General features: G+C 64.8%; 41 protein-coding genes. 18 read left to right on the plus strand and 23 right to left on the minus strand.

What is annotated here, in order from left to right:
* The 4 genes from glgB to treY form a co-directional block, all read left to right on the plus strand.
* Nucleotides 1–1,039 (plus strand): 1,4-alpha-glucan branching enzyme (gene glgB / locus HYH07_RS33565; protein WP_220006478.1); only part of this gene is annotated, 1,039 nt, incomplete at its 5' end.
* A 3-nt stretch (nt 1,040–1,042) separates the two neighbouring features.
* Entirely contained in the window at nt 1,043–3,121 is a 2,079-nt protein-coding gene (gene glgX, locus HYH07_RS33570; RefSeq protein WP_220006479.1) for a glycogen debranching protein GlgX, read from the plus strand.
* Entirely contained in the window at nt 3,118–4,872 is a 1,755-nt protein-coding gene (gene treZ, locus HYH07_RS33575; protein WP_220006480.1) for a malto-oligosyltrehalose trehalohydrolase, read from the plus strand. Before glgX ends, treZ begins: the two co-directional genes overlap by 4 nt.
* Nucleotide 4,873: 1 nt before the next feature.
* Nucleotides 4,874–7,657: a malto-oligosyltrehalose synthase gene (treY, locus tag HYH07_RS33580; protein ID WP_220006481.1), complete on the plus strand. Its 2,784-nt coding sequence runs from the start codon at nt 4,874–4,876 to the stop codon at nt 7,655–7,657.
* A 3-nt stretch (nt 7,658–7,660) separates the two neighbouring features.
* Here treY and HYH07_RS33585 read toward each other — a convergent pair whose 3' ends face one another.
* Nucleotides 7,661–7,978, minus strand: coding sequence for a polyhydroxyalkanoic acid system family protein (locus tag HYH07_RS33585; RefSeq protein WP_220006482.1), 318 nt, complete (start codon nt 7,976–7,978; stop codon nt 7,661–7,663).
* A gap of 183 nt (nt 7,979–8,161) precedes the next feature.
* Here HYH07_RS33585 and HYH07_RS33590 point away from each other — a divergent pair, with 183 nt between their 5' ends.
* Nucleotides 8,162–8,326, plus strand: a complete 165-nt coding sequence (locus HYH07_RS33590; protein ID WP_084298933.1) for a DUF3309 family protein — start codon at nt 8,162–8,164, stop codon at nt 8,324–8,326.
* 119 nt (nt 8,327–8,445) lie between these two features.
* On the opposite strand, the gene ligD is transcribed toward HYH07_RS33590, so the two are convergent.
* On the minus strand, nt 8,446–11,097 hold the full coding sequence (ligD, locus tag HYH07_RS33595) for a DNA ligase D (RefSeq protein ID WP_220006483.1): 2,652 nt from the start codon (nt 11,095–11,097) through the stop codon (nt 8,446–8,448).
* A 118-nt stretch (nt 11,098–11,215) separates the two neighbouring features.
* Here ligD and HYH07_RS33600 point away from each other — a divergent pair, with 118 nt between their 5' ends.
* Entirely contained in the window at nt 11,216–12,100 is an 885-nt protein-coding gene (locus HYH07_RS33600; protein WP_220006484.1) for a Ku protein, read from the plus strand.
* Between the two features lie 117 nt (nt 12,101–12,217).
* On the opposite strand, the gene HYH07_RS33605 is transcribed toward HYH07_RS33600, so the two are convergent.
* The 6 genes from HYH07_RS33605 to HYH07_RS33630 all read right to left on the minus strand — a co-directional run bounded on the left by HYH07_RS33605 (nt 12,218) and on the right by HYH07_RS33630 (nt 20,391).
* Complete coding sequence (locus tag HYH07_RS33605) at nt 12,218–12,907, minus strand: response regulator (RefSeq protein ID WP_220006485.1); 690 nt, start codon at nt 12,905–12,907, stop codon at nt 12,218–12,220.
* Nucleotides 12,904–15,627, minus strand: coding sequence for a sensor histidine kinase KdpD (locus HYH07_RS33610; protein ID WP_220006486.1), 2,724 nt, complete (start codon nt 15,625–15,627; stop codon nt 12,904–12,906). Before HYH07_RS33610 ends, HYH07_RS33605 begins: the two co-directional genes overlap by 4 nt.
* 39 nt (nt 15,628–15,666) lie before the next feature.
* Nucleotides 15,667–16,272, minus strand: coding sequence for a K(+)-transporting ATPase subunit C (locus HYH07_RS33615; protein ID WP_220006487.1), 606 nt, complete (start codon nt 16,270–16,272; stop codon nt 15,667–15,669).
* 108 nt (nt 16,273–16,380) lie between these two features.
* Entirely contained in the window at nt 16,381–18,495 is a 2,115-nt protein-coding gene (gene kdpB, locus HYH07_RS33620) for a potassium-transporting ATPase subunit KdpB (RefSeq protein WP_220006488.1), read from the minus strand.
* 27 nt (nt 18,496–18,522) lie between these two features.
* Nucleotides 18,523–20,226 (minus strand): potassium-transporting ATPase subunit KdpA, encoded by a 1,704-nt coding sequence (kdpA, locus tag HYH07_RS33625; protein WP_220006489.1) that lies wholly within the window; start codon nt 20,224–20,226, stop codon nt 18,523–18,525.
* Between the two features lie 75 nt (nt 20,227–20,301).
* A complete protein-coding gene (locus tag HYH07_RS33630; RefSeq protein ID WP_035698142.1) occupies nt 20,302–20,391 on the minus strand; it encodes a K(+)-transporting ATPase subunit F in 90 nt (29 codons plus the stop codon).
* A 434-nt stretch (nt 20,392–20,825) separates the two neighbouring features.
* Here HYH07_RS33630 and HYH07_RS33635 point away from each other — a divergent pair, with 434 nt between their 5' ends.
* The 3 genes from HYH07_RS33635 (at nt 20,826) to HYH07_RS33645 (ending at nt 23,635) form a co-directional block, all read left to right on the plus strand.
* Nucleotides 20,826–21,293, plus strand: a complete 468-nt coding sequence (locus tag HYH07_RS33635) for a hypothetical protein (RefSeq protein WP_220006490.1) — start codon at nt 20,826–20,828, stop codon at nt 21,291–21,293.
* A gap of 101 nt (nt 21,294–21,394) precedes the next feature.
* A complete protein-coding gene (gene upp, locus HYH07_RS33640) occupies nt 21,395–22,030 on the plus strand; it encodes a uracil phosphoribosyltransferase (RefSeq protein ID WP_220006491.1) in 636 nt (211 codons plus the stop codon).
* A 30-nt stretch (nt 22,031–22,060) separates the two neighbouring features.
* Nucleotides 22,061–23,635, plus strand: a complete 1,575-nt coding sequence (locus tag HYH07_RS33645; protein WP_220006492.1) for an AMP-binding protein — start codon at nt 22,061–22,063, stop codon at nt 23,633–23,635.
* Here HYH07_RS33645 and HYH07_RS33650 read toward each other — a convergent pair.
* On the minus strand, nt 23,632–24,798 hold the full coding sequence (locus HYH07_RS33650; protein WP_220006513.1) for an acyl-CoA dehydrogenase family protein: 1,167 nt from the start codon (nt 24,796–24,798) through the stop codon (nt 23,632–23,634). The genes HYH07_RS33645 and HYH07_RS33650 overlap by 4 nt on opposite strands.
* Before the next feature lie 248 nt (nt 24,799–25,046).
* Here HYH07_RS33650 and HYH07_RS33655 point away from each other — a divergent pair, with 248 nt between their 5' ends.
* A complete protein-coding gene (locus tag HYH07_RS33655; RefSeq protein WP_220006493.1) occupies nt 25,047–25,898 on the plus strand; it encodes a CoA ester lyase in 852 nt (283 codons plus the stop codon).
* Between the two features lie 66 nt (nt 25,899–25,964).
* On the opposite strand, the gene HYH07_RS33660 is transcribed toward HYH07_RS33655, so the two are convergent.
* The gene (locus tag HYH07_RS33660) at nt 25,965–26,381 is read right to left on the minus strand and encodes a hypothetical protein (RefSeq protein ID WP_220006494.1); all 417 of its coding nucleotides are present in this window, start codon (nt 26,379–26,381) and stop codon (nt 25,965–25,967) included.
* Nucleotides 26,382–26,659: 278 nt separating this feature from the next.
* On the opposite strand from HYH07_RS33660, the gene HYH07_RS33665 reads away from it, so the two are divergent.
* Nucleotides 26,660–26,878 (plus strand): hypothetical protein, encoded by a 219-nt coding sequence (locus tag HYH07_RS33665; protein WP_220006495.1) that lies wholly within the window; start codon nt 26,660–26,662, stop codon nt 26,876–26,878.
* Nucleotides 26,875–27,051 carry a hypothetical protein gene (locus HYH07_RS33670; protein ID WP_167353965.1) on the plus strand — a complete coding sequence of 59 codons (177 nt, stop codon included), beginning with the start codon at nt 26,875–26,877 and terminating at the stop codon, nt 27,049–27,051. The genes HYH07_RS33665 and HYH07_RS33670 overlap by 4 nt, the downstream gene beginning before the upstream one ends.
* A gap of 70 nt (nt 27,052–27,121) precedes the next feature.
* Here the strand turns inward: HYH07_RS33670 and HYH07_RS33675 are convergent, their stop codons facing one another.
* The 5 genes from HYH07_RS33675 to HYH07_RS33695 all read right to left on the minus strand — a co-directional run bounded on the left by HYH07_RS33675 (nt 27,122) and on the right by HYH07_RS33695 (nt 31,352).
* Complete coding sequence (locus HYH07_RS33675; RefSeq protein WP_220006496.1) at nt 27,122–28,228, minus strand: trypsin-like peptidase domain-containing protein; 1,107 nt, start codon at nt 28,226–28,228, stop codon at nt 27,122–27,124.
* A 162-nt stretch (nt 28,229–28,390) separates the two neighbouring features.
* Complete coding sequence (locus tag HYH07_RS33680) at nt 28,391–28,726, minus strand: hypothetical protein (protein WP_220006497.1); 336 nt, start codon at nt 28,724–28,726, stop codon at nt 28,391–28,393.
* An 86-nt stretch (nt 28,727–28,812) separates the two neighbouring features.
* A complete protein-coding gene (locus HYH07_RS33685; RefSeq protein ID WP_220006498.1) occupies nt 28,813–29,304 on the minus strand; it encodes an Hsp20/alpha crystallin family protein in 492 nt (163 codons plus the stop codon).
* Nucleotides 29,305–29,378: 74 nt separating this feature from the next.
* Complete coding sequence (locus HYH07_RS33690) at nt 29,379–29,840, minus strand: Hsp20 family protein (RefSeq protein WP_220006499.1); 462 nt, start codon at nt 29,838–29,840, stop codon at nt 29,379–29,381.
* Nucleotides 29,841–30,050: 210 nt separating this feature from the next.
* On the minus strand, nt 30,051–31,352 hold the full coding sequence (locus HYH07_RS33695) for an MFS transporter (protein ID WP_220006514.1): 1,302 nt from the start codon (nt 31,350–31,352) through the stop codon (nt 30,051–30,053).
* A 356-nt stretch (nt 31,353–31,708) separates the two neighbouring features.
* On the opposite strand from HYH07_RS33695, the gene HYH07_RS33700 reads away from it, so the two are divergent.
* The 3 genes from HYH07_RS33700 (at nt 31,709) to HYH07_RS33710 (ending at nt 35,537) form a co-directional block, all read left to right on the plus strand.
* Nucleotides 31,709–32,923 (plus strand): ABC transporter substrate-binding protein, encoded by a 1,215-nt coding sequence (locus tag HYH07_RS33700; RefSeq protein ID WP_220006500.1) that lies wholly within the window; start codon nt 31,709–31,711, stop codon nt 32,921–32,923.
* Nucleotides 32,924–32,931: 8 nt separating this feature from the next.
* Nucleotides 32,932–34,665, plus strand: a complete 1,734-nt coding sequence (locus tag HYH07_RS33705) for an FAD-dependent oxidoreductase (protein ID WP_220006501.1) — start codon at nt 32,932–32,934, stop codon at nt 34,663–34,665.
* A gap of 77 nt (nt 34,666–34,742) precedes the next feature.
* On the plus strand, nt 34,743–35,537 hold the full coding sequence (locus HYH07_RS33710) for an IclR family transcriptional regulator (protein WP_220006502.1): 795 nt from the start codon (nt 34,743–34,745) through the stop codon (nt 35,535–35,537).
* Nucleotides 35,538–35,807: 270 nt separating this feature from the next.
* On the opposite strand, the gene HYH07_RS33715 is transcribed toward HYH07_RS33710, so the two are convergent.
* The 5 genes from HYH07_RS33715 to HYH07_RS33735 form a co-directional block, all read right to left on the minus strand.
* On the minus strand, nt 35,808–36,512 hold the full coding sequence (locus HYH07_RS33715; RefSeq protein ID WP_228749942.1) for a GntR family transcriptional regulator: 705 nt from the start codon (nt 36,510–36,512) through the stop codon (nt 35,808–35,810).
* A 103-nt stretch (nt 36,513–36,615) separates the two neighbouring features.
* A complete protein-coding gene (locus HYH07_RS33720; protein WP_220006504.1) occupies nt 36,616–37,359 on the minus strand; it encodes an aspartate/glutamate racemase family protein in 744 nt (247 codons plus the stop codon).
* 9 nt (nt 37,360–37,368) lie between these two features.
* Nucleotides 37,369–38,634: an FAD-binding oxidoreductase gene (locus HYH07_RS33725; protein ID WP_220006505.1), complete on the minus strand. Its 1,266-nt coding sequence runs from the start codon at nt 38,632–38,634 to the stop codon at nt 37,369–37,371.
* Nucleotides 38,635–38,637: 3 nt separating this feature from the next.
* Nucleotides 38,638–40,299, minus strand: a complete 1,662-nt coding sequence (locus HYH07_RS33730) for a thiamine pyrophosphate-binding protein (RefSeq protein WP_220006506.1) — start codon at nt 40,297–40,299, stop codon at nt 38,638–38,640.
* A gap of 132 nt (nt 40,300–40,431) precedes the next feature.
* Nucleotides 40,432–40,641: a hypothetical protein gene (locus tag HYH07_RS33735; RefSeq protein WP_228749944.1), complete on the minus strand. Its 210-nt coding sequence runs from the start codon at nt 40,639–40,641 to the stop codon at nt 40,432–40,434.
* A gap of 288 nt (nt 40,642–40,929) precedes the next feature.
* On the opposite strand from HYH07_RS33735, the gene HYH07_RS33740 reads away from it, so the two are divergent.
* Together HYH07_RS33740 and HYH07_RS33745 are read left to right on the plus strand one after the other, a co-directional pair.
* The gene (locus HYH07_RS33740) at nt 40,930–41,766 is read left to right on the plus strand and encodes a transporter substrate-binding domain-containing protein (protein WP_220006507.1); all 837 of its coding nucleotides are present in this window, start codon (nt 40,930–40,932) and stop codon (nt 41,764–41,766) included.
* Between the two features lie 245 nt (nt 41,767–42,011).
* Nucleotides 42,012–43,328: an MFS transporter gene (locus tag HYH07_RS33745; protein WP_220006508.1), complete on the plus strand. Its 1,317-nt coding sequence runs from the start codon at nt 42,012–42,014 to the stop codon at nt 43,326–43,328.
* Between the two features lie 17 nt (nt 43,329–43,345).
* Here the strand turns inward: HYH07_RS33745 and HYH07_RS33750 are convergent, their stop codons facing one another.
* From HYH07_RS33750 to HYH07_RS33760, 3 genes are all read right to left on the minus strand, one after another.
* Nucleotides 43,346–43,504: a hypothetical protein gene (locus HYH07_RS33750; protein ID WP_220006509.1), complete on the minus strand. Its 159-nt coding sequence runs from the start codon at nt 43,502–43,504 to the stop codon at nt 43,346–43,348.
* A gap of 107 nt (nt 43,505–43,611) precedes the next feature.
* Nucleotides 43,612–45,072 carry a carboxylesterase/lipase family protein gene (locus HYH07_RS33755; protein ID WP_220006510.1) on the minus strand — a complete coding sequence of 487 codons (1,461 nt, stop codon included), beginning with the start codon at nt 45,070–45,072 and terminating at the stop codon, nt 43,612–43,614.
* Nucleotides 45,073–45,093: 21 nt separating this feature from the next.
* A complete protein-coding gene (locus tag HYH07_RS33760) occupies nt 45,094–46,431 on the minus strand; it encodes an MFS transporter (RefSeq protein ID WP_220006511.1) in 1,338 nt (445 codons plus the stop codon).
* A 204-nt stretch (nt 46,432–46,635) separates the two neighbouring features.
* Between HYH07_RS33760 and HYH07_RS33765 the strand changes: the two genes are divergently transcribed.
* Complete coding sequence (locus tag HYH07_RS33765) at nt 46,636–47,286, plus strand: TetR/AcrR family transcriptional regulator (protein WP_220006512.1); 651 nt, start codon at nt 46,636–46,638, stop codon at nt 47,284–47,286.
* The last annotated feature ends 64 nt before the right edge of the window (nt 47,287–47,350 follow it).

A 47,350-nucleotide genomic window follows, 5' to 3' on the forward strand; every position in this document is an offset into this window, starting at 1 on the left:
CGGCCGCACCGAAGTGACGAACTTCCTGGTGTCGAACGCGCTGTTCTGGCTCGAGCGCTACGCCATCGACGGCCTGCGCGTCGATGCGGTGGCATCCATGCTCTATCTCGACTACAGCCGGCCGCCGGGCGCCTGGATTCCGAACCAGTATGGTGGCCGCGAGAACATCGAGGCGATCAACTTCCTGCGCCGCTTCAACACCGAGCTGTTCGCGCGCTTCCCGCAGGCGACCACGGCAGCGGAGGAATCCACCGCGTGGCCGCAGGTCTCGCGCCCGGTCGAATTCGGCGGGCTCGGCTTCGGCTACAAGTGGAACATGGGCTGGATGCACGATACGCTGAACTACATCAGCAAGGATCCGATCCACCGCAAATATCACCACGGCGAGATCCTGTTCGGCCTGCACTACGCCTTCTCCGAGAACTTCATCCTGCCGCTGTCTCATGACGAGGTCGTGCACGGCAAGCGCTCGATCTTCGGCCGCATGCCCGGCGACGAATGGCAGCGCTTTGCCAATTTGCGCACGTACTACAGCTTCATGTTCGGCCATCCCGGCAAGAAGCTGCTGTTCATGGGCGGCGAGATCGCGCAGAGCCGCGAATGGAATCACGACCAGTCGCTCGACTGGCACCTGCTCGAATACAAATATCATCAGGGCATCCAGGCGCTGGTTCGCGACCTCAACCGCCTCTATCGTGCAGTGCCGGCGCTGCACCAGATGGACTGCGACCAGGCCGGCTTCGAATGGCTGATCACTGACGATGCCAACCGCAACGTGTTCGCCTGGCTGCGCAAGGGCTTTGACGAACACGCGCGGTGTCTCGTGGTCGTCAACTTTTCCCCCAATGTCTATCGCAACTACCGGGTCCCCGTGCCCTTTGCGGGCAAGTGGAAAGAGGTTTTCAACTCGGACTCGGCCCATTATGGCGGCACCAATGTCGGGAACATCGGCGAGGTGCAAACCGTTGCCGGCAAGGCGCCCGAGCTCCGCCTCACCGTTCCGCCGCTCGCCGCGATCTTCCTCGTTCCGGAAAGCTGACCGATGCGCCTGACTGCTGGATCGCCCGCGCGCCTCGGTGCAAGCTGGGACGGACGCGGCACCAACTTCGCACTGTTCTCAGCCCACGCCGAGAGGGTCGAGCTGTGCCTGTTCGACAGCCAGGGTCGGCGCGAGCTCGAGCGCATCGAGCTGCCGGAGCGTACCGAAGATGTCTGGCACGGCTATCTCAACGACGTCTCGCCCGGCCAGCTCTACGGCTATCGCGTGCATGGCCCCTACGAGCCGGAGCACGGCCACCGCTTCAACGCCAACAAGCTGCTGCTCGACCCCTACGCCAAGCGGCTCGCCGGGCGGCTGGTCTGGAGTGACGCGCACTTCGCCTATCGCACCGGTTCGGCGCGCGAGGATCTGTCGTTCGACCGGCGCGACAATGCACGCGGCATGCCCAAGGCGGTCGTGGTCGACGAGACTTTCAACTGGGGCCGCCGCGAGATCAGGCCGAACATCGCCTGGGAAGACACCATCATCTACGAGGCCCACGTCAAGGGCCTGACCCAGAAGCGCGACGACGTGCCGCCGAATCTGCGGGGCACCTATGGCGGATTGTCGTCGCCGGCAATGATCGAGCATCTCAAGAAGCTCGGCGTCACCACGATCGAGCTGTTGCCGGTTCACAGCTTCGTCGACGACCGCGTGCTGGTGGAGAAGAAGCTCACCAATTACTGGGGTTACAACACGCTGTCCTTCTTCGCGCCGGAGCAGCGCTACGCCCAGGACAATGCGCTGGATTCCTTCCGCACCACGGTGGCGCGCCTGCACGATGCCGGCATCGAGGTGATGCTCGATGTCGTCTACAATCACACCGCCGAAGGCAATCACCTCGGCCCGACGCTGTGCTACCGCGGCATCGACAATGCCTCCTATTACTGGCTGAACCGCGAGAACCCGCGCTATTATGACGACTTCACCGGCTGCGGCTCCTCGGTGAACCTGACCCATCCGCGCGTGCTGCAGATGGTGATGGATAGCTTGCGCTATTGGGTCGAGGTCTGCCATGTCGACGGCTTCCGCTTCGACCTCGCCACCACGCTGGCGCGCGGCCCGAACGGTTTTGACCGCGGCAGCTCGTTCCTCACCGCGATCCGGCAGGATCCGGTGCTCGCCACCGTCAAGCTCGTCGCCGAACCCTGGGATCTCGGCCTCGGCGGCTACCAGGTCGGCGCCTTCCCCTCGCAATGGTCGGAATGGAATGACCGCTATCGCAGCGCCATGCGCCGTTACTGGAGCGGCGAAGGCAGCCTGATCGGCGACATCTCCAGCCGCATGACGGCCTCGTCCGATCTGTTCAATCACGACGGACGCCGGCCGCGCGCAAGCATCAACCACATCACCGTTCATGACGGTTTCACGCTGGCCGATCTCTTCAGCTACAACGAGAAGCACAACGAGGCCAATGGCGAGGACAATCGCGACGGCTCCAACGACAACCACAGCAACAATTGCGGTGTCGAGGGCCCCACCGATGATCCCAAGATCCTCAGCCTGCGCCGGCAGCTTCGCAAGAACGTGCTGGCCTGTCTGATGCTGGCGCAGGGCGTTCCGCTGATCCTTGCCGGCGATGAGGTCGGTAACACACAATTCGGCAACAACAACGCCTATTGCCAGGACAACGAGGTCGGCTGGGTCTCTTGGGACAATCTCGGCAAGGACGGCGATGACATGATCGATTTCGTCGCTGATCTCGCAGGCATCCGCCGAAAATTCTCGCAGCTGCGCAGCCATCGCTGGCTCGACGGCCGGCCCAAGGACGGCATCTCCTACGGCGCACTGTGGCTGACGCCCGAAGGCAACGAGATGACCGAGAGCGACTGGACATTCCCGGACGGCCGGTTCCTCTCTTATGTGATGGGACCGATGGAACCGGGCAGCGCGGCGATCTTTATCGTTCTGAACGCCGCCCCGGAAGAGATCGCATTCAAATTGCCCAAAATGCCCGAATACCAGAGCTGGCAGCAGATCCTGAACACGACGGATGCCAAGCTGAACAGCGTTGATTTCCTGTCCGGAAGCGACAGCAAGGCGCCGCCACGTTCCGTGCTCGCCTTCGCGGGGGCGCTATGAGGCCATCCTTCGGAGCGAAGCCGACCAAGGACGGCGTGTCGTTCCGACTGTGGGCGCCCGGCGCGCGCCGCGTCGATCTCCTGCTCGAAACACGACATGCGATGCAGCGCCGGCAGGATGGCTGGTATGTCGCCGAGATCGCCGGCCTCGCTCCTGGCGGCCAATACAAGTTCAGGATCGACGACGAGATCGACGTGCCGGATCCCGCCTCCGCGTTTCAGCCTGAGGACGTGTTCGGCCCGAGCGAGGTGATCGATCACGACGCCTTCGCATGGCGCGCCAAGGATTGGCGCGGCCGCCCCTGGGAAGAGACGGTGCTGATCGAGACCCATGTCGGCACCTTCACGCGCGATGGCACTTACCGTGCCATGATTGACAAGCTCGATCATCTGGTCGCATCGGGTATCACCGCGCTGGAGCTGATGCCGCTGGCCGATTTCGCCGGCCGTCGCGGCTGGGGCTATGACGGTGTGCTGTGGTACGCGCCCGACAGCGCCTATGGCCGCCCGGAAGATTTGAAGACGCTGATCGACGAGGCGCATCTGCGCGGGCTGATGGTCTTCCTCGACGTCGTCTACAATCACTTCGGCCCGGAAGGAAACTATCTCGGCCGCTACGCGCCATCTTTCTTCACCGATGCGCACACGCCCTGGGGCAGCACGATCGATTATCGCGTGCCGCAGGTGCGAGCCTTCGCGGTTGAGAATGCGTTGTCTTGGCTGACTGACTACCGGTTCGACGGTCTCAGACTGGATGCCGCCAACCACATCATGGCGATCCCGGGCGAGCAATCGATGCTGCACGACCTCAGCGTCGCCGCCGGCGAGCTCGCCAAGGCCACCGGAAGGCACATTCATCTGGTGCTGGAGAATGGCGACAACCGCGCCAGCCTGCTCGATGCCGCGCAGGAGCCGCCGAGCGGCAAATATCGCGCGCAGTGGAACGACGACTATCACCACGTCTGGCACGTGATGCTGACCGGCGAGCTCAACGGCTATTATGCCGACTACCAGACCCCGCGCATGGACCTCGCGCGTGCGCTCGCCTCAGGCTTCGTCTACCAGGGCGAGATCTCGGAGTTCTGGGGCAAGAAGCCGCGCGGCGAGCCGAGCGGTGAGCTGCCGCCGGTGACCTTCGTCAACTTCCTGCAAAACCACGACCAGATCGGCAACCGCCCGCTCGGCGACCGGCTGGAGAGCCTGGCCTCGCCTGAGCAGATCGAGGCCGCGCTCGCGGTGACGTTGCTCGCGCCGATGGTACCGATGCTGTTTCAGGGCGAGGAATGGGGCTCGAAGATGCCCTTCCCATTCTTTTGCGATTTCCAGGGCGGCCTCGCCGATGCCGTGCGCAAAGGGCGCAAGCAGGAATATGCCTGGGCCTACGCGAAATATGGCGACGAGGTGCCTGACCCGCTTGATCCTGCCACGCCGCAATCGGCCGTTCTGGACTGGACCGACCGCACACCCGAGCAGGACGCACGGCTGGCACTGGTACGCGACTTGCTCACGCTTCGCCGCAGGGAGATCATGCCGCGACTGAAAGGCGCGCGCTTCGGCGATGCCGAGGCGAAGGACAACGGCCTGCTCACCGCGCATTGGCACATGGGCGACGGCACGACGCTGCGGCTCACCGCCAATCTTTCCGACAACGACATCTCGCATTCCAACGACTACGCAGGCGCGCCAATCTGGGGCGGCGGGGCCGGCGACCAACTCCCGCCCTGGTCGGTGGTCTGGCATATCGGAGGTTGAAATGCCCTCCGCGATCCCTCTTGCGACCTACCGGCTCCAGCTGACTGCGGATTTCGACTTCGACAAGGCCGCCGCGGTCGTGCCTTATCTGAAGGCACTGGGGATCACCCATCTCTACGCCTCGCCTGTGATGAAAGCGCGCAAGGGCTCGACCCATGGCTATGACACTGTCGATCACAGCCAGTTCAATCCCGAACTCGGCGGCGAGGCCGGCTTTGCCCGGCTGAGCGAGGCGCTCGCACAGAACGACCTCGGCCTGATCATCGACTTCGTGCCCAATCATGTCGGCGTGCATTTCGCCGACAATCCGTGGTGGCTCGACGTGCTGGAATGGGGCCAGGCCTCGCCGCACGCCGTTTCCTTCGACATCGACTGGGACCAGCTCCCCTATCGTGCCCGCGGCGGCGTGCTGCTGCCGATCCTCGGCGCGTCCTATGGCGAGGCGCTGGAGCGCGGCGAGATTGAGCTGCGCTACGATCCCGATGAGGGCAGCTTTTCTGCCTGGTATTTCGAGCACCGCCTGCCGATCGCGCCGGAGCGCTATGGCGAGATATTGAGGATGATCGTGAAGGAGGCGGATGCTGCCGATACCGTTACCGGCAAACGCCTGCTCTCGCTCGCCGCGCGCTATACCGGCCTGCGCAGGCCGAACCGCAAGGAGGCCCCCGCCTTCAAGGCAGAGCTGAAGGAGATCGCAGGCGGCGCCGACATCGTCATGCACGGCCTCCTCGCCTATCGCGCAGCCAAAGATCGCCCGGCGCAGACGCTGGCGCTGCATCACCTGCTGGAGCGGCAGAACTACAAGCTCGGCCATTGGCGGCTTGCCTCCAGCGACATCAACTATCGCCGTTTCTTCGACGTCAACGGCCTCGCCGGCCTGCGCGTCGAGGACGCGAGCACGTTCGCCGCCACGCACCGGCTGGTGAAGCAGCTCGTCGCCGACGGAAAACTGCAAGGCATCCGCCTCGATCACATCGACGGCCTGCGCGACCCCGCGCAATATTGCCAGCGGCTGCGCCGGCTGGTGCGCGACGCGCAAGGCAATGCCAAACCATTCTACACGGTGATTGAAAAGATCCTGTGCGAGCACGAGAAGCTGCCGCACTTCGCCGGTGTCCAGGGCACCACGGGCTATGAGTGGATGAACGCGATCACCCAGGTGCTGGTCGATGCCAAAGGGCTGGAGGCGCTGGACGAGACCTGGCGCCAGATCAGCAACCGGCCGCCGCGCCTCGCGCCCTATGTCAAGGACGCCAAGCGGCGCGTGCTAGAAACGCTGCTGACCAGCGAATTCACCGTGCTGACCCGCCTGCTCGCACGCATCGCCAACGGGCACTATTCGACCCGCGATTTCTCCGCCGACAGCCTGCGCCAGGCGCTCGAGCTCTACGTGCTGCACTTCCCGGTCTATCGCACTTACTTGACGCATAGCGGCCCGACCGCGCTCGACCGCAAGCTGATCGACGACACCATCGCGCGCGCCCGCGCCGAATGGTTCGCCGCGGATGAAGGCATTTTCGACTTCCTGCGCGATGCGCTGACCATGGACCTGCTCAAGCCCGGCCGTCCGCCGCACAGCGCGCCGCGCGTGCGCCGCTTCGCACTGAAGGTGCAGCAGTTCACGGGACCGATGATGGCGAAATCACTGGAGGACACCGCGTTCTACCAGTTCCACCGGCTGCTGGCGCTGAATGAAGTCGGCGGCGATCCCGCCAGCAAGGGCCTCACCATACCGGCCTTCCACGAGGCGATGCGGGCCCGCGCCAGGGAATGGCCGCAGGGGATGACGGCGACCGCCACCCACGACACCAAGCGCGGCGAGGATGCGCGGGCGCGGATCACAGCGCTGAGCGAGATTCCCGGCGAATGGACCAGCGCGGTTTCGCGCTGGAAGGTGCTGAACGCGCCGCACCTCGCGCTGTCAGGCAATCTGCGCGCGCCGTCGGCGACGTTCGAATACATGCTCTACCAGACTCTGCTCGGCGCCTGGCCCCTTCACGGGCCGGATGCCAGTTTCGTCGAGCGCATCCAGGCCTATGCGCTCAAGGCGGCGCGCGAGGGCAAGGAGGAGACGAGCTGGCTCAATCCGCATGAAGCGTATGAAAACGGCATCAAGAGCTTCATCGAGAAGATTCTCGACCCCAGCCTATCAGGCGAATTCCTGGATGCGCTTGCCACTCTGGCTCGCCGTGTCGCGCTGCTTGGTGCGCTGAATTCGCTGAGCCAGCTCACGCTGAAGGCGACGCTGCCGGGAGTGCCTGATTTCTACCAGGGGACCGAACATTGGGACCTGTCGCTGGTCGATCCGGATAATCGCCGCCCGGTGGATTTTTCTGCCCGGCAAGCGGCGCTGGCTTCGCTGCAAACACCTGATTGGGGCGGGCTGATCAGGACCTGGCCGGACGGACGGCTCAAGCTGGCCTGGACGCGGCACCTCCTCAGGGTCCGGACTGAGCTCGCCGACGTTTTTGCGCAAGGCGGTTATCAGCCGCTGGATGTGCGCGGCGCGCACGCCGAGCATGTGATCTCTTTCGTCCGCCACCACGGCCGCGCTGCAGCGATCGTCGTGGTTGCGCGCCAGTTCGCGCCCTTCACGCAAGGGGGCCGCGACTGGCCCACGCTCGAAGGCGTTGACGCAACCGTCGACATCAGCGGCTATACCGCGCCGGGCCTTGCGGGCAACGAATTGCCGCTCGCGCAAGCGTTCCGTGATTTTCCCGCTGCGGTCATCAAGGCGCGCGCAGCCAGTGCCGTCAGGCCCCTGCGGCAGCGCGTGGGCGCCTGACGTTCACTTTCCCCCATCCTTGGTCAGCAGCAATTGCCCGCGCTTCTTGATGGCCGCCTGCGCCATCTCGGCGAAGCGCTGCAGCAGCCACGGCAGCACCACCTCGACCTTGACATGGTCGTCAGTGACGTCGACCTGCCCGCTCGCGACCTGGCCCAGCGCCCGAATGCGGAAATTCATGGTGTCGCCGCTCCAGCGCTCCTCCTCGACCTGCATCACGGGAATGCTGGCGGCGGCGCGGCCGAGCCCGGTCTTGAGCCGGCGCACCGCCTCCTCGCGACCGAGGCGATGCGGAATGGAGACGACGAGCGGTGCTGACATGGCCCTGCCCCGTGGTGACTGGATCCTCACATAGTCATGCCTGGTAGAGGCGTAAAGGTTCCATGCAGGTCGGAACTGTTGCCCCGTTTCAAACCCGGAACTTTAAAACCCCGGGCAAGTTGCCCTCCGCACAACGGGACAGGTTGCAACAACCCTTTCGACAAAGGGCTGGAGGAGATTCGCATGTCTATCGGTACGATCATTCTGATCATCCTGGTTATCGCGCTGCTCGGCGGCTTCAGCGGCATCGGCGGCGGTCCGTTCTACGGCACCGGCTATTACGGCGGCGGCGGCCTTGGGCTCGTCATCATCATTCTGCTGATCCTGCTGCTGATGGGCCGGATCTAGCGCGCTTGTAGGGTGGGTTAGCCGCAGGCGTAACCCACCTCTTTGATCTCCGCGGATACAGAAGCGGTGGGTTACGCCAAGCGGTCTGCGCTTCGCACAGCCCGCTCGGCTAACCCACCCTACTTCTTCGCAGCCAATTTCTTGATCGCCGCCTTGATCGACGCGGCGGCATCATCATAGCCATCCCATGCCTTCGATCGCGCCAGCAGGCCCGGCACGGTGCGCACCGTGTAGCGCTTCGGATCGAGATCGCTCTTCACCTGCGCCCAGGTCAGGGGCATGGACACGGTGGCGCCGGCGCGTGCACGAGGCGACAACGGGGCGACCGCCGTCGACATCCGGTCGTTGCGCAGATAATCAAGGAAGATCTTTCCCTTGCGCAGCTTCTTCGACATGTTGAGCAGATAGCGCTCGGGATCGTCATCGGCCATCCACCGACAGATGCCTTGCGCGAACGCCTTCGCTTCCTTCCAGTCCACCTTGTCGCGCGCGCCATGCAGCAGCGGGACCACCACATGCAGGCCCTTGCCGCCCGTGGTCTTGCAGAAGCTTTCCATGCCGATATCGGTGAGCCGCTGCCGCATCTCCTTCGCCGCTTCCACCACATCGGCGAATTCGACATCAGGCGCAGGATCGAGATCGAATACCAGCCGGCCCGGAACGTCATACGCGTAGGGCGCACAGTTCCAGGGATGCAGCTCGACCCCGCCGATCTGTGCGACCGCGGCAAGGCCCTCGATACGGTCGATCTGCAAATAAGGCTTGCGATCGCCTGACACGCGCGCGAGCTCGAGCAGGTTCGAGGTGCCCTGCATGGCGTGGCGCTGGAAGAAGCACTCTCCCTTGATTCCGTCAGGCGCGCGGATCAGCGAGCATGGCCGGCCCTTGAGATGCACGATCATCCATTCGCCGACGGCCTCGAGATAGCGTGCGAGGTCGAGCTTGGTGACCGGCGCACCTTCCCCATCGTCGGGCCACAGCTCCTTGTCCGGTTTGGAGATGACGACGCCCATCACTTCGGCGGTGCCCTTCCCTGCCGCCGGCTTTGCAGCAACGCGCTTCCTGGGAGAGGGCTTGGCGAGTTCGGTATCCGCAGGGGTCTCCGCCTCGACCTCTTCGGCGGGCTTGTCCTGCCGCAGGCCTTTGAAGGCGGCCTGGCGGATGTTACCATCAGCGGTAAATCCGGCGAACTCGATCTCGGCGACGAACTCGGGCTTCAGCCAGTGCACGTCACGGGTCTTCTTGGGCGCATTCTTGCCGCCGAACGGACTTTCCTTGGCTTCCATCGCTTTCAGCGACGGCATGATGCGCTTGACCTTGTCGGCACCAAATCCGGTCCCGACCATTCCGACGAAGGCGAGATGATCGCCCCGATGCACGCCTGCCATCAGGGAGCGGAATTTTCCATTGGTGGTCTTGTAGCCGCCGATCACCACTTCATGCCCCGCGCGGCATTTTGCCTTGGTCCAGCTCTCGGTGCGGCCTGAGCGATAGGGCGCATCCAGCTTCTTCGAGACGACCCCCTCGAGCTCGAGCTTGCAGGCCGATTGCAGCACCGCATCGCCGCCGCTCTCGAAATGCTCGACATAGCGGATCTGGCTCGTCTTCCTTTTGCGCGCCTGCAGCAGTTCCTTGAGCCTGGCCTTGCGCTCGCCGAGCGGCAGGCGGCGATAATCGAGGCCCTCGGCGAACAGCAGGTCGAAGGCAAAGAAGATCAGCTCTTCGGTCTTGCCGTCCGACAGCGCGGCCTGCAGCGAGGAGAAGTTCGGCGCGCCGTTATGGTCGAGGGCGACGATCTCGCCGTCGATCATCACGTTCGGCAACTCGGCGGCCTCCTTCGCGATCGACGCGAACTTGTCGGTCCAGTCGAGGCCCTTGCGCGTCTTCAGCGTCGCCTCACCATCCTCGACGCGAAGCTGCACGCGATAGCCGTCGAACTTGATCTCGTGGCACCAGCCATCTGACGCCGGCGGCCGCTCCACCGGGGTGCAGAGCTGCGGCGCCACGAAATCAGGCATGTCCGAGACCTTCCTGGCCGTCGTCGCTGATGTCGCCTTCTTCTTCGATGCCTTGCTGCTCTTCAGCGCCGTGCGAGGCGCCGGCTTGAGCGTGCGCCCCTTGGTCTCCTCGGCGCGGTTGGACTGCCAGACCGCATCGGCCTTGCCCTTGCCCTTCGCCAGCATGAACGGTTTTGGCGCGCGACCCTTCCCGCCTGCGATCTGCTCCATCGCACGGCCGGAGGCCACGGACTTGTCCTCCGCCAAAATATCCTCGTCTTCGCTGGCATATTCGTCGCGGTGCTTGATCAGGAGCCAGTTGGTGCGCTTCTCGCCGCCACGGTTACGCATGCGCACGAGCACCCAGCTGCCATGCAGCTTGTCGCCATGCAGCGTGAACTTGAGGTCGCCCTTCTTGAAGCCGGCTTCGGGGTCATCAGACTCCCAGGTGCCGCGATCCCACAGCATCACCGTGCCGCCGCCATATTGGCCCTCGGGAATGGTTCCTTCGAAATCGCCATAGTCGAGCGGATGGTCCTCGACTTCCACCGCCAGCCGCTTGTCGTGCGGGTTGAGCGAGGGTCCTTTTGTCACCGCCCAGGACTTGAACACGCCGTCGAATTCAAGCCTGAGATCGTAGTGCAGGCGGGTCGCGTCGTGCTTCTGGATCACGAAGCGGCGTTGCTTCGAGGGCGCGACCGCCGCCTTGCCCGACGGTTCGGGCGTCTTTTCGAAATCCCGCTTCTTTCGGTAGATGGAGAGTTTTTGCAGCACGACGGGTCCCACATCCTCTGATCGCGTTGAAGCCTATCACGGCGAAAGTCCCACCCGGAACCAAAACCCAATGGGGTGGTTGGGGTTCCAAAACGCCTTGAAATCACTGGAGAATGAAATGGCCCCGCGCGCCTATTGGAAGGGAACGTTGAAACTCTCGCTGGTCAGCTGCCCGGTCGTGCTCTATCCGGCGACCACGGCCGCCGAGAAGACGCGGTTTCACATGATCAACCGCGAAACCGGCAACCGGCTCAAGCAGCAGATGGTGGATGCCGAGACCGGTGACGTCGTCGAGAGCGACCAGAAAGGCCGCGGCTATGAGCTGCGCAAGGGCAAATATGTCGAGATCGAGCCGGAAGAGCTCGAGGCGGTGCAGATCGAGAGCAACCACACCATCGATATCGAGAGCTTCGTGCCGAGCGAGGAGATCGACCAGCGCTACCTCCACCATCCCTATTACATCGCGCCCGACGGCAAGGCCGCGGTCGATGCCTTTGCGGTGATCCGCGACGCCATGAAGGACCAGGACCGCGTCGCGCTCGCCAAGATCGTGCTGACCAACCGCGAGCACATCATCGCGATCGAGCCGCTCGGCAAGGGCCTGCTCGGCACCACGCTGCGCTTCCCTTACGAGCTCCGTGACGAGGACGAATTCTTTGGTGACATCAAGAGCCCGAAGATCACCAAGGACATGGTCGAGCTCGCTGGCCACATCCTGCACACCAAGGCGGCGCATTTCGACCCGAGCAAGTTCAAGGACGAGTACGAGACCGCGCTGAAGGCGCTGGTGAAGCGCAAGGCGAGCGGCAAAAAGATCGAGCTGCCGGAGCCCGAGGAGCGGCCGAGCAACGTGATCAACCTGATGGATGCGCTGAAGCAGAGCCTGAAGGGGCGCGGCGGCGGAAAAACGGCGGCCAAGTCGCATGCGCGGCGTGCGACGGGGCGGCAGCGGGCGGCGAAGAAGACGCACCGGTCGACGGCGCGGCAGAGGAAGGCGGGGTAGCCTGTCATTCCGGGGCGATGCGAAGCATCGAGCCCGGAATCCATCATGCCAAGCGCGACGAGCGGAGAAATGGATTCCGGGTTCGCCTCTTCGAGGGCGCCCCGGAATGACAGAGGCCTAATCCCCCGCCTTCAGCCGGTACCCGATCCCCGTCTCGGTCAGCACATATTGCGGGCGCTCCGGATCGGCTTCGATCTTCTGGCGGAGCTGGCGGACATAGACACGCAAATATTGCGCATCGGTCAGTTCGTCCCACAGCTCCTTGAGCAGAAAACGATGGGTCAGCACCTTGCCGGCATGCTGCACCAGCACGCGCAGCAGGTCATATTCCTTCGGCGATAGCTTGATCTCGCGCTCGCCGAGTTTGACGATGCGGCGGACCAGATCGACCGAGAGATCGCCGGTGCGAAACACCGGACGCTCGCCCTGCGCTTGAAGTTGATGTCGCAACGCCGCGCGCAGGCGCGCCAGCAGCTCGTCCATGCCGAACGGCTTTGTCAGATAATCATCGGCGCCAAGATCAAGCGCCTGCACCTTGCCGGCCTCGTCGCCACGGCTCGACAGCACCACGATCGGCACGGCTTCGTTGCGGGCGCGGATGGTGCGCAAGAGCTCGTGGCCCTGGATGTCAGGCAGGCCGAGATCGAGAATGATCAGCGCGGGCTCTTCGGCAAGCTTTTCCAGCGCGAGCTTGCCGTTCGACGCCTCCAGGATCTCGTAGCCTTGCGTCGACAACCCCATCCGCAGCAATTTGCGGATCGGCGGCTCGTCGTCGATCACCAGAACCTTGATCGGGGCAGCGCTCATGCGGCGGTATCCAAAGCCTTGGTCTGTGCCGGAACCGGCAGACGGATGGTGAGGACGGCGCCGCTGCGGTCGCTGCGGTTGGCGGCCGAGATCGTGCCGCGCATCGCCTCGACGAAGCCGCGCGAAATGGCGAGCCCGAGCCCGGTGCCGGGGCGGACATGGTCGCCCTTCTGCACGCGATAAAACTTGTCGAACACGCTCTCGAGCTCGTCGGGCGGAATGCCGGCGCCCTCGTCAGCGACCTCGAGCACCACATGGTCACGCTCGCGCCGGCTCCTGATCGCGATCGTGGTTTCAAGCGAAGAATATTTCGCGGCATTGTCGAGCAGGTTGAACAGCACCTGCTCGAACAGCACGGCATCGAGCTCGAGCATCGGCAGATCGGCCGCCAGCACCAGCTCGACCTTGTGCGCCGTCAGGATCTTCGAGGCCCGCCGCAGCGCGCTGCCGACGATCTCGCCGAGGTCGTGCAGCGCCGTGTTGGGCACGATGGCGCCGGATTCGAGCTTGGTCATGTCGAGCAGATTGGCAATGAACCGGTTGAGCCGCTCGGACTCGTCGATCACCGTCGCAAGCAGATCGCGCTTCTCGGTGTCGGACAGCGCGCCGGCGAGATCGCGCATGGTCGAGGCCGCGCCCAGCACGGAGGCGAGCGGCGTCTTCAGATCATGCGAGATCGAGGTCAACAGCGCCGAGCGCAAGCGCTCGGATTCGACGGTGCGCTTGACCCGGTCCATGTCCTCGACCAGCAGCACGCGCTCGATCGCGAGCGCGCCCTGGTCGACCAGCGCGTCCAGCAGCCGGCGCTGGTCCGGCGTCAGCAGCGGGCCGGTGCGGTCATTGTCGATGCCGATCACGCCGATCGGACCGCGCCCGGTGCGCATCGGCAGGAACAGCCGCTTGGCGCCCGGCAGCGTATCCGAGCCGCGACCGGCGGAACGGTCATTGCTCCAGGCCCAGTTGGCGGCGGCAAGGTCGGCCTGGTCGAGCTGGTCCTCCGGCGGATAGCCTGACTTCACCGTGAGCAGGCCGTCTTCCGGCAGCAGCAGCACGACACGCACCTTCAGCATCAACGCGATCTGATAGGCGGTCGCCCACAGCACGTCGTCGAGCGTGGCGGTGCCGGCGAGCTTGCGGCTGAACGCATAGAGCTGCTCGGTGGTCCTGATCCGGCCGATCGCGGTGTCGGCCTGCGTACGCACGCGTGCGGCGACATTGGAGACGATCATCGCCACCACCATGAACAGGAAGAAGGCGGCGACATTGGTCGGGTCGGTGATCGTGAAGGTGTAGATCGGCGGCAGGAAGAAGAAATTGTAGGACAGCGAGGCCGCGACGGTCGCGAGCAGCGACGGCCACAGGCCATAGCGGACCGCCACGGCCACAACCGCCGTGAGCAGCACGAGGTCGACGTTCTCGATCCCGAAATAGGGTTGGATCAGCTCCGCGGCACCGAGGCCGACCAGCACGACGCCGAGCGCCTTCAGATAGGGTAGCGGGTTGAACGGCTCGGCCCGCGCGGCGGTCTGCACCGCCGTCTTCGCTACCGCCTCGCCGGGCAGCTCGTCACCGGGAATGACGTGAACACTGATATTGCCGGCGCGCCGCACCAGATCATGCACGACCGAGCCGCGCGTCATCTCAAACCAGCGCGAGCGGGTCGACTTGCCGATCACGATCTGGGTGACGTTGTTGCCTTGCGCGAAATTGATGACGTCGTCCGCGATGCGGCGGCCGATCGCGGGAATCGTCAGCGCCTCGCCGCCGAGCGACTCCGCGAGCCGCAGCGTGTCGGCCAGCCGGTCGCGCTCCCGGTCCGAGAGTTGAAGCGAGCGCCGCGTCTCGATCGAGATCGCGGTGAACGGCGCATGCAGCCGGTCAGCCAGGCGCTTGGTGTAGCGCACAAGGCCGGCCGCGCGGGGATCCTCGCTGACGCAGACGAGGATGCGCTCGCCTGCGGCCCAGGGGCCGGCGATGGCGTTCGCCTGCATGTGACTGAGCAGCTGCTCATCGACCCGCTCGGCCGTCCGCCGCAGCGCGAGCTCGCGCAGCGCGGTGAGATTGCCGGGCGAGAAGTAATGCTCGAGCGCCCGCTCGGCCTGCTTGGGGACGTAGACCTTGCCTTCGCGCAGGCGCTGGATCAGATCGTCGGGCGTGAGGTCGATCAGCTCGATCGCGTCGGCGCGGTCGAAGATCGAATCCGGCACGGTCTCGCGGACCCGCACATGGGTGATCTGGGCGACGACGTCGTTCAGGCTCTCGATGTGCTGGATGTTGACGGCGGTGTAGACGTCGATGCCGTGCGAGAGCAGCTCCTCGACGTCGAGATAACGCTTGGGGTGACGGCTGCCGGCGGCATTGGTGTGGGCGAGCTCGTCGACCAATGCGATCTTCGGCCGCCGCGCGATCACGGCGTCGAGGTCCATCTCCTCGACGATCTGGCCGCGATAATCGAGCCGCTTGCGCGGGACGACCTCCAGTCCCCGCACCAGCGCCTCGGTTTCGGCGCGGCCATGGGTCTCGACGAAACCGACCACGACGTCGATGCCGGCCTTGCGCCTGGCATGGGCGCTTTGCAGCATCTCGTAGGTCTTGCCGACGCCGGGGGCGGCGCCGACGAATATCTTCAGCTTGCCGCTCTCGCTCTCCTCCCGGCGCGCAGCGTCCAGCAGCGCCTCGGGCGAGGGACGTTGTTCGGGATCGCGGCGTTGCTGAACCATCAGGCCACTATAATCATCCTGATATTGCCGGCCTAGACGCTACCTCGCGGACGCACGATCCAGCGCCAGATTCAGCGCCAGAACGTTAACCCGGGGTTCGCCGAGCAGGCCGAGCAGGCGGCTCTCGGTGTTGGCGGCGACCAGCTGCTGCAGCGAAGCTTCCGCCATATTGCGCGCCTTGGCGACGCGCGGCACCTGGAATTGCGCCGCTTCCGGGGAAATGTCGGGGTCGAGACCGCTGGCCGAGGTCGTGACCAGATCGACCGGCACGGCGGCGTTCGGGTTCTCGGCTTTCAGCTTGTCCACATCCTCCTTCAGCCGGTCGGCCAGTGCCTTGCTGGTCGGGCCGAGATTGGAGCCACCGGAATTGGCGGCGTTGTAGGGCGCCGGGACTGTCTTGGTCGAATCATTGGGGTCCGGCGCCAGCGTTGCCGAGGGGCGGCCGTGGAAATATCTGTCGTCCTTGAATTCCTGGCCGATCAGAGCGGAGCCGATCACCTTGCCGTCCTTCTCGATCAGGCTGCCTTGCGCCTTGGCGGGAAAGATCGCGCCGGCAATGCCGGTCATGGCGAGCGGATAGACAAGGCCCGTGATGGCGGTAAGCACCAGCAACAGGACGATGGCGGGGCGGACTTCTCTGAGCATGTTGGGTCTCCAGTTACGTCGTCATTGCGAGCGAAGCGAAGCAATCCAGGATCTTTCCGCGGAGGCAGTCTGGATTGCTTCGTCGCTTCGCTCCTCGCAATGGCGGGGTTAGGCCAGGTGCAGCGCGACGACCGCAAGGTCGATCGCCTTGATGCCGATGAAGGGGATGACGATGCCCCCTAAGCCGTAGATCAAGAGGTTGCGCCGAAGCAGTGCGCCGGCACCGACCGCGCGATAGGCGACGCCCTTGAGCGCCAGCGGGATCAGGCCGATGATGATGAGCGCGTTGAAGATGATCGCCGACAGGATGGCGCTCTGCGGGCTCGACAGGTTCATGACGTTCAGCACGTTGAGCTGCGGGTAGAACGCCAGGAACATCGCCGGGATGATGGCAAAATACTTTGCCACGTCGTTGGCGATCGAGAACGTCGTCAGCGCACCGCGCGTCATCAAGAGCTGCTTGCCGATCTCGACCACCTCGATCAGCTTGGTCGGGTTGGAATCGAGGTCGACCATGTTGCCGGCCTCGCGGGCGGCCTGGGTGCCGGTGTTCATGGCGACGCCGACATCGGCCTGCGCCAGCGCCGGGGCGTCGTTGGTGCCGTCGCCGCACATGGCGACCAGCTTGCCCTTGGCCTGCTCGTCGCGGATCAGCTTGAGCTTGTCCTCGGGCGTTGCCTGCGCCAGGAAATCGTCGACGCCGGCTTCCGCCGCGATCGCGGCCGCGGTCATCGGATTGTCGCCTGTGATCATGATGGTGCGGATGCCCATGCGGCGCAGCTCGGCAAAGCGCTCGCGGATGCCGCCCTTGACGATGTCCTTGAGCTGGATGACGCCGAGCAGTTTTCCATCCTTGGCGACGGCCAGCGGCGTGCCGCCCGCCTTGGAGATCTCGTCCGCGATGGTCTGGACTTCGCGGCCGATCTCCGAGAGCGCAGCAGGCTGAAGGGCGCGGGCCGTATTGCCGGAGGCGACCGCCAGCGACGCACCGCCGCCGACATAATTGAGCATGGCATCGACCGCGCCCTTGCGCACCGACGAGCCGCCGGCATCGACGCCGCTCATGCGGGTCTGCGCCGTGAACGGAATGAAGGTCGCGCCAAGCTCGGCTATGTCGCGGCCACGGATGCCGTACTTTTCTTTCGCCAGCACGACGATGGAGCGGCCCTCCGGCGTCTCATCGGCGAGCGAGGCAAGCTGGGCGGCGTCCGCCAGCTCCTGCTCGGTCACGCCGCGCACGGGACGGAACGCCGTCGCCTGGCGGTTGCCGAGCGTGATGGTGCCGGTCTTGTCGAGCAGCAGCGTGTCGACATCGCCGGCCGCCTCGACCGCGCGGCCGGACATCGCCAGCACGTTGAAGCGGACCAGACGGTCCATGCCGGCGATGCCGATGGCTGACAACAGCGCGCCGATGGTGGTCGGGATCAGCGTCACGAACAAAGCGACCAGCACGATCACCGAGATCGAGCCGCCGGCATAAGCGGCGTAGCTTGGAATCGTGACGGTGGCGAACACGAAGATGATGGTGAGGCCGGCGAGCAGGATGTTCAGCGCGATCTCGTTCGGCGTCTTGGCCCGCTCGGCGCCTTCGACCAGCTTGATCATGCGGTCGATGAAGGTCGAGCCCTGCGCCGCGGTGATGCGGACGCGGATCCAGTCGGACAGCACCTGGGTGCCGCCCGTCACCGCCGAGCGGTCGCCGCCGGACTCGCGGATGACAGGCGCGGACTCGCCGGTGATGGCGGCCTCGTTGACGGAGGCAACGCCCTCGATCACCTCGCCGTCGGAGGGGATGGTATCGCCGGCCTCGACCAGCACGATGTCGCCGACCTTGAGGCTGGTGCCCGGCACCAGCTTGAAATCATGGCCCGCGCCATTCAGGAGCTTGGCCTGGCTTTCGGTGCGGGTCTTGCGCAGCGATTCTGCCTGCGCCTTGCCGCGGCCTTCCGCGACGGCTTCCGCGAAATTCGCGAACAGCACCGTGAACCAGAGCCAGATGATGATCTGGAACGTGAAGCCGAGATTCGTCCCGCCCGTGACGAGATCGCGCAGGAAGATCACCGTGGTGAGCGCGGCCACGACCTCGACCACGAACATGACGGGGTTCTTCACCATCAGCCGCGGATCGAGCTTGGCAAAAGAGGCGCGGATCGCGGGCAGCACGATTCTGGGATCGAGCATGGCCGACATCGGGGCACGCTTTTGCAGTTTCATCGTATCCATGGAGGTCACTCCGGAAATCAGAAGAGGTTAGAACAGTTGGCTTGCGTTCATCGCCAGATGCTCGACGATCGGGCCGAGCGCGAGCGCCGGGAAGAAGGTCAGGCCGCCCATGATCAGGATCACGCCGACGACGAGGCCGACGAACAGCCCGCCCGTGGTCGGGAACGTGCCCATCGACGGCGGGATCGATTTCTTCTCCGCGAGCGAGCCTGCAATCGCCATGGCCGGCACGATCATGAAGAAACGGCCGACGAACATCGCGCTGGCCAGCGTGAGGTTGTAAAAGAAGGTGTTGCCGGAGAGGCCCGCGAAGGCCGATCCGTTGTTGCCGGTCCCCGAGGTGTAGGCGTAGAGCACCTCGGTGAAGCCGTGCGGTCCGGCATTGGCCATGGAGGCCACCGCCGCCGGATAGACCACGCCGACCGCGGTCCAGCCCAGGATCATCAGCGGCAGCACCAGGATCGCCAGCATCGCCATCTTGACCTCGCGCGCCTCGATCTTCTTGCCGACATATTCGGGCGTGCGGCCGACCATCAGCCCGGCGACGAAAATCGCGAGGATGACGAACAGCAGCATGCCGTACATGCCCGCGCCGACGCCGCCGACGATGATTTCGCCGAGCTGGATGTTGATCAGCGGGATCATGCCGCCGAGCGCGGTGAAGCTGTCATGCATGGCATTGACCGCGCCGCAGGAAGCGGCGGTGGTGATGACGGCGAACAGCGAGGACGCAACGATGCCGAAGCGAACCTCCTTGCCTTCCATATTGCCGCCGGTGAGGCCGAGCGCCTGGAGCGTCGAGGTGCCGCTGGCTTCCGCCCAGTAGGTCACGGCAACGCCGGCGATGAACAGGACGCCCATCACGGCGAGGATCGCCCAGCCCTGACGCTGGTTGCCGACCATGCGACCGAACACGTTGGTCAAGGCGGCGCCCAGCGCGAAGATCGAGAGCATCTGCACGAAGTTCGACAGCGCGGTCGGGTTCTCGAACGGGTGTGCCGCGTTGGCATTGAAGAAGCCGCCGCCATTGGTGCCCAGCATCTTGATCGCGACCTGCGAGGCGACAGGGCCGACCGCGATGGTCTGCTTGGCGCCTTCGAGCGTCGTGGCTTCGACATAGTCGCCGAGGGTTTGCGGCATGCCCTGCCAGACCAGGAACAGCGTGTAGACGACACAGATCGGCAGCAGCACATAGAGCGTGCAGCGGGTCACGTCGACCCAGAAATTGCCGACCGTGCGCGCCGAGGCGCGCGAGAAGCCGCGGATCAGGGCAACCGCAAGTGCAATGCCCGTCGCCGCCGATAGGAAATTCTGGTGCGTCAGGCCCAGCATCTGCACGAGATAGGAGATCGTGCTCTCGCCGCCGTAGTTCTGCCAGTTGGTGTTGGTGATGAATGAAATCGCGGTGTTGAAGGACAGATCCTCGGCAACCGCTGTCTGCCCGGCCGGATTGAACGGCAGAACGGCCTGCAGACGCATCACGGCGTAGATGACCAGGAAGCCGCCGACATGGAACAGCAGCATGGCGACCGTATAGGTCAGCCAATGCTGCTCGCGTTTCTCGTCGACGCCTGAGATCCAGTAGATGCCGGTCTCGATCGGGCGCAGCACCGGCGAGAGAAACGTGGTCTCGCCATTGAACACGCGCGTCATGTACCAGCCGAGCGGCTTTGTCAGCGCGACGATGATCGCACAATAGAGAATGATCTGGAGCCAACCGATCATGGTCATGGAATCAACCCTTCAGGCTTGGTTTCCGGCGCAACGTGGGGAGCAGCACCGTCAGTAGGCAACTGGCAGCACAGCTCAGAATCGCTCCGGCCGCAGCAGCGCGTAAGTGAGGTAAATCAGGAGGCCGAACGAGACGGCACCGGCGAGCGCATAATCGAAGATCATGGTCCGCTCCGTCACAGCCGTTCGCAGGCGTAGGTGTAGCCGATCGCAAGGGCAAAGAAGCCGAACCCCAGCGCCAGCATGAGAATGTCCATCATGGGATGCTCCTCGTTGCGTCCCTCTATCGGGGAGCAACACTTTCTCGGGACCCGGCCGGAGCTCGCAGAAAGAAGCGCACCGCGCTTCCCGCGAGCCAACCGGGACTTTTGACCACGCTGAAGTGCCACCACGGGCATAGGTTTTCGAGACGAGGGCCATGGCGAAGTTATAGGAATCTCATAAAGGCGCCCACGATACTCACGCAACTTTCCGCCGTCGTCCCGGCACTTATGAGATTCCTATATCTGCCGCCCCCGCCCCATCTCGTTTTCCAATGCGCATCCCGCCATCCTGAACAGGCCGGCCGACCGACCGACGCCGCTTCCAGGAGGCCTGACATGACTGCCGCTCTCCGACACCACGATTCATCCTCCCTCGGCGATCGCTTGCGTAACGCGCAAGGCATGACCGGTCCGCTGATGCGCGAGATCATCGACAAAGCCTGCCGGCGACTCCCCTCACTCCACCAGAGCGAGCGCACGGCGCGCCTGATGCAGCTGATCGAAGCCGAAGCCTGGACCGATGCCGCGCTGGCACTGATGGAGCTTGAGCTGCCGCTGTGGCACGTCCGCCGCATCGCCTATGACGAAGGCGAGTGGCATTGCGCGCTGTCGCGTGAACGCGAGCTGCCCGACTGGCTCGACGCAGCGATCGAGGGATGCCATGGCGACCTCGCGATCGCGCTGATGTCGGCTTTCGCAGAGGTGCAGGCACGCGCCGTGGACGCGGCTCGTCCGAGTGTGCCCAGCGTGCGTCCCGCCCCGGATCCGCTCATTGAGCCGGCCTCTTGCGAGAACTTCGGCTGACCGGGCGCCCCGCGGCGTCGCACAGCCAGGGCTTCGCGCCCTTGCGGAAAACGCCCCGGCCGATCTGGCGCAGCTTCGCGGAACCGTGTTAGATCGGCCGCATGAGCACATCCAGCGTCAACGTCGTCGCCCACCCCCTGGTCCAGCACAAGCTTTCGCTGATGCGGGAGAAGGACCGCTCGACCAAGAGCTTTCGCGAGATCCTGAACGAGATCGGGATGCTGCTCGGCTACGAGGTGACGCGCGACCTGCCGCTGGAGCTGGTCGACATCGAGACGCCGATCGCCCCGATGCAGGCGCCGAAGATCGCCGGCAAGAAGCTCACGCTGGCGCCGATCCTGCGCGCCGGCGTCGGCTTTCTCGACGGCATGCTGGCGCTGATGCCGTCGGCGCGCATCGCCCATATCGGGCTCTACCGCGATCCCGAAACGCTGCAGGCCGTGGAATATTACTTCAAGGCGCCGCAGGACCTGTCGGACCGCACCGTGATCCTGATGGACCCGATGCTGGCGACCGGCAACTCGGCCTGCGCCGGCGCCACATTGCTCAAGGCGCGTGGCGCCCGCGACATCCGCTTCGTCTGCCTGCTGGCGGCCCCGGAGGGCATCGCCCAGTTCCAGAGCGAGCATCCCGACGTGCCGATCTGGACGGCCGCAATCGACGAGCGGCTCAATGATCACGGCTACATCGTGCCGGGTCTCGGCGATGCCGGCGACCGGATGTTCGGCACCAAGTAGACAGGTTTGCGCGATCGGGCTCCGGTTGCCATGCATGCTGACGATGTTTCACTGCAATCACTGATCGGATCGGAGAGATCAGCCGATCCAGCCTTCGTGTTTGGCGGCACCGCCGTCTCGCGCGCGGAATTTTCCCGCAAGGTCGAGCAGACCGCGGCCTGGCTTGCCGCGCAGGGTATCGGCAAAGGCGACGTCGTGGCGGTCTGGCTGGTCAACCGCGTGGAATGGATTGCGCTGCTGTTTGCCGCCGCCAGGCTGGGAGCGATCGTCGCCGCCGTCAATACCCGTTATCGCAGCGCCGAAGTCGCGCATCTCCTGCAGCTATCAGGCGCAAAGCTGCTGATCATCGAGGCGGCGTTCCGCTCGATCGATTTCGCTGCCATTCTCGCCGACATCGCCAAGTCCGATGTCCCCGCGCTGCAACAGCTCGCGGTGGTCGGCGCAGACGAGATCCCCGCGCAATGGCCCTGCCTGCGCTTCGACGCCTTCGACAAGCATTGTCCCCCGGCTCCATTTCAGCACGAGATCGATCTGCCCGTGTTGCTCTACACCACATCGGGCACGACCAAAGGGCCAAAACTGGTGGCGCATTCGCAGCGAACGCTGGCGAGCCACGCCAAGGCCGTGGCCAGAGCGCTCCAGCTTTCGCCGCAGCGTCATGCCCTGCTGGCGATGCTGCCGTTCTGCGGCACCTTCGGCATGACGAGCCTGCTCGGCTTCATCGCCGCCGGCGCCACCGTCCACGTGCTCGATGCCTTCGAGGCGGCGCCGGCGCTGAAGATCCTTGCCGAGCACAAGATCACCCACACCTTCGGCTCCGACGAGATGTTCCGCCGCATCCTTGCGCTGACCGACGCAAGGCGGCCGTTCCCGCATCTGCAAGTCTGTGGCTTCGCCGCGTTCCAGCCCGGCTGGCGCGAGCTGGCCGCGGAGGCCGAGGCACGCGGCCTGCCGCTGTTCGGCCTGTACGGCTCCAGCGAGGTGCAGGCGCTGTTCTCGATCGGGCGCGCCAGCGACGCCTTCGCCGACCGCATCGAGGGCGGCGGCTGGCCGATGTCCCCGGACGCGAAAGTCCGCGTGCGCGACACCGAGACCGGCGAGCTTGCGCCGCAAGGCGTCTCCGGCGAAATCGAAATCAGCGCGCCCTCGCGCTTCATCGGCTATTTCAACAATCCGCAAGCCACTGGGGATGCGATCACTGCGGACGGCTTCTTCCGCACCGGCGATATCGGCCGCCTGCGCGGCGGCGCTTTCGTCTATGAGACCCGCGCAGGCGATGCCATGCGGCTCGGCGGCTTCCTGGTCGCGCCCGGCGAGATCGAGGACGAGCTCAAGTCCTGCGCCGGCGTTGCCGACGCCCAGGTCGTCGCCGTCGATCTGAAGGGCCAAACGCGCTGCGTCGCTTTCGTGATCCCGGCCGGAGCTCCGCCGCGTCAGGAGGTGCTGACGGCGCGCCTGCGCGAGCGGCTCGCCGGCTACAAGATTCCGGCACGGATCTATGTCGTGGATGCCTTCCCGGTCACCGACAGCGCCAATGGCGTCAAGATCCAGCGCGCAAGGCTCCGCACTATCGCGATGGAGCGGATCGCGGCCGAACTGGGCTAGTACGACTTGGCGAGGCCGAGCACCTTTTCCGCGATGAAGCTCAGTGCGAGCTGCGGGCTGACCGGCGCGATGCGCGGGATCAGGATCTCGCGCAAGTAACGTTCGACGTGAAACTCCTTGGCATAGCCAAAGCCGCCATGGGTCATCACCGCCTGCTCGCAGGCGTGGTATCCGGCTTCGCCTGCGAAATATTTTGCGGCATTCGCGCCAGCGCCGCAGGGCAAGCCCCTGTCGTATTGCCAGGCCGCCTGCATTACCATCAGCCAGGCCGCCTCGAGCTCGATCCAGTTCACCGCGAGCGGGTGCTGGATGCCTTGATTCTTTCCGATCGGCCGGTTGAACACGACGCGCGTCTTGGCATACTCGGTCGCACGCGACAGTGCGAGCTTGCCGAGGCCAACGGCTTCCGCCGCGATCAGGATGCGCTCGGGGTTCATGCCTTCGAGGATGTACTGAAACCCTTTGCCCTCTTCGCCGATGCGGTCCTCCATCGGGATCTCGAAATCCTCGAAGAACAGCTCGTTTGAATCGACGATCTTGCGGCCCATCTTCTCGATCTCGTGGACCTTGATCCTGTTGCGGTCGAAGTCGGTGTAGAACAGGCTGAGGCCATGGGTGGGCGAGCGCACCTCCTCCAGCGGCGTGGTGCGCGCCAGCAGCAGGATCTTGTGCGCGACCTGCGCGGTCGAGATCCACACCTTCTGGCCGTTGACGATATAGCGGTCGTTCTTGGCAACGGCGCGGGTCTTGAGCTGGGTGGTGTTGAGCCCGGTGTTCGGCTCGGTGACCGCGAAGCACGCCTTCTCGCGGCCCTCGACCATCGGCGGCAGCATGCGCTTGCGCTGCTCTTCTGTGCCGAACACGACCACGGGGTTGAGACCGAACACGTTGATATGCACCGCAGACGCGCCGGACATGCCGGCACCGGATTCGGCAATGGTGCGCATCATGATCGCAGCTTCGGTGATGCCGAGGCCGGAGCCGCCATATTCTTCCGGAACGCAGATGCCGAGCCAGCCGGCGTCGGCCAGCGCTTTGTGAAAATCGTGTGGGAAGCCGCCGTCGTGGTCCTTCTTCAGCCAATAGGCGTCGGGAAAGCCTTCGCAGATCTTGGCGATGGCGTCGCGAATGGCTTCCTGCTGATCGGTGAGCGCGAAATCCATGGTCTTGATCTCCTTGTTGGGAGCCGCGATTGCGCCATCTCCCGATCGCGTTTCCCGCGCAAAGGCCATGGCGCTTGCCGCGCCCGACATGCCCTGGCTTTTCGTTCTTTAGCTCGAAAAACCGCATGCAGATACGTGAATTTGTCCGTCAACTGTGTCTAACATGCATGGCGTCATGCGGCGCAAAGCTAAGCGCGCCGTTATTTCGCAAGGAGGGAAACCGCGATGATGCACAAGAGGCCGGCCTGATGCGTTCGATGCTGTTCGTGCCGGGCGATTCCCCGCGCAAATTCGAGAAGGCGAGCGAAGGCAAGGCCGACGCCCTGATCATCGATCTCGAGGACTCCGTCGTCACCGACAAGAAGCCCGAGGCGCGGACCCTGACGCTTGCGATGCTGAGGAGCCGCCCCGGCCCGCACCAGCTCTATGTCCGCATCAACGCGCTCGAAACCGGCATGACGCTGACCGATCTCGCCGCCGTCATGCCGGGCAAGCCTGACGGCATCGTGCTACCGAAATCGCAAGGCGGCGATGACGTGCGCCAGGTTGCGACCTGGCTTGAAGCGCTGGAAGCAGCATCCGGAATCACAGCAGGCGCAACACGCATCGTCTGTGTCGCGACGGAAACCGCCAGCTCGATCTTCGGGCTCGGCAGCTACAGGGGCTGCTCCCCTCGCCTTGCCGGCTTGATGTGGGGCGCGGAAGATCTTTCCGCCTCGCTCGGCGCGACCGAGAAGGCGTCAGGCGGCGTGTTCCACAGTCCCTACCGCCTCGCGCGTGATCTGTGCCTGATGGCGGCGGCCGCGGCGGAAGTGGCGCCGATCGACACTGTCTATACCGACATCGACAATCTCGCAGGCCTCGAGCAGGAAACCCGCGCCGCGCGGCGCGACGGCTTTTCGGCGAAGGCGCTGATCCATCCCAAGCATGTCGACATCGTCAACGCGGCGTTCGCGCCGACCGACACCGAGCGGGCATGGGCGGAGAAGGTCATCGCCGCGTTCGCGAGCAATCCAGACGCCGGCACGCTGCGCCTCGACGGCCAGATGATCGACAAGCCGCACCTTCGTGCCGCGAAGAAGATCCTGGGCCAGATCTAGAGAAGTGGGCGCGCTGATGGCGCGGACGGTCGATCGGCTGCGGCCGAAGACCACCGCGGCCTGGTTTCAGTCGAATCCCTGAATGGGTGGCGTCGTGGTTGCCGCTGGCAACGCAGGCGCGACTTGAGCCGGTTGCGACACGGGAGCGGCTTGGACCGGCGGATTGCCGGCCGCTGTCATCTGACCGTTGGCCTCCATCGTCTCGCGGGTGCGTGGGGGCGCACCGGCGGCCGTCGCCCCATACACCTCGCGACGTGGCGGCTGCCGGTGTCTTGCCGAGCGCGAACCTCTCATGCCCCATGACCGGGCGATGGCAGGACCGGCGGTATAGCCGATCACGGCACCCGCGACGGCACCGACCGGCCCCAGCACGACCGCGCCGGACACGGCTCCGAGCGCCGCCGAGCCGGCGCGCTCCTGCGCAACGGCGCTTGCGGGCACGGCGGCCAGCATCACAATGGCAGTGATCAGAACTTTCTTCATCAGAGCGACTCCCTCACCGGCGATCACTCTGACTCAAATATGGCCACAGGAGGTTCGCTTGCCGGCCAACAAAAGGCAATCGACGGGGGAAACCCGGCGGTGGAAGCGGCGATGACCTTAGCCCCGCGAGCGCTAGGGCGTCGCAGCTCGACCTCGTGATGGCCGGCGTTTGGCAAATCTCTTGACACGCAATTCGCGCTGCATATTTTTGCGGCGAGAACATCGTTTCTCACCCTCGAAAATCAAAGGATCCAACGCGACCGTCTGGAGAGACGACGATGCTCGATGAGAATTTGGTCCGCATTCGTGCACATCGTAACAACATCCACCGTTACCGGCGTCTTCTGAGGACCAGGCTGTCGGAGCTCGAACGCCAGTTCATCGAGAGACGTCTCACGGAAGAAAGGTCGGCGCTCGAAAGCCTGACCGCGGCGACCTTCCCGGTTGCTCTCTCTGCCACCCAGGCGCCGATCGATGTGAGAGGAGCAATGCAATGATCAGCCAGCGAGAGCTGCTCATTCGCGGCAGCGAAAAGGTGATCGGCCATTACGAACTGCTCCTGGCGGGCGCAAAGTCCGAGCAGGAGCGCGAGCTCTATCTCCAGCGGATCGAACGCGAGCGGAGGCTGATCCGCGACTTGCAAGGCGAGCAGGATCACCGCGCGGCTTGAGCCGCGATGTCAGGGGGCTCACCACCCTCGCAGGGGATACACCGCTGATCTTCGGCCCCCTGCGACCGATTCAACGAACGAGACGATTGGGCCCTGCGAGGGCGCTGCTGGATTCACTCGCGGGCGCGATCCTGACGCTCGCGGTGAGCGGAACGCCGTTACGCAAGACCGAGAGCCTCACATCCTCGCCGACGCGGGCAAGGCCGATCGTGTTGCGGAGCTGGGCGGCGGTGCGGATCGGGCGGTCGTCTGCTCCGGTGACCACATCCCCCCTGCGCAAGCCTGCCTTTTCCGCGGGCGAATCCGCGGCCACCTCGGCAATGACGGCGCCTTGAATCAATCCCCTGTTGGCCGAGGGATGCAGATCGTTCAGCGAGATGCCGATACGGCCGCGCTCGACGCCACCGTTGGCGATGATCTGCTCCATCACCTTGCGTGCCATGTTGACGGGAATGGCAAAGCCGATGCCGACATTGCCGCCGGCCGGCGAGATGATCGCCGAGTTGATGCCGACGAGTTCTCCGCGCAGGCTGACCAGGGCCCCGCCGGAATTGCCCGGATTGATTGCGGCGTCGGTCTGGATGAAATCCTCATAGCCCTGTTTGCCGATTCCAGTCCGGCCCAGCGCGCTGACGAGACCTGACGTCACGGTCTGGCCGAGCCCGAATGGATTTCCGATCGCGAGCACGAAGTCGCCGACTTCGAGCGCGTCGCTGTCGCCGAAGGGGAGCGCCTTGAGCCCGGTCGGGTTCTGAATCTGGAGTACCGCGACATCTGTGGGTGGATCACGTCCAACGACCTTCGCGGAAAACTGCCGGCCATCCTTGGTGGTGATCTGGACGGCGGAGGTGCCTTCGACCACGTGATTGTTGGTCAAGACATAGCCGCGCTGGGCATCGACGATCACGCCGGAGCCGGTCGCGTTGACCTCCTTCTCGATCTGCCTGGGGACGTCGAAGAACTCGCGAAACATCGGGTCGCGGTAGAGAGGGTTATCTTCCCGCACGCGGCCGTGCACGGAGATGTTGACCACGGCGGGCGTCACCTGACGCACCAGCGGCGCCAGGGTCGGCAGCGAGCCGCCGGTCTTCAGGTCGGGAATTTGGCCGGCAGCAGGCTGCAACGCCGTTGGCGTCAGCACCAGCATCGCCAGCAGGAGCAAACGCACAGCACGCATCTTCCGTACCTGCTACCTTGCCTGGGATTGGAACGTAAAGGCTCTGGCCTCAGATCTCGGCACGCGCCCCGGTGACGAGGCCTTGCAGAGCCAGAAATGGAACCGCCCAGACTGCCGAAGCCTGGCCGAGCAGCACGAGCGCGAGAACAGTCTGTGTGAGCATCATGCGCTTTGCCCCTCGGCGGCGGCCCATGGCCGCCGCAGCCGCATCGGGACGCCGCCGCCGCGCGGCGGGTCGTCATTGTCGTTGTCGCCGTCGAGCTTGCGCAGGGCGGCCAGGATATCGGCGAGCCGGACCGTGTGGCCCATGCCGGGGATCTCGCGCAAGGCGGGACAGGATTCCACCGCGTACATGTCGGATGCCCAGGATGACAGGATGATCCGCTTCTCCGGCGTGGAGAGATCCTGTGCATTCAGGACCTCGGCTGGTGAATCGTAATGGGCGGCGGGATGAAACAGCGGATTGAGATTGCCGAAATTGGTATTCACGTTGGTCATCGGCGGTGCCTCCCTCATACTCCTTTCAAAGGGACGGGTTCGTTGACGGGGGACGGCGGCGCCAAAGACCGCCGTCCGGCTTGTTGTTATTGCGTATTGATCGCGATGCGCTTGACGCCTTCGCGCGCCCTCTCGGACTTCGGCAGCGACACGGTCAGGACGCCGTTCCTGAACGACGCCTCGGCCTTGTCCTCCTCGACGCCTTCCAGCGGGATCTGCCGCTCGAAGGCCCCATAATAGCGCTCGGTGAAGTACCGGCCCTCGCCGTTGCGCTCCGCCTTCTTCTCGCCGCGGACAGTCAGGACGCCATTGGCGATCTCGACCTGGACGTCCTTCTCGGTCAAGCCGGGAAGCTCGGCGGACACCGTCAGTGTCTTGTCGGTCTCGCTCAGTTCGACCTTCGGCCAGCCGAAACGGCCTTCCATCAGCGGCGACAGACCGGTCCCACTAACGCCGCGGAAAACGTCGTCGAACAGACGGTTCATCTCGCGGTGAAGCGTCAGGAAGGGGTCGAAATTGTCCCGCGTGGGCGCAAGCTCCTGGTTTCTCGACCAGGGAATGAGGTCACGAAAAGCCATGCTTGTCTCCTTCATGCATCGGGAGCGCGGCGCGCATTGCACGCCGCGTTCCGCCGTTGGACCGATCGAGCGCTTTAGGCTGCTTTCTTCTGCTCGATCTGCGATGCCGCAGGAGCGCCGTCCGCGATCGGAATCCGACGCGGCTTCATGGCTTCCGGAACCTCGCGGACGAGGTCGATGATCAGGAGCCCGTCCTGGAACGAGGCCTGCTTCACCTGGACATAGTCCGCGAGATTGAACACGCGCCGGAACGGACGCGCGGCGATGCCCTGGTACAGGTATTCGCGCGAGGCGGTCTCGGGCTTCTTGCCCTCGATGGTGAGAGCGTTCTGCTCGGCCGTCACGGTGATATCGCTGGCGCTGAAACCCGCCACCGCAAGGCTGATGCGGTAATGGTCCTCGCCGGAGCGCTCGATATTGTAGGGGGGATAGTTGTCCTCGGTCGCCTGGCGCAGCGTGCTGTCGACGAGGTCGGCCAGGTGATCGAAGCCGATGGTGGAGCGCCACAGGGGCGCAAAGTCAAAACTGGTCCTCATAACCAAGTCCTCCAAAGAGCAAGATGGATACGAAGGAGCGCAGGACAGGGTATCAGACGGGTCCGACGACCGGTCCGGCGCCCGCACCGGGCCCGATCTGGCGCCCGGCACACCGCTCTCGCGGCGAAAAATCAATTAGAAAAACGGCTGGCGGTTTCAAGGGGGGAGGCTCGAAAAATTTTGGCCGCCCAGCCGGTCCCCGGGGATGCCTCAGGACTTCAGCGTGTCGCGCGCCGTCTCCGGCGTCATCAAGGTCGCAATGATCGTGATGACCGAGAGCGCGATGATGTAGAGCGACACCGGCCAGGGACTGCCGGCCCAGGCGAGCAGCGCGGTCGCGATCAGCGGCGAGAAGCCGCCGCTCAAGGCGGCCGCGACATTTGCCCCGAGCGAGGCGCCGCTGTAGCGCACCTTTGTGCGGAACAGTTCCGGCATGAATGCCGCCTTCGGCCCGAACAGCAGCCCGTGCGTCAGCGTCATCGTGACGACGAGCGCAAGCGTGATCAGCACCGGCTCCCTGGTGTCGAGGAACCAGAACAGCGGAAAGGCGAGCGCCACCGTGAATACGCCGCCGGCAAGATACAGCGCCTTGCGGCCGAAAATATCGGAGAGCCAGCCGGCGAGCGGCAACGTGGCGAACTCGACGAGCGCGGCATAGACGACCGCATTCAGGATCACCTGGCGCGGGAGGCCGAGTTTTGTCGTGGCATACAGCACGGTGAAGACAGTAAGGAGATAAGCGAGCCCAACTTCCGAGATCGTGATGCCGATCGCCAGCAGAAAGCTGCGCCAATCGCGGCGAAGCACCTCCCACACCGGCTGCGCCAGCACCTCCTTGCGCTCGACCACCTCCTTGAAGTGCGGCGTCTCCGCAAGCTTGAGCCGTACGATGAGACCAATGCCGACCAGCAGAATGCTGATCCAGAACGGCACGCGCCAGCCCCAACTCAGGAAGTAGGCCTCGGGCAGTTGCGTCATCAGCCCGAACATGCCGGTGGAGGCAGCAACGCCAACGGGAAAGCCGATTTGCACCAGGCTGCCGTAGAAGCCGCGCCTGTTACCGGCGTGCTCAACCACCATCACGACCGCGCCGCTCCACTCGCCGCCGAGGCCGATGCCTTGCACAAAGCGCAGGATGACAAGCAGGATCGGCGCCCATACACCGATTTGGCTGTAGGTCGGCAGGCAGCCGATCAGGAAGGTGCCGAGCCCCATCGCGATCATGGTCGCGACCAGCATCCTCTTGCGGCCGAGCCGGTCGCCGTAATGCCCGATGATGGCGCCGCCGATCGGCCGCGCCACGAAACCGACCGCATAAGTGGAGAATGCCGCCAGCGTCCCGACGAAGGGATCGAAGCTCGGGAAGAACAGCTTGTTGAGCACGAGCGCGGCCGCCGTGCCGTAGATCAGGAAGTCATACCACTCGATCGCAGTGCCGAGCGCACTCGCCCACACCACATGCGCCGTCGTCGATCGCTCCGTTTCGCCGGAGACTCCTGTTGCCGCCGTCATTGCCATGTGCCCCGCGATTCCAGCCGGCATCATGGATAATCGCGGATATGGTTGCAACCTGCCCGCGTGTTGGTTTCCTCGTTCTCAGCCCTCGGTCATTCCCCGCGAAGGCGGGGAATCCAGCCGCGGCGTCTCGGCTCAATCCCAACCGTCTCAGGAATACTGGATCGCCCGATCAAGTCGGGCGATGACACCGAACGTATGGCGCGCCTGTTCCGCACTCATGATTGCGGAAGCAGCAAGCACCGCCTCGCCCAAATTCCCTTATTCGCTATTGACAAATTCATTCGTTTATATCTAACTCATCGCCATAACAACCCGCCGCACCAAGCGGCCAATAACGAGAGGAAACTTCGATGAGAGGGCTCTTGGCCTGCGCCATGCTCGCGGCCATGACTTCGGCTGCCATGACCAATGTCGCGCGCGCGCAGGTCTCCGACGATGCAGTGCGGATCGGCGTGCTGACGGATCTGTCGAGCTGGGGCCGCGACAACTCCGGGCCGGGCTCGGTCGAGGCCGCCAGGATGGCGGTGGAGGAGTTCGGGCCGACCGTGCTCGGCAAGCCGATCGAGATCATCAGCGCCGATCACCAGATGAAGACCGATGTCGGCGTGCAGATCGTGCGCGGCTGGTTCGACAACGGCAAGGTCGACGCGGTGGTCGACATCCCCAATTCCGGCATCGCGATCGCCGTGCACAACATGGTGCGCGAGCGGGGCAAGATCGCCCTGCTCTCCGGCCCCGGCGCGAGCTCGCTCACCGACGAGCTGTGCAGCCCGAACACGGTGCACTTCACCTACGACACCTACGCACTGTCGAAGGTGACGGCGTCCGCCGTGATCAAGGAAGGCGGAAAATCCTGGTACTTCATCACCGCGGACTACGCCTTCGGCCAGCAGCTCGAGAAGGACGCCACGCGCTTCATCAACGAGATGGGCGGCAAGGTGCTCGGCGGCGTCAAGCACCCCACCAATACCGCGGATTTTTCGTCCTTTGCGCTGCAGGCGCAGAGCTCCAAGGCTGACGTCGTCGCCTTCGCCAACGCCGGCCAGGATACGGACAATGCCATCAAGCAGTCCGGCGAGTTCGGCCTGGTCCAAGGCGGCCAGAAGCTCGTCGGCCTCTTGATGTTCGACACTGACGTGCACGCGATCGGCCTGAAGTCGGCGCAGGGCACCTACATGACGACGGCGTCCTACTGGAACATGGACGAGGCCACGCGGGCATGGTCCAAGAAATTCTATGAGCGCACCAGGGTGATGCCGACCATGATCCACACCGGTGTCTACGGCTCGGTGCTGCATTATCTCAAGGCCATCAAGGCTGCAGGCACCGACGACCCCGCCAAGGTGATGGCCAAGATGCGCGAGCTGCCGATCGAGGATATCTTCGTCCATGGCGGCAAGTTGCGCGAGGACGGCCGCGTCATCCGCGACATGTATCTGGCCAGGGTCAAGGCGCCCGAGCAGTCCAAGGAGCCCTGGGATTATCTGGAGATCATCAAGACCGTGAAGGGCGAGGATGCCTTCCGCCCGGTCTCCGAATCCAAATGTCCGCTGCTGAAGCAGTGAGGTGAGACATGGCCGGCAGCGAGCATAGCGCAAGCGAAACATACGAGTGCGACGTGCTCGTGGCGGGATCGGGCTGCTCCGGCATGTCGGCGGCGATCACCGCGAGATATCGCGGCCTCGAGGTGCTGATCGTCGAGAAGGAACCGCGCTTCGGCGGCACCACCGCGCGCTCCGGCGGCTGGCTGTGGATTCCGGGCACCTCCCTGGCGAAAGCCTACGGCATCGAAGAGACGCCGGAGCAGGCCCGCACCTATCTGCGCCACGAAGCCGGCAACAATTTCGATGCGGCGCGCGTCGATGCGTTCCTCAGCGCCGGCCCCGAGGCGGTCGATTTCTTCACCACCAAGACCGCGCTCCGCTTCGACATGCCGCTGGTCTTCCCCGACTATCACGCCGAGGCGCCCGGCGGCGCGCAAGGCGGCCGCTCCATGGTGACGCGACCGTTCGATGGCCGTGAGCTGGGCGACCTCATCAAGACGCTCGGCATGCCCCTGCCCGAGCTCACCGTGTTCGGCATGATGCTGGGGTCAGGCAAAGAGATCATCCATTTCATGCGCGTCACGAAGTCGCTGACGTCAGCGGTCTATGTCGCAAAGCGGCTATCGCGCCACCTGATGGACGTGCTGCGCCATGGCCGCGGCATGACCTTGACCAACGGCAATGCGCTGGCGGGTCGACTCGCAAAGTCCGCGCAGGATTTGAAGATCCCGATGTGGTTGTCCTCGCCGGTGCGCGAGCTGACGGTCGAGAATGGCACAGTGACCGGCGCGATCGTGTCGCGCGAGGGACGCGGCGTCCGCGTCCGCGCGAGGCGGGGCGTCGTGCTCGCCTGCGGCGGCTTTCCACATGATGTCGAACGGCGCAAGAAGATGTTTCCGCATGCACCGACCGGCGCGGAGCATTTCTCGCCGGGGCCGACCGGCAATACCGGCGACGGCCTGCGCCTCGCCGAAAGCGCGGGCGGACATATTGAGGATCGCCTGCCGAACGCGGCGGCCTGGGTGCCGGTGTCGCTCACGACGCGCAAGGACGGCTCGAAAGGCGTGATGCCGCACTTCATCGATCGTGCCAAGCCCGGCGTGATCGCGGTGATGCGCGACGGCAAGCGCTTTGCCAATGAAGGCAATTCGTACCACGACTTCGTCCAGGCCATGATCAAGGCGGCCAAGCCCGGCGAGGAGATCGCGGCCTATCTCGTCTGCGATCACAAGACGTTGCGCAAATACGGCCTCGGCTGCGTGCCGCCGTTCCCGATGCCGCTGGGACATCATCTCGCGAGCGGCTATCTCATGCGCGGCGATACGCTGGAAGCGCTGGCGGCAAAGGCCGGCATCGACGCGAAGGCCCTTGCGGAGACAGTCAGGCAGTTCAACGCGACCGCACCGCTCGGACAGGACCCCGCCTTCGGCAAAGGTTCAAAAGCCTATAACCGCTACCAGGGCGACGCGCTGCACGGTCCCAATCCTTGCGTCGCGCCGATCGAGAACGGCCCGTTCTACGCCATCAAGATGGTAACAGGCGATCTCGGCACCTATGCCGGTATCGTCACCGACGAGAACGCGCGCGCGCTCGACGCTGAAGGCCGGGTGATTCCCGGGCTCTATGCCGCCGGCAATGACATGGCGAGCATCATGGGCGGCAATTATCCCGGCGCCGGCATCACGCTTGGGCCGGCGCTGACCTTCGGCTACATTGCCGGGCGACATCTTGCCGACAGCGCCACCAAGCGCGACGCGGCGTAGAGCATGATCCGGAAAAGTGTGCAGCGGTTTTCCGGCCAGATCATGCTCAAACAAGGACTGAAGCGCATCGGGGACGCATGAAGAAAGAAAGCCGCGGCATCCAATCGATCGAGGTCGGCGGAGAATTGCTGCGCGCGCTCGCGAGATGCGGCGAGCCGATGATGCTGCGCGATCTCGCGCGCGAAGCCGGCATGACGCCGGCCAAGGCGCATCCTTATCTCGCCAGCTTCTCCCGCATCGGGCTGATCGAGCAGGACGAGACCACCGGCCGCTACGAGATCGGCGCGCTGGCGCTCGAGCTCGGACTGATCAGCCTGCGCCGCCTCTCCGGCGTGCGCATCGCGCAACCGAAGATCGCGGCGCTCGCAAGCCAGATCGGCCACGCGGTCTCGCTCGCGGTCTGGGGCACGCACGGCCCGACCGTGGTGCAGCTCGAAGAGCCCGGCCAGCCCGTCCACATCGTCATGCGCGCGGGATCGGTGATGGCGCTGCTGGAGACAGCCACGGGGCGCGCCTTCGCGGCCTTCCTGCCGGAGAAGACCATCAATGCCGCACTCGAAAGCGGCCTCGATCGCCAGGGCGTCGGCTACAATCCGAAGCGGCCGGTGAAGGGCGCCAAGGTCGCCGAGATGCTCACCGAGGTTCGCAAGCACGGGCTCGCCCGCGCGCTCGGCGATCCGCTGCCCGGCGTGAATGCGTTCGCCGCGCCTGTGTTCGATCATTCAGGCCATGTCGCGCTGGTCATCACCGCGATGGGACCGGAAGGCACGTTCGATGCGCGCTGGGACAGCCCGATCGCGCACGCCTTGCGCGATTGCGCGGGGGCAATTTCGAAGCGGCTGGGTTACGGAATGAATGTTGCGGCGGAGTGAAAGGCGAACCGCCCGCCTCACAACAGGTGTCATGCCCCGCGCAGGCGGGGCATCCAGTACGCCGCGGCCTATCGGTTCAATCACCGCCGTCTCGGCCTACTGGATCGCCCGGTCAAGCCGGGCGATGACAGCGAGAATGGAGCCGCCCTGCTTATCCTTCACCGGCACCGTGTAGAAATCGTAGGGTGGGCAAAGGCGCACTTGCGCCGTGCCACGACTAGGTGGTGGGCACGCTTCGCTTTGCCCACCCTACGATACTGCAGAAGAGCCTCAATTCGCCCCAGCTCTCAGCGCCGCCGGCATATAGATCTGCGCGTAGCCTTCCTTGATCGCGGAGGTGATGCGATCGAGGCGGCGGTCGATGTGCTTCTCCAGCACCGAGACGCAGACCTCTTCGTTGCGTGCCATCAGGCCCTCGATCACCGCGCGATGCTCGGCCTGGGTGTTGGTACGGTTGATGCTGTCCATGTCGATCCAGCGCACGAAGCGGATGCGGGCGTTGACGTTGCGCAAGACGCGCAGCATCTCGGCATTGTTCGACATCGCCATCAGCCGCTCGTGAAAAGTCTCGTCCAGCTCGACGAGTTCGACCGAGGTGCGGTCGCCGGGATCGGGGCCGGTGGCCTCGAGGAATTTCAGCAGCGCGTCGATATCTTCGTCCTTGGCGCGCTTGATGGCGAGGCGGACCGCGGCGACTTCGATCGACTTGCGCAGCTCGTAGAGATCGAAGATCTCGTGGGCGTCGAGCTCGCGGCAGAAGAAGCCCTTGCCCGGCGTGAAGCGCAGAAAACCTTCGGTGTTGAGACGGTTGAGCGCTTCGCGCAGCGGCGTGCGGCTGACGCCGAGGCGCTTGGCCAGTTCGCCTTCGTTGAGCCGCTCGCCCGGCTTGAACTCATAGCTCACGGCCATGGCCTTGAGCTGTTCATAGACGCGATCGACGATACTGTCGGAGGCCAGTTCCACGTTGCTCATCATCAACTGCATTCATGCCCGAACACAGCCAAATATACCGGGGCTGCGGCGGCGATTGCAATGCAAACAACAGCAGAGGGTGCGAGGAGCCGTGCGACATCAGGAATCAGCCGAAGGCGCGCGGGCGCAGTCCGGCATGAAACCAGGTGATCATGGAATAGATGTCGTAAACGGGCAACCCGACTTCGGCCTGCAGCGCTGCCGCATAAGGCGGCATGTTGGTGCATTCGAGCACGATGGCGCCGACGTCGGGGTTTTTCGCGACCAGCTCTTTGCCGGCCTCGACCACGTCACGCTCGGCCTGGGCGACGTCCATGTCGTCCTTCTCGGCCTTGATCAGGACGCGGAAAAACTCCTTGCCGTGCTCGGTACCGACCACCGGCGTATCGAGCGGCACGCCGGCACCTTCGAGATGGGCCGGTGTCAGGGTCGAGCCCGATACCGTGACGAGACCGACGCGCTTGCCAGGCGGCAAGGTCGCCTGCACCCACGGCACCTGCATCAAGGACGAGGTCGCAACCGGCACGCCAACGGCGGCGGCGATCTCCTTCTGGAACAGCGAGAGGAAGCCGCAATTGGTGGTGATGGCCTCGGCCCCGAGCCGCACCAGGTCCTTCGCCGCATCGATGAAATCAGGCAGCAGGCCAGCCGCGCCCTTCAGCACCACCTTCTCCGGCGATGCCCCGCTCACCACGCGATAGAGCACGGGGAAGGGCCAGGTCGTGCCATTGCCCATGTCGCCGGGGATGCGCGGAAAGCGCGCTTCCAGCATCAGGATGCCGAGTGGCGCGCCGTAGATGGCCTTGCCGCCACGGGCGATGCGGGATGAGGAACTGGAAGAATAAGTCATGTTGCGAGCTCAGAGGAAGCGATCGGGAGAAAACGGCGCAAGCGGAATTTCGGGCGGCTTGCCGCTCAGAAGCTGGGCGACGAGGCGGCCGGTGCGAGCCGAGCCGACCAGGCCGACATGACCATGGCCGAAGGCATAGACGATGTCGCGCGAGGCGCGTGAGCAGCCAATGCAAGGACGTCCGTCCGGCATGCTCGGACGATGGCCGAACCACATCTTGATGCGCGAGGCCGGAATGTCCTGCGGCAGTTTCGGAAACATGCTGAGAAGGTGGTCGCGCAGAATCTCCGCGCGCTTCCAGTTCGGCGCGGCCTCGAGGCCCGCGATCTCGACCGTGCCGGCGGCGCGCAAGCCCTTGTTGGTCCAGTTTGCCACCATCTTGGCGTCGGAGGCCATCATCGAGCTGCGCGGACCTGCTTCCGGGTTCTCGATCATGACGTGATAGCCGCGCTCGGTTTCGAGCGGTAGCGGATCGCCGACAGACGCAGTCAGCCGCTTCGACCGCGCGCCGGCGGCCACCACAGCGGCATCGCAAGCAATCTCGCCGGTGTCGGTGAGAACGGCGACGAGCTTGTTGCCGCTCAGCCTAAGCCCGGTTGCCCTGGCACGAACCAGCTTCGCGCCGCTCGCCAGCGCATGCTGGGCAAGCGCCGCAACATAAGCGCCGGGATCGCGGCAGCGACCGGCCTCCTCCACCACGACAGCAAAGGTATAGCGCGGATGCAGATCCGGCTCACGTTGACGTATCTCGTCGGCGTTCAGCTCCAGCCACTCGACGCCGACCTTCCTGCGCAGGCGCCAGCCGAGATCGTTGTCAAAATTGCCGCGCGACGGGAACACATGCATCACGCCGTTGCGCTCGATCAGCTCAGGCACGCCAGCTTCTTCCGCCAGCTTCCGGTGCAACAGCGGCGCGTCCTTCAGGAGGTCGCGCAGCGCGAACGCGGTCTTCTCGACACGCGCCTCGGTCCAGCCGGACAGCAGATATTTGACCAGCCAGGGCAGCGCCTTCGGCAGATATGACCAGCGGATCGCGAGCGGGCCGAGCGGGTCCATCAGATAGCCCGGCACCTTCTTCCAGACGCCGGGCTCTGCCGGCGGGATCACCGAATGCGAGGAGAGCCAGCCGGCATTGCCGTAGCTCGCCGCCTGTTCGCCGCCCGGCTCGCCCGGGTCGATCAGCGTGACGCGATGCCCTTCGCGCAGCGCCTCGATGGCGCTGATCACGCCGATCGCGCCGGCTCCGATGATGGCGACGTGGCGACCCTCGGACATCGCTTACGCCTTCACCTGCGGCACAAAATCCTTGCCGACCGAGATCGCCCGGGGATCGATGATACAGTGGAGGATCGACGGCTTGCCGGAAGCGAGCGCGCGCTCGAATGCCGGTGCGAATTCCTCGGTACGCTCGATCCGCTCGCCATGTCCGCCGAACGCTTTCGCGTACATCGCGAAATCAGGATTTTTCAGCTGGGTGCCGACGACGCGGCCGGGATAGTCGCGCTCCTGGTGCATGCGGATGGTGCCGTATTGCGAGTTGTCGACCACGATCACGATCAGCGGCGCGTCATACTGCACGGCAGTCGCAAACTCCTGGCCGTTCATCAGGAAGCAGCCGTCGCCGGCGAAGGCGACGACGACACGGTCAGGATATTGCCGCTTGGCCAGCACGCCGGCCGGCACGCCATACCCCATCGAGCCCGAGGTCGGCGCAAGCTGCGAGGCAAAGCTGTGGAAGCGATGATGGCGATGAATCCAGCCGGCATAATTGCCGGCGCCGTTGCAGACGATCGCGTCCTTCGGCAACCGATCGCGCAGCCAGGTCATGACCTGACCGTACTGGAAATTGCCCGGGAGCTCCCGCGCCTTCTCGGTCCAGGCGAGATAATCGGCATGCGCCTTGGCGGCCTCGCCTTTCCAGGCAACAGTGCCTGAAGGCTTCAGCGTCTCCACGGCAGCGGCGAACGCGGCCGGCGTCGCCTGGATCGCGAGCTCCGGCTGATAGATGCGGCCGAGCTCTTCCGAGCCCGGATGCACATGGATCAGCTTCTGCTTCGGTGAGGGGATGTCGAGCAGCGTGTAGGACGAGGACGGCATCTCCGACATGCGGCCGCCGATCAGAAGGATGACATCGGCATTGTCTATGCGCGCCTTCAGGCCCGGGCTCGGCCCGATGCCGAGATCGCCGGCATAATGCGAATGATCGGCATCGATCAGCGAGGCCCGGCGGAACGAGGTCGCGACCGGCAGATCGAAGCGTTCGGCAAACCGCGCGATGCTCCTGGTGGCCTCATCGGTCCAGCGCGAGCCGCCGAGGATGACCAGCGGTGCCTTGGCGCTGGCGAGCAGCGCACCGGCCTTCTCGACATCGGCGGGCGCCGGCCAGCTCACCGCCGGCTCGATGCGCATGGCGTCGGCCACGGCGGCGGTCTCGGTCAGCATGTTCTCCGGCAACGCGATCACCACCGGACCCGGACGGCCCTGCATGGCGACGCGGAAGGCGCGCGCGACCAGCTCGGGAATGCGGTCGGGGCGATCGATCTCGACGGCCCATTTCGCCATGGAGCCGAATACCGCCTTGTAGTCGAGCTCCTGGAACGCCTCGCGCTCGCGCATGCCGGTGTCGACCTGGCCGACGAACAGGATCATCGGGGTGGAGTCCTGCATCGCGATGTGGACGCCGTGGCTGGCATTGGTGGCGCCGGGGCCGCGGGTGACGAAGCAAACGCCCGGGCGGCCCGTCAGCTTACCATAGGCTTCCGCCATCATCGCAGCGCCGCCTTCGGCGCGGCAGATCACGACGTCGATCGGGCTATCATGCAGCGCATCGAGCGCCGCGAGGTAGCTCTCACCGGGAACGCAGGTGACGCGCTCGACGCCTTGCGCGACCAGCTGGTCGATCAGGATCTGGCCCCCGGTGCGGGTGTTTCTGATGGTCATGACGGCTCCCTGCTGGCTTCTCGCGATAGGTGTGGCGCCTCGCGCAAATCTGGTTCGGAGGTGGGTAGGACAGGCGGCAGGAGCGCGCAACATCGAAAGGCTTTCCGATCTGCGCGGGCATCATGCCGGGTCTCATCGATTGCACGACCTGCTCGCGATGATGCGGCGGCAACTGCGCACGCCGGCACCGAGGAATACGACGTGCTTCAGCGCCTTGCACTTCTCCGCAATCGCCGAGGGCACCGCGGTGTGATCGACGATCATGATCTCGGCATCGCCGAGCAGGCCGGGCAGGCCGGGCAGATCGTCGGGCGTGATGGAAGGATTGCTGACGATGCTCACGGGCAATTCCGCCGCGCCCAGCAGCTTCTCGGTGACCGCGGCAGCGTCTCATTGGCATCGACGAAAACAGCACGCACGGACTTCTCCTCACAATCCCGATGCCCGCAGACCCGTCCAATATCCGACCCCGGCTTCACAAAATTTTCTCTCGCTTTGCCAATGGACTAGGCTCTAACCTGCCTCATAGCTCAAATCCCCGGCAAGGCCGCAATACCATATTGCATTATGTTCTGAATACAGAAATAGTCGACCGGCCGGAGCCCATAGATCCCCGAGGGAGTACCGACGATGAACCGCAGGGACGCACTCACCACCGTCGCGCTGGCGGGCGCCGCAATGGCCGCGACCGCGTCAGTCAAGGCCGACACCGCGCCAAGCTCCACGCTCGATCGCATCAAGAAGACCGGCGTGCTGCGCATCGCCGTCATCGCCGGCCAGGACCCCTATTTCCACAAGGACCTCGCCACCAATCAATGGTCGGGCGCCTGCATCGACATGGCGAATGACATTGCGGGCAAGCTGGGCGCCAAGGTCGAGATGCTGGAATCGACCTGGGGCAACCAGATCCTGGATCTGCAGGCCGACAAGGTCGACCTCGCCTTCGCCGTGAACCCGACGCCCGAGCGTTCGCTGGTCATCGACTTCTCGACCCCGATCCTGGTGCACTCCTTCACTGTCATCACCAAGAAGGGCTTCGCCAAGCCGCAGACCTGGTCCGAGCTCAACAAGGCGGAGGTCAAGATCGCCGTCGACATCGGCTCGACGCACGAGACCATCGCGCGCCGCTACTGCCCGAAGGCTGACATCCTCGGCTTCAAGACCCGCGACGAGGCGATCCTCGCCGTGTCGACCGGCCGTGCCGACTGCAACGTCTCGCTCGCGGTGCTGTCGATCTTCACACTGAAGAAGAATCCGACGCTCGGCGACCTCGCGATCCCGCGGCCGATCCTGACACTGCCGACCAATCTCGGCATCCGCGCCGAAGCCGACCGCCGCTACAAGGATTTCCTCAGCGCCTGGGCCGACTACAACCGGTCGCTCGGCCAGACTCGCGAATGGCTGCTGAAGGCCTATCAAACCGTCGGCCTCAGCGCCGACGACATTCCCGGCGAAGTGCAGTTCTGATCGGTCAATCATGTCGGGGACGCGTCAGCCGCGCAGCAAGCGGCTGAAGACGTTCTTGAGCCGGTTGCACCGGACATATTGACGCGGACGCCCTGAATAAACCGGGACGCTGATATGCGCGCCGCCTTACGTGGCGCTTCCGGTGTTGACGCGAATCCACGCGCGTTTAAGTAGGTGAGACAAAGACTGCAGGGATGGCGACGTTTGCTGGGCTGGTTCCCGTTGCCGTCACCTAAGCAGGACACATGACGACCTCGCCTCACGCGACCTCGCCAAGCGCGAAACCGAAATCCCATTCAGCGCCCCCTCATCTCGCCATCGTCCTGTTCTCGCTCGCGATGGGCGGCTTTGCGATCGGGACCACCGAATTCGCGTCGATGAGCCTGCTGCCGTTCTTCGCGGCTGACCTTCACATCGACGAGCCGGCCGCCGGGCACGCGATCAGCGCCTATGCGCTCGGCGTGGTGCTGGGCGCACCGCTGATCGCGGTGCTCGGCGCGAAATTCGCCCGGCGCACGCAGCTCTTGGCGCTGATGGCCGTATTCGCGCTCGGCAACGCCCTCACTGCGCTGTCGCCCGGCTTCGGTTCGATGGTCGCGGCCCGCTTCCTCTCGGGCCTGCCCCACGGCGCCTATTTCGGCATCGCCGCGCTGGTTGCGGCCTCGCTCGTGCCGCAACACCGCCGCTCGCAAGCGGTCGGCCAGGTGATGCTGGGTTTGACCGTCGCCACCATCATCGGCGTGCCGCTGGCCAATCTGATCGGCCAGATGGTCGGCTGGCGCGCGAGCTTCGGCCTCGTGTCGGTGCTGGCCTTGCTCACGATGCTGCTGTGCGCGTCGTTCGCGCCGCGCGACCAGGCCGGCCGGTCGGATCCGCTGCGCGAGCTCGGCGCGCTTAGGAGCCGCCGGGTCTGGACCACGCTCGCGATCAGCGCCATCGGCTTCGGCGGCATGTTCGCCGTCTACACTTATCTGGCGACGACGTTGATCGAGGTCACCAAGGTCAGCACCGAGGTCATCCCGTTCTTTCTGGCCATCTTCGGCATCGGCGCCACGCTCGGCAATCTGTTCGTGCCGCGCTTCGCCGACCGCGCCTTGATGCCGACCGCGGGCGGCATCCTGGTGTTTGCGGCCGTGGCGCTGCTGGCCTTTCCGCTTGCGGCCGGCAATCCCTGGCTGCTCGCGATCGACATCTTTGCCATTGGAGCCAGTGTCGCGCTCGGTGCCATCTTGCAAACCCGGCTGATGGATGTTGCCGGAGATGCGCAGGCGCTTGCCGCCGCACTCAACCATTCGGCGTTCAACACCGCCAATGCGCTCGGCCCGTTCCTGGGTGGCCTTGCCATTCGTCAGGGGCTCGGCTGGACCTCGACGGGTCCCGTCGGCGCGGGGCTGGCAGTCCTCGGCTTGCTGATCTGGTTTGTCGCCTGGCGCGACCACGGCCCTGCGCCGGTCGAACACGTGCCAGGCAGCGACGCCGCGCCACGCGAAGCAGCTCCGCTGAAGCAGGCGCCGCCGCTGGCGCCGCGTGAGCGAAGCCGTCCCAAGGAACCCGTGGCCTGACGGGGATTGCGACGCGCTCAGAACAGCGCGGCGTTGAGAGCCTGTCCGTAGATCATCGCGGCGACGAGCGAGACCAGGAGGCCGGCACCGGAGAAGATCATCAGGATCTTCACAGTTTCGAGATCGACATTGGTTCCCGTCGCGCGGGATATTGCTCTTGCAAGTGCAGCAATCATCGCCAGCTCCGAACTCGGCCGCTTCGACAGGGCCTGACCTTGTCTAGCGCAGATCGACGCATTCGCCTGTGAAGCAGATTACAGGAGGCGGCTTCGAGCACCCCGTCTCACGCGCTCAGCTCCGCCCACAGCCGGGAACGCGCGCCCTCGTTGAGAGGGACAACCTGAAACGGCTGGCCGAAGATAGCGAGCGATTCCTTGTGAGGCTCGAACCGCGGCCAGGCTTGCGCAACATCGGGCATGCCTGAAGTCACGAAGCGCAGCAGGCTGGTCTGAAACCGTGCTGCGACGTCGATGTCGGCAGGCGTCATCGGTCCGCCCTTGCGCTTCAGGATCGGGCGATCGATGAAATCAGGCAGATGCGCCCACAGGCAGGCATTGTCGGCGCCATGCGTCGGCCCCTGTGACAGAAACGGCTCCAGCGCCGGGCGATGGTCGAACCGGCTGAGCCACACCGCGCCGCCTGCTTCCGCGTGGCTCCGCGCCAGATCGGCCATCGGGCGATGCCAGAACGCATCCGACAGCAGCGCCTCGTACGGGTCCTCGTCGGGACGCACTGAACCGCGATAGCATGCCAGCAGCCGTTCCCAGCCGGCATCGCCGAAAGCAACGCGCAAATTGCGCTCGGTGGCGCGGATCATCGCGGCGGGCGGGGTGCTCTTCAGGAACATCACCATCTCGTCGCGGCAGGAGCCGAGCCAGAGCTCGACATCGCGCAGAGTCCCATCGGCAAACACATCGCGCGGCTCACGCGGGATCACGGCGCCGTCCAGCACAGGCCCGAACACGGTGCCTGCTTCCGTTTCGTCCGCGATCCTGCGGCCGACACGCTCGACGGCTGCAAACAGTTTCGGCAGCGGCACGGATACGATCGCGCCTTGGTCTTGCTCGATCTCGAGCTCCGCGAGCACCCGACGCGCGATGTGGTCGGCATGATCCGCACTCATGATGTTGCGCCCCGGCGCGCTCAGCGCCAGCGCGCGGGCGAACTTGCCCTTGGCCTGTGGCAGCGTTGCGAGCGCGATCACCATGGACGCGCCTGCCGACTGGCCCGACAGCGTCACCTTGTCGGGATCGCCGCCGAAATTGGCGATGTTGGCGTGGACCCAGTCGAGCGCAGCGAGGGCATCCGAGATCGCGAGATTGCTGGCTTCGCTCAGGCCATGGCGATGCAGTTGCAGGAAGCCGAGCGGGCCGAGCCGGTAGTTGATGGTCACGATGACGGCCGGACCGCGCGCTGCGAGGAAGGTGCCGTCGTAATCGGCGCCGCCACCGGTGACGAAGGCGCCGCCATGGATGAAGAACAGCACCGGCAGCGGGCGATCAGCGCCGACAGGCGTCCAGATGTTGAGGCTGAGACAGGATTCCTCCGGCTGATCGAGCTGCCCCGGCTGCGGTGCATAAGGGCCGTAATCCGTGCAGCGGCGCGGCCCGGTCCACGCAAGGGGCGGCGTCGCCTTGGCAAAGCGCCGCGCCATCGCGAACGGCACGCCCTTGAAGGCGCGGACGTGCCCCTGCCCGGCCCCGATGACGGGGCCGAGCGTGGTCGGAACGGCGTTGGTCAGCATCGATCTTGTCCCGTCTTGCGCTCACGCGCGCCGCTTGCCGAGATCGGCGATGTCGACCTTGTGGGTTTCGCGCGCGGTTGATGCGGCCGCGGCCGAGGCGACGCAGCAGCCCGCGACGAAGATCGCAACCGGGATCCAGCCATTCGGACCCTCGCCGACGAGGCTCGCGCTCACCAGCGGCGTGAAGCCGGCGGCGAGGAAGCCGAGCTGGGTGCCGATCGCCGTGCCGGAATAGCGCACCCGCGCTTCGAACATCTCGGCGTAGAACGACGGCCAGATCGCGTTGGGCGCGGAGTAGATGATGTAGAGGCCGATCGCGGCGGCGAAGATCGCTGTCGTGCTGCCCGTCGTCACCAGCATGAAGTAGGGGAACAGCAGCACGGCGCAACCGAGCACGCCGCCGATGAACACCGGCTTGCGGCCGATCTTGTCGGCGAGCAAGGCCCAGAGCGGCTGCGCGAACAGCGCCACGACATTGCCGAGCACGCCCGCCCACAGCATGGTCGGACGCGCGACGCCGAACTTGCTGGTGGCATAGCCGAGCGCGAACACCGCCGTGAGCGTGCTGACGGTCGCGATCAGCGCGCAGACGATCACGCGCAGCACGTCCGGCCAGTAGTCGCGCAGCAGCGCCACGACGGGGAAGCGCGCCACCTGCGCCTTGTCCTTGATGTCCTCGAACACTGGCGTTTCCGGCATGGTCCGGCGCACCAGATAAGCCACCAGCAGCACCAGCGCCGAGAGCAGGAACGGAATGCGCCAGCCCCAGCTCAGCAATTGGTCTTCCGGCATGCCGGCGACGGGAATGAACACCAGCGTTGCCAGGATCGCGCCGGCCTGGGTGCCGCTCAACGTCCAGCTCGTGAAGAAGGCGCGGTTGGAATTGGCGGAATGCTCCAGCGTCAGCGAGTTCGCCCCGCTCTGCTCGCCGGCGGCCGACAGGCCCTGCAACAGCCGCAGCAGCGTCAGGATGATGGGCGCGGCATTGCCGATGGTCTTGGCATCAGGCAACAGGCCGATCGCCAGCGTCGAGAAGCCCATCACCACCAGCGTGAACAGCAGCACCGTCTTGCGGCCGATGCGGTCGCCGAAATGGCCGAGGATGACGGCGCCGACGGGGCGCGCGATATAGCCGATGCCGAACGACAGCAGCGCAAGCAGCGTCGCGGTGCCGGGATCGACATTGGCGAAGAACACTTTTGGAAAGATCAGCGCCGCCGCAGTGCCGTAGATGAAGAAGTCATAGTATTCGAGCATGCTGCCGACGAAGCTGACGAGCGCGGCGCGCTTCGGCAGCTTGTTCTGTGTGGTTTCCGCGCTGGACGGCGCGTGCAGCGATGCAGTTGAGGTCAAGCTCATCAATCGTCCTCCCCGTACGATGGCGGTCGCGGCTCGCATCACGCCCGTCCGGGCTTGCCCGTTTTTGCTTTTGGTTGCCGCAACCTTGGTCTTTCGGCATAATGTACGAACTAGTACGTTTATGCAAGCATCCTGGATCGTCGGATTGGGCGAAATTTGCCTTCACCTTCAAGGTGATCCATAGAACCGGCGGGAGAAATTGTGATGCTCAAGCGCAGGCCGCCACCATCCAAGCGCACCAACGACCCCGAACGCACCAAGCGCGACATCCTCGAAGTGGCGATGGCCGAATTCGCCTCGGAGGGCTATTCCGGCGCCCGCGTCGACGCGATCGCCGCGCGGACCCGCACGTCCAAGCGGATGATCTATTATTATTTCGGCGGCAAGGAGCAGCTCTACCTCGCCGTGCTGGAAGAGGCCTATCGCAGCATCCGCGCGCTGGAAGACCAGCTCGATATCGAAAGCTGCGACGCGCGCGAAGGCCTGCGCCGGCTGATCGAGGCGACCTTCGACCACGACGAGCGCAACCCGAACTTCATCCGCCTCGTCTCGATCGAGAACATCCACCACGGCAAGCATCTGAAGCAGAATCTCCAACTGCGTGAGCTCAACGCCAGCGTGATTGCAACGCTAGACGGCATTTTGAAGCGCGGCCGCGAAGAAGGCGCGTTCCGTGATGACGTCGATGCCATCGATCTGCATCTGGCCATCTCCTCCTACTGCTTCTTCCGCGTCGCCAACCGGCATACGTTCGGGGCACTGTTCGATCGCGATCTGAGCGAGCCGAAGGTGCTGGCGAGGAGCAGAAGCCAGATCGTGGAGATGATCCTGGCGTGGCTGGAAGCGAAGGCTTAGCAGTCGCCACACACGCGCTGTCATTCCCCGCGGAGGCGGGGAATCCAGTACGCCGCGGCCTATC

Source organism: Bradyrhizobium sp. BR 10261 (assembly GCF_019455395.1).
In the GTDB taxonomy this organism is placed as follows: Bacteria; Pseudomonadota; Alphaproteobacteria; order Rhizobiales; family Xanthobacteraceae; genus Bradyrhizobium; species Bradyrhizobium manausense.

What these genes read in the sequence shown, in the direction of transcription:
- glgX (WP_220006479.1), top strand. Translation starts at nt 1,043, where the DNA reads ATGCGCCTGACTGCTGGATCGCCCGCGCGCCTCGGTGCAAGCTGGGAC.
- treZ (WP_220006480.1), top strand. Translation starts at nt 3,118, where the DNA reads ATGAGGCCATCCTTCGGAGCGAAGCCGACCAAGGACGGCGTGTCGTTC.
- treY (WP_220006481.1), top strand. Translation starts at nt 4,874, where the DNA reads ATGCCCTCCGCGATCCCTCTTGCGACCTACCGGCTCCAGCTGACTGCG.
- HYH07_RS33585 (WP_220006482.1), bottom strand. Translation starts at nt 7,978, where the DNA reads ATGTCAGCACCGCTCGTCGTCTCCATTCCGCATCGCCTCGGTCGCGAG.
- HYH07_RS33590 (WP_084298933.1), top strand. Translation starts at nt 8,162, where the DNA reads ATGTCTATCGGTACGATCATTCTGATCATCCTGGTTATCGCGCTGCTC.
- HYH07_RS33600 (WP_220006484.1), top strand. Translation starts at nt 11,216, where the DNA reads ATGGCCCCGCGCGCCTATTGGAAGGGAACGTTGAAACTCTCGCTGGTC.
- HYH07_RS33605 (WP_220006485.1), bottom strand. Translation starts at nt 12,907, where the DNA reads ATGAGCGCTGCCCCGATCAAGGTTCTGGTGATCGACGACGAGCCGCCG.
- HYH07_RS33610 (WP_220006486.1), bottom strand. Translation starts at nt 15,627, where the DNA reads ATGGTTCAGCAACGCCGCGATCCCGAACAACGTCCCTCGCCCGAGGCG.
- HYH07_RS33615 (WP_220006487.1), bottom strand. Translation starts at nt 16,272, where the DNA reads ATGCTCAGAGAAGTCCGCCCCGCCATCGTCCTGTTGCTGGTGCTTACC.
- kdpB (WP_220006488.1), bottom strand. Translation starts at nt 18,495, where the DNA reads ATGGATACGATGAAACTGCAAAAGCGTGCCCCGATGTCGGCCATGCTC.
- kdpA (WP_220006489.1), bottom strand. Translation starts at nt 20,226, where the DNA reads ATGACCATGATCGGTTGGCTCCAGATCATTCTCTATTGTGCGATCATC.
- HYH07_RS33630 (WP_035698142.1), bottom strand. Translation starts at nt 20,391, where the DNA reads ATGATCTTCGATTATGCGCTCGCCGGTGCCGTCTCGTTCGGCCTCCTG.
- HYH07_RS33635 (WP_220006490.1), top strand. Translation starts at nt 20,826, where the DNA reads ATGACTGCCGCTCTCCGACACCACGATTCATCCTCCCTCGGCGATCGC.
- upp (WP_220006491.1), top strand. Translation starts at nt 21,395, where the DNA reads ATGAGCACATCCAGCGTCAACGTCGTCGCCCACCCCCTGGTCCAGCAC.
- HYH07_RS33645 (WP_220006492.1), top strand. Translation starts at nt 22,061, where the DNA reads ATGCATGCTGACGATGTTTCACTGCAATCACTGATCGGATCGGAGAGA.
- HYH07_RS33650 (WP_220006513.1), bottom strand. Translation starts at nt 24,798, where the DNA reads ATGGATTTCGCGCTCACCGATCAGCAGGAAGCCATTCGCGACGCCATC.
- HYH07_RS33655 (WP_220006493.1), top strand. Translation starts at nt 25,047, where the DNA reads ATGCGTTCGATGCTGTTCGTGCCGGGCGATTCCCCGCGCAAATTCGAG.
- HYH07_RS33660 (WP_220006494.1), bottom strand. Translation starts at nt 26,381, where the DNA reads ATGAAGAAAGTTCTGATCACTGCCATTGTGATGCTGGCCGCCGTGCCC.
- HYH07_RS33665 (WP_220006495.1), top strand. Translation starts at nt 26,660, where the DNA reads ATGCTCGATGAGAATTTGGTCCGCATTCGTGCACATCGTAACAACATC.
- HYH07_RS33670 (WP_167353965.1), top strand. Translation starts at nt 26,875, where the DNA reads ATGATCAGCCAGCGAGAGCTGCTCATTCGCGGCAGCGAAAAGGTGATC.
- HYH07_RS33675 (WP_220006496.1), bottom strand. Translation starts at nt 28,228, where the DNA reads ATGCGTGCTGTGCGTTTGCTCCTGCTGGCGATGCTGGTGCTGACGCCA.
- HYH07_RS33680 (WP_220006497.1), bottom strand. Translation starts at nt 28,726, where the DNA reads ATGACCAACGTGAATACCAATTTCGGCAATCTCAATCCGCTGTTTCAT.
- HYH07_RS33685 (WP_220006498.1), bottom strand. Translation starts at nt 29,304, where the DNA reads ATGGCTTTTCGTGACCTCATTCCCTGGTCGAGAAACCAGGAGCTTGCG.
- HYH07_RS33690 (WP_220006499.1), bottom strand. Translation starts at nt 29,840, where the DNA reads ATGAGGACCAGTTTTGACTTTGCGCCCCTGTGGCGCTCCACCATCGGC.
- HYH07_RS33695 (WP_220006514.1), bottom strand. Translation starts at nt 31,352, where the DNA reads ATGACGGCGGCAACAGGAGTCTCCGGCGAAACGGAGCGATCGACGACG.
- HYH07_RS33700 (WP_220006500.1), top strand. Translation starts at nt 31,709, where the DNA reads ATGAGAGGGCTCTTGGCCTGCGCCATGCTCGCGGCCATGACTTCGGCT.
- HYH07_RS33705 (WP_220006501.1), top strand. Translation starts at nt 32,932, where the DNA reads ATGGCCGGCAGCGAGCATAGCGCAAGCGAAACATACGAGTGCGACGTG.
- HYH07_RS33710 (WP_220006502.1), top strand. Translation starts at nt 34,743, where the DNA reads ATGAAGAAAGAAAGCCGCGGCATCCAATCGATCGAGGTCGGCGGAGAA.
- HYH07_RS33715 (WP_228749942.1), bottom strand. Translation starts at nt 36,512, where the DNA reads ATGATGAGCAACGTGGAACTGGCCTCCGACAGTATCGTCGATCGCGTC.
- HYH07_RS33720 (WP_220006504.1), bottom strand. Translation starts at nt 37,359, where the DNA reads ATGACTTATTCTTCCAGTTCCTCATCCCGCATCGCCCGTGGCGGCAAG.
- HYH07_RS33725 (WP_220006505.1), bottom strand. Translation starts at nt 38,634, where the DNA reads ATGTCCGAGGGTCGCCACGTCGCCATCATCGGAGCCGGCGCGATCGGC.
- HYH07_RS33730 (WP_220006506.1), bottom strand. Translation starts at nt 40,299, where the DNA reads ATGACCATCAGAAACACCCGCACCGGGGGCCAGATCCTGATCGACCAG.
- HYH07_RS33740 (WP_220006507.1), top strand. Translation starts at nt 40,930, where the DNA reads ATGAACCGCAGGGACGCACTCACCACCGTCGCGCTGGCGGGCGCCGCA.
- HYH07_RS33745 (WP_220006508.1), top strand. Translation starts at nt 42,012, where the DNA reads ATGACGACCTCGCCTCACGCGACCTCGCCAAGCGCGAAACCGAAATCC.
- HYH07_RS33750 (WP_220006509.1), bottom strand. Translation starts at nt 43,504, where the DNA reads ATGATTGCTGCACTTGCAAGAGCAATATCCCGCGCGACGGGAACCAAT.
- HYH07_RS33755 (WP_220006510.1), bottom strand. Translation starts at nt 45,072, where the DNA reads ATGCTGACCAACGCCGTTCCGACCACGCTCGGCCCCGTCATCGGGGCC.
- HYH07_RS33760 (WP_220006511.1), bottom strand. Translation starts at nt 46,431, where the DNA reads ATGAGCTTGACCTCAACTGCATCGCTGCACGCGCCGTCCAGCGCGGAA.
- HYH07_RS33765 (WP_220006512.1), top strand. Translation starts at nt 46,636, where the DNA reads ATGCTCAAGCGCAGGCCGCCACCATCCAAGCGCACCAACGACCCCGAA.